This window comes from Leclercia sp. AS011 (genome assembly GCF_037152535.1).
Taxonomy (GTDB): Bacteria; Pseudomonadota; Gammaproteobacteria; order Enterobacterales; family Enterobacteriaceae; genus Enterobacter.
This window is the reverse complement of the sequence record NZ_JBBCMA010000006.1, coordinates 169,781-217,221: the sequence shown is the minus strand read 5'-3', so window position 1 is coordinate 217,221 and position 47,441 is coordinate 169,781. Positions and strand designations below refer to the sequence as shown.

At 57.5% G+C, this 47,441-nt stretch carries 39 protein-coding genes and 1 rRNA gene; 29 read left to right on the top strand and 11 right to left on the bottom strand.

Going from position 1 to position 47,441, the window contains the following annotated elements; all coding sequences use genetic code 11:
• From rrf to aceK, 5 genes are all read left to right on the top strand, one after another.
• A 5S ribosomal RNA gene (rrf, locus tag WFO70_RS19760) occupies positions 1–106 on the top strand; the annotation flags it as partial.
• A gap of 192 nt (positions 107–298) precedes the next feature.
• Positions 299–1,228, top strand: coding sequence for a homoserine O-acetyltransferase MetA (gene metA, locus WFO70_RS19755; RefSeq protein WP_337018624.1), 930 nt, complete (start codon positions 299–301; stop codon positions 1,226–1,228).
• A 269-nt stretch (positions 1,229–1,497) separates the two neighbouring features.
• Positions 1,498–3,099: a malate synthase A gene (aceB, locus tag WFO70_RS19750; protein WP_337018622.1), complete on the top strand. Its 1,602-nt coding sequence runs from the start codon at positions 1,498–1,500 to the stop codon at positions 3,097–3,099.
• A 33-nt stretch (positions 3,100–3,132) separates the two neighbouring features.
• Complete coding sequence (gene aceA / locus WFO70_RS19745; RefSeq protein ID WP_337018620.1) at positions 3,133–4,437, top strand: isocitrate lyase; 1,305 nt, start codon at positions 3,133–3,135, stop codon at positions 4,435–4,437.
• Positions 4,438–4,502: 65 nt separating this feature from the next.
• On the top strand, positions 4,503–6,230 hold the full coding sequence (gene aceK / locus WFO70_RS19740) for a bifunctional isocitrate dehydrogenase kinase/phosphatase (RefSeq protein WP_337018618.1): 1,728 nt from the start codon (positions 4,503–4,505) through the stop codon (positions 6,228–6,230).
• An 81-nt stretch (positions 6,231–6,311) separates the two neighbouring features.
• Here aceK and iclR read toward each other — a convergent pair whose 3' ends face one another.
• Positions 6,312–7,139: a glyoxylate bypass operon transcriptional repressor IclR gene (gene iclR / locus WFO70_RS19735; RefSeq protein ID WP_337018616.1), complete on the bottom strand. Its 828-nt coding sequence runs from the start codon at positions 7,137–7,139 to the stop codon at positions 6,312–6,314.
• 194 nt (positions 7,140–7,333) lie between these two features.
• On the opposite strand from iclR, the gene metH reads away from it, so the two are divergent.
• From metH to rluF, 4 genes are all read left to right on the top strand, one after another.
• Positions 7,334–11,017, top strand: coding sequence for a methionine synthase (metH, locus tag WFO70_RS19730; protein ID WP_337018615.1), 3,684 nt, complete (start codon positions 7,334–7,336; stop codon positions 11,015–11,017).
• Positions 11,018–11,201: 184 nt separating this feature from the next.
• Complete coding sequence (locus WFO70_RS19725; protein WP_337018613.1) at positions 11,202–12,833, top strand: Na/Pi cotransporter family protein; 1,632 nt, start codon at positions 11,202–11,204, stop codon at positions 12,831–12,833.
• A 195-nt stretch (positions 12,834–13,028) separates the two neighbouring features.
• A complete protein-coding gene (locus WFO70_RS19720; protein WP_337018612.1) occupies positions 13,029–13,367 on the top strand; it encodes a helix-turn-helix domain-containing protein in 339 nt (112 codons plus the stop codon).
• Between the two features lie 51 nt (positions 13,368–13,418).
• Positions 13,419–14,294 (top strand): 23S rRNA pseudouridine(2604) synthase RluF, encoded by an 876-nt coding sequence (gene rluF / locus WFO70_RS19715; RefSeq protein WP_337018610.1) that lies wholly within the window; start codon positions 13,419–13,421, stop codon positions 14,292–14,294.
• Here rluF and WFO70_RS19710 read toward each other — a convergent pair whose 3' ends face one another.
• The 3 genes from WFO70_RS19710 to rtcR form a co-directional block, all read right to left on the bottom strand.
• Positions 14,295–14,567: a DUF3811 domain-containing protein gene (locus WFO70_RS19710; protein WP_337018608.1), complete on the bottom strand. Its 273-nt coding sequence runs from the start codon at positions 14,565–14,567 to the stop codon at positions 14,295–14,297.
• Positions 14,568–14,628: 61 nt separating this feature from the next.
• Positions 14,629–15,573: a ketopantoate/pantoate/pantothenate transporter PanS gene (gene panS, locus WFO70_RS19705; protein WP_337018606.1), complete on the bottom strand. Its 945-nt coding sequence runs from the start codon at positions 15,571–15,573 to the stop codon at positions 14,629–14,631.
• A gap of 111 nt (positions 15,574–15,684) precedes the next feature.
• The gene (rtcR, locus tag WFO70_RS19700; protein WP_337018604.1) at positions 15,685–17,259 is read right to left on the bottom strand and encodes an RNA repair transcriptional activator RtcR; all 1,575 of its coding nucleotides are present in this window, start codon (positions 17,257–17,259) and stop codon (positions 15,685–15,687) included.
• Between the two features lie 193 nt (positions 17,260–17,452).
• Between rtcR and WFO70_RS19695 the strand changes: the two genes are divergently transcribed.
• Positions 17,453–18,679: an RtcB family protein gene (locus WFO70_RS19695; protein ID WP_337018602.1), complete on the top strand. Its 1,227-nt coding sequence runs from the start codon at positions 17,453–17,455 to the stop codon at positions 18,677–18,679.
• A gap of 5 nt (positions 18,680–18,684) precedes the next feature.
• Entirely contained in the window at positions 18,685–19,473 is a 789-nt protein-coding gene (locus tag WFO70_RS19690) for a nucleotidyltransferase domain-containing protein (protein WP_337018600.1), read from the top strand.
• 32 nt (positions 19,474–19,505) lie between these two features.
• Here WFO70_RS19690 and lysC read toward each other — a convergent pair whose 3' ends face one another.
• Positions 19,506–20,855 carry a lysine-sensitive aspartokinase 3 gene (gene lysC, locus WFO70_RS19685; RefSeq protein ID WP_337018598.1) on the bottom strand — a complete coding sequence of 450 codons (1,350 nt, stop codon included), beginning with the start codon at positions 20,853–20,855 and terminating at the stop codon, positions 19,506–19,508.
• Between the two features lie 304 nt (positions 20,856–21,159).
• Here lysC and pgi point away from each other — a divergent pair, with 304 nt between their 5' ends.
• Both pgi and psiE read left to right on the top strand, forming a co-directional pair.
• Positions 21,160–22,809 (top strand): glucose-6-phosphate isomerase, encoded by a 1,650-nt coding sequence (pgi, locus tag WFO70_RS19680; RefSeq protein WP_337018596.1) that lies wholly within the window; start codon positions 21,160–21,162, stop codon positions 22,807–22,809.
• Between the two features lie 175 nt (positions 22,810–22,984).
• Complete coding sequence (gene psiE, locus WFO70_RS19675) at positions 22,985–23,395, top strand: phosphate-starvation-inducible protein PsiE (protein ID WP_103825384.1); 411 nt, start codon at positions 22,985–22,987, stop codon at positions 23,393–23,395.
• 92 nt (positions 23,396–23,487) lie between these two features.
• On the opposite strand, the gene malG is transcribed toward psiE, so the two are convergent.
• The 3 genes from malG to malE all read right to left on the bottom strand — a co-directional run bounded on the left by malG (position 23,488) and on the right by malE (position 27,245).
• Positions 23,488–24,378 carry a maltose ABC transporter permease MalG gene (gene malG, locus WFO70_RS19670; protein WP_337018594.1) on the bottom strand — a complete coding sequence of 297 codons (891 nt, stop codon included), beginning with the start codon at positions 24,376–24,378 and terminating at the stop codon, positions 23,488–23,490.
• 14 nt (positions 24,379–24,392) lie between these two features.
• Positions 24,393–25,937, bottom strand: coding sequence for a maltose ABC transporter permease MalF (gene malF / locus WFO70_RS19665; protein WP_337018592.1), 1,545 nt, complete (start codon positions 25,935–25,937; stop codon positions 24,393–24,395).
• 117 nt (positions 25,938–26,054) lie between these two features.
• The gene (gene malE, locus WFO70_RS19660; protein ID WP_337018590.1) at positions 26,055–27,245 is read right to left on the bottom strand and encodes a maltose/maltodextrin ABC transporter substrate-binding protein MalE; all 1,191 of its coding nucleotides are present in this window, start codon (positions 27,243–27,245) and stop codon (positions 26,055–26,057) included.
• A 369-nt stretch (positions 27,246–27,614) separates the two neighbouring features.
• On the opposite strand from malE, the gene malK reads away from it, so the two are divergent.
• The 5 genes from malK to ubiA all read left to right on the top strand — a co-directional run bounded on the left by malK (position 27,615) and on the right by ubiA (position 32,740).
• Positions 27,615–28,724 (top strand): maltose/maltodextrin ABC transporter ATP-binding protein MalK, encoded by a 1,110-nt coding sequence (malK, locus tag WFO70_RS19655; RefSeq protein ID WP_337018588.1) that lies wholly within the window; start codon positions 27,615–27,617, stop codon positions 28,722–28,724.
• 71 nt (positions 28,725–28,795) lie between these two features.
• Positions 28,796–30,103, top strand: coding sequence for a maltoporin (locus WFO70_RS19650; protein ID WP_337018632.1), 1,308 nt, complete (start codon positions 28,796–28,798; stop codon positions 30,101–30,103).
• 113 nt (positions 30,104–30,216) lie between these two features.
• Positions 30,217–31,179 (top strand): maltose operon protein MalM, encoded by a 963-nt coding sequence (gene malM, locus WFO70_RS19645; RefSeq protein ID WP_337018585.1) that lies wholly within the window; start codon positions 30,217–30,219, stop codon positions 31,177–31,179.
• Positions 31,180–31,360: 181 nt separating this feature from the next.
• Entirely contained in the window at positions 31,361–31,858 is a 498-nt protein-coding gene (ubiC, locus tag WFO70_RS19640) for a chorismate lyase (RefSeq protein ID WP_337018583.1), read from the top strand.
• A 12-nt stretch (positions 31,859–31,870) separates the two neighbouring features.
• Positions 31,871–32,740 (top strand): 4-hydroxybenzoate octaprenyltransferase, encoded by an 870-nt coding sequence (gene ubiA, locus WFO70_RS19635; RefSeq protein ID WP_337018581.1) that lies wholly within the window; start codon positions 31,871–31,873, stop codon positions 32,738–32,740.
• Between the two features lie 92 nt (positions 32,741–32,832).
• Here ubiA and plsB read toward each other — a convergent pair whose 3' ends face one another.
• Positions 32,833–35,253, bottom strand: coding sequence for a glycerol-3-phosphate 1-O-acyltransferase PlsB (plsB, locus tag WFO70_RS19630; RefSeq protein ID WP_337018579.1), 2,421 nt, complete (start codon positions 35,251–35,253; stop codon positions 32,833–32,835).
• Positions 35,254–35,408: 155 nt separating this feature from the next.
• Between plsB and WFO70_RS19625 the strand changes: the two genes are divergently transcribed.
• From WFO70_RS19625 to WFO70_RS19610, 4 genes are all read left to right on the top strand, one after another.
• The gene (locus WFO70_RS19625) at positions 35,409–35,777 is read left to right on the top strand and encodes a diacylglycerol kinase (protein ID WP_337018577.1); all 369 of its coding nucleotides are present in this window, start codon (positions 35,409–35,411) and stop codon (positions 35,775–35,777) included.
• Positions 35,778–35,886: 109 nt separating this feature from the next.
• Positions 35,887–36,495, top strand: coding sequence for a transcriptional repressor LexA (gene lexA / locus WFO70_RS19620; protein ID WP_032615967.1), 609 nt, complete (start codon positions 35,887–35,889; stop codon positions 36,493–36,495).
• 63 nt (positions 36,496–36,558) lie between these two features.
• Positions 36,559–37,878: an MATE family efflux transporter DinF gene (dinF, locus tag WFO70_RS19615; RefSeq protein ID WP_337018575.1), complete on the top strand. Its 1,320-nt coding sequence runs from the start codon at positions 36,559–36,561 to the stop codon at positions 37,876–37,878.
• Between the two features lie 141 nt (positions 37,879–38,019).
• The gene (locus tag WFO70_RS19610) at positions 38,020–38,229 is read left to right on the top strand and encodes a CsbD family protein (RefSeq protein WP_032615972.1); all 210 of its coding nucleotides are present in this window, start codon (positions 38,020–38,022) and stop codon (positions 38,227–38,229) included.
• Between the two features lie 69 nt (positions 38,230–38,298).
• Here WFO70_RS19610 and zur read toward each other — a convergent pair whose 3' ends face one another.
• On the bottom strand, positions 38,299–38,814 hold the full coding sequence (gene zur / locus WFO70_RS19605; protein WP_333853656.1) for a zinc uptake transcriptional repressor Zur: 516 nt from the start codon (positions 38,812–38,814) through the stop codon (positions 38,299–38,301).
• Between the two features lie 112 nt (positions 38,815–38,926).
• On the opposite strand from zur, the gene WFO70_RS19600 reads away from it, so the two are divergent.
• The 4 genes from WFO70_RS19600 to pspG all read left to right on the top strand — a co-directional run bounded on the left by WFO70_RS19600 (position 38,927) and on the right by pspG (position 42,350).
• A complete protein-coding gene (locus WFO70_RS19600) occupies positions 38,927–39,415 on the top strand; it encodes a cupin domain-containing protein (protein ID WP_337018572.1) in 489 nt (162 codons plus the stop codon).
• 163 nt (positions 39,416–39,578) lie between these two features.
• A complete protein-coding gene (locus WFO70_RS19595; protein ID WP_337018570.1) occupies positions 39,579–40,889 on the top strand; it encodes a conjugal transfer protein TraF in 1,311 nt (436 codons plus the stop codon).
• Between the two features lie 80 nt (positions 40,890–40,969).
• Entirely contained in the window at positions 40,970–41,965 is a 996-nt protein-coding gene (dusA, locus tag WFO70_RS19590; RefSeq protein WP_337018568.1) for a tRNA dihydrouridine(20/20a) synthase DusA, read from the top strand.
• A 142-nt stretch (positions 41,966–42,107) separates the two neighbouring features.
• Positions 42,108–42,350, top strand: a complete 243-nt coding sequence (gene pspG / locus WFO70_RS19585) for an envelope stress response protein PspG (RefSeq protein WP_285127630.1) — start codon at positions 42,108–42,110, stop codon at positions 42,348–42,350.
• Between the two features lie 178 nt (positions 42,351–42,528).
• Here the strand turns inward: pspG and WFO70_RS19580 are convergent, their stop codons facing one another.
• A complete protein-coding gene (locus tag WFO70_RS19580; RefSeq protein ID WP_337018565.1) occupies positions 42,529–43,512 on the bottom strand; it encodes a quinone oxidoreductase in 984 nt (327 codons plus the stop codon).
• 71 nt (positions 43,513–43,583) lie between these two features.
• On the opposite strand from WFO70_RS19580, the gene dnaB reads away from it, so the two are divergent.
• The 3 genes from dnaB (at position 43,584) to tyrB (ending at position 47,432) form a co-directional block, all read left to right on the top strand.
• Positions 43,584–44,996: a replicative DNA helicase gene (dnaB, locus tag WFO70_RS19575; RefSeq protein ID WP_032615986.1), complete on the top strand. Its 1,413-nt coding sequence runs from the start codon at positions 43,584–43,586 to the stop codon at positions 44,994–44,996.
• 16 nt (positions 44,997–45,012) lie between these two features.
• The gene (alr, locus tag WFO70_RS19570; protein WP_337018563.1) at positions 45,013–46,092 is read left to right on the top strand and encodes an alanine racemase; all 1,080 of its coding nucleotides are present in this window, start codon (positions 45,013–45,015) and stop codon (positions 46,090–46,092) included.
• Between the two features lie 146 nt (positions 46,093–46,238).
• On the top strand, positions 46,239–47,432 hold the full coding sequence (gene tyrB / locus WFO70_RS19565) for an aromatic amino acid transaminase (protein WP_337018561.1): 1,194 nt from the start codon (positions 46,239–46,241) through the stop codon (positions 47,430–47,432).
• The last annotated feature ends 9 nt before the right edge of the window (positions 47,433–47,441 follow it).

Genomic DNA, 47,441 nt, shown 5'->3' with positions numbered 1-47,441 from the left:
GTAGCGCGGTGGTCCCACCTGACCCCATGCCGAACTCAGAAGTGAAACGCCGTAGCGCCGATGGTAGTGTGGGGTCTCCCCATGCGAGAGTAGGGAACTGCCAGGCATCAATTAAAGAAACCCCGTACCGCAAGGTACGGGGTTTTTTGCCGTCCGGGCAACGCTATTCACATTAAACCTACCCTCCTTGAAACTTTCTCACCTTTCACATGCAGACTCGACATTTGCCCTATTCCTGGTTATTGTCAGCTATCTGGATGTCTAAACGTTTATACGTATGCTGTGAGGATTTAAGGTTATGCCGATTCGGGTGCAGGACGAGCTACCAGCCGTCAATTTCTTGCGTGAGGAAAATGTCTTTGTCATGAAGGCATCGCGCGCTACAGGTCAGGAAATTCGTCCTCTGAAGGTGCTTATCCTCAACCTGATGCCAAAGAAAATTGAGACGGAAAATCAGTTCCTCCGCCTGCTCTCAAACTCCCCGCTCCAGGTCGATATTCAGCTGCTGCGTATTGATGCGCGTGAGTCCCGCAATACGCCATCGGAGCATCTCAATAACTTCTACTGTAATTTCGATGACATCCGTGACGAGAATTTCGATGGCCTGATTGTCACCGGTGCGCCGCTGGGCCTCGTTGAGTTCAACGACGTGGCCTACTGGCCGCAGATTAAGCAGGTGCTGGAGTGGGCCAAAGATCACGTCACCTCCACGCTGTTTGTCTGTTGGGCGGTACAGGCGGCCCTCAATATTCTGTACGGTATCCCTAAGCAAACCCGCAGCGAAAAACTCTCTGGTGTCTATGAGCACCACATTCTGCATCCCCATGCGCTGCTGACGCGGGGCTTCGATGATACCTTCCTGGCTCCCCATTCACGCTATGCCGATTTCCCGGCTGCGCTGATCCGTGACTACACCGATCTGGAGATCCTGGCAGAGAGCGAGGAGGGGGATGCCTATCTGTTCGCCAGTAAAGACAAGCGTATTGCCTTTGTTACCGGCCATCCCGAGTACGATCCCGATACCCTGGCGAGCGAATATTTCCGCGATGTTGAAGCGGGGTTAAACCCGGACGTTCCGTACAACTATTTCCCGCACAACGATCCGCAGAACAAACCGCGGGCTACCTGGCGCAGCCATGGCAATCTGCTGTTTACTAACTGGCTCAACTATTACGTCTACCAGATCACGCCATACGATCTGCGCCACATGAATCCGACGCTGGATTAATCTTCTGACGATCCTGATCCTGTAGCGTTTCAGCTCTCCAGTTAAGGCACCTTCGGGTGCCTTTTTTATTTCCGAAATTATCCCCGTCTTATGAATCAATTTTAATTACATAAATATCAATGGATTAAATGAATTTAAAATTAAAAATGGAAATTGTTTTTGATTTTATGATAAATCCAGATAGTCTTAATTTTGCTGAACGAAAACTACACAACGATCTTCGTTCGCGTGGGGGAAGTGCATTCGGATCAACGACGAGGAGCAGTGCAATGAATCAACAGGCAACCATTATCGATGAACTGGCCTTTAACCAACCGCATGGCGAGCAGGAGCAGCAGGTCCTGACCCCCGATGCCGTTGAGTTTCTTACCGAGCTGGTGACCCGCTTCACGCCAAAACGCAATAAGCTACTGGCGGCACGTATCCAGCAGCAGCAAGACATTGATAACGGAAAGCTGCCTGATTTTATTTCGGAAACCGCTTCCATTCGTGAAGGTGACTGGACAATCCGCGGTATTCCGCAGGATCTGCAGGACCGACGCGTCGAGATCACCGGCCCGGTAGAGCGCAAAATGGTAATCAATGCGCTGAATGCCAATGTGAAAGTCTTTATGGCCGACTTTGAAGATTCGCTGGCACCTGACTGGAATAAAGTCATCGAAGGCCAGATTAACCTGCGCGACGCAGTCAACGGCACCATCAGCCACACCAATGAAGCCGGCAAAATTTATCAGCTCAAGCCCAACCCGGCGGTGCTGGTCTGTCGCGTACGTGGCCTGCATTTACCGGAAAAGCATGTCACCTGGAACGGGGAAGCGATCCCCGGGAGCCTGTTCGACTTTGCCCTCTACTTCTTCCACAACCATAAAAATCTGCTGGCAAAAGGAAGCGGCCCCTATTTCTACCTGCCAAAAACCCAGTCCTGGCAGGAGGCTGCCTGGTGGAGTGAGGTCTTCAGCTATGCCGAAGATCGTTTCGAACTGCCGCGCGGTACCATCAAAGCTACGCTGCTGATAGAAACCCTGCCGGCGGTGTTCCAGATGGATGAAATTCTGCATGCCCTGCGTGACCACATCGTTGGCCTGAACTGCGGCCGCTGGGATTACATTTTCAGCTATATCAAGACCCTGAAAAACTATCCCGATCGCGTCCTGCCGGATCGCCAGGTGGTGACCATGGATAAATCATTCCTGAATGCCTACTCGCGTCTGCTGATCAAAACCTGCCATAAACGCGGAGCCTTCGCGATGGGGGGTATGGCGGCCTTCATTCCGAGCAAAGACAGCGAACGTAACAATCAGGTACTGAACAAAGTGAAGGCCGACAAAGAGCTGGAAGCCAGCAACGGTCATGACGGCACCTGGGTGGCGCACCCTGGCCTGGCCGATACCGCCATGGAGGTGTTCAACCGCATTCTGGGCGATAACAAAAACCAGCTGCACGTGACCCGTGAAGAGGATGCGCCTGTTACCGCCGCGCATCTGCTCGAGCCGTGCGAGGGCGAGCGCACCGAAGAGGGGATGCGCGCCAATATTCGCGTGGCAGTGCAATACATCGAAGCGTGGATCTCCGGCAACGGCTGTGTGCCGATTTACGGTCTGATGGAAGATGCTGCCACCGCCGAGATCTCACGAACTTCTATCTGGCAGTGGATCCACCATCAGAAGACCCTCAGCAACGGCAAACCGGTCACCAAAGCCCTGTTCCGCCAGATGCTGTCGGAAGAGATGCTGAACATTCAGGAAGAGCTGGGCGAGCACCGCTTCAGCAGCGGTCGCTTCGATGCCGCCGCCCGCCTGATGGAACAGATCACCACTTCAGATGAGCTCATCGACTTCCTGACGCTGCCTGGCTACCGCCTGCTGGCCTGATTTCACCACATAACAATAATGGAGCATCTGCACATGAAAACCCGTACCCAACAAATCGAAGCATTACAAAACGAGTGGACTCAACCGCGCTGGGAAGGCATTGAACGCCCTTATAGCGCAGAGGAAGTGGTGAAGTTACGCGGTTCGGTCAACCCGGAGTGCACCCTGGCGCAGCTGGGCGCAGCAAAAATGTGGCGCCTGCTGCACGGTGAGTCGAAAAAGGGCTACATCAACAGCCTCGGCGCGCTCACTGGTGGCCAGGCACTGCAGCAGGCAAAAGCGGGCATTGAGGCGATCTATCTGTCGGGCTGGCAGGTCGCGGCGGATGCCAACCTGGCCTCCAGTATGTATCCGGACCAGTCCCTCTACCCGGCGAACTCTGTTCCGGCGGTAGTGGAGCGGATCAACAACACCTTCCGTCGGGCGGATCAGATCCAGTGGGCGTCCGGTATAGAGCCAAACGATCCGCGATTTGTGGACTACTTCCTGCCGATCGTCGCCGATGCCGAAGCGGGCTTTGGCGGGGTGCTGAACGCCTTTGAGCTGATGAAATCGATGATTGAAGCCGGTGCAGCGGCCGTTCACTTCGAAGATCAGCTGGCGTCGGTGAAGAAGTGCGGACACATGGGCGGTAAAGTGCTGGTGCCAACGCAGGAGGCGATCCAGAAACTGGTGGCCGCCCGTCTGGCCGCTGACGTGCTGGGCGTCCCGACGCTGGTGATTGCCCGTACCGACGCCGATGCGGCGGACCTGATCACCTCCGATTGCGACCCTTACGACAGCCAGTTTATTACCGGGGAGCGCACCAGCGAAGGCTTCTATCGTACCCATGCCGGCATTGAGCAGGCGATCAGCCGCGGTCTGGCCTACGCCCCTTATGCGGACCTGGTGTGGTGCGAAACCTCCACCCCGGACCTGGCCCTGGCTAAACGCTTCGCTGACGCCATCCATGCGAAATATCCGGGCAAGCTGCTGGCTTATAACTGCTCGCCGTCCTTCAACTGGCAGAAAAACCTGGACGATAACACCATCGCCAGCTTCCAGCAGGCGCTGTCGGACATGGGCTACAAGTATCAGTTCATCACCCTCGCGGGCATTCACAGTATGTGGTTCAACATGTTCGACCTGGCGCACGCCTACGCCCAGGGCGAGGGCATGAAGCACTACGTCGAGAAGGTCCAGCAGCCGGAGTTCGCGGCAAGCCAAAAGGGCTATACCTTTGCCTCGCATCAGCAGGAAGTGGGAACGGGCTACTTCGATAAAGTGACCACCATCATTCAGGGTGGCGCCTCCTCCGTGACTGCGCTGACCGGGTCGACCGAAGAAGCGCAGTTCTGATAACGGAAACGCCCGGTGGCGCTACGCTTACCGGGCCTACGTACGGATTCGATGAGGGCAAAGCTATGTCGTGTGGTCTGGAATTGCTGATTGCCCAAACTATTTTGCAGGGCTTCGATGCCCAGTATGGCCGCTTTCTGGAGGTGACGGCCGGGGCGCAGCAGCGTTTTGAGCAGGCCGACTGGCACGCGGTGCAGCAGGCCATGAAACAGCGTATCCACCTCTACGATCATCACGTCGGCCTGGTGGTGGAACAGCTGCGCTGTATCACTGGCAGCATCAGTATTGACGCTGGCTTCCTGCTGCGGGTGAAAACGCACTATACGCAGCTGCTGCCGGATTACCCACGCTATGAGATTGCGGAAAGCTTTTTCAATTCCGTCTACTGTCGGTTATTCGATCACCGCTCCCTGTCACCGGAGCGGCTGTTTATTTTCAGCTCACAGCCCGGACAACGCTTTCGCACTCTGCCGCGGCCGCTGGCGAAGGAGTTCTTCCCGGATCAGGGCTGGGAGGCGCTGTTAACCAAGGTATTAGCCGATCTTCCCCTGCGTCTGCCGTGGCAAAATCGTCCGCGTGATGTGGGGTATATCATCGCCCATCTTTCAGAAACGCTGGGTGCAGACACCCTGCGCAACTGCCATCTGCAGGTCGCTAACGAGCTCTTCTATCGCAACAAAGCCGCATGGCTGGTGGGCAAGCTGATTACCCCGGACGCCACGCTGCCATTTCTGCTGCCTATTCATCGCAGCGATGAAGGGGCGCTGGCGGTGGATACCTGCCTGACCACCAGCGCCGAAGCGAGCATCGTTTTCGGCTTTGCCCGCTCCTATTTTATGGTGTACGCCCCTCAGCCGGGGGCGCTGGTGGAGTGGCTGCGGGAGATCCTGCCCGGTAAAACCACCGCCGAACTTTACATGGCGATAGGGTGTCAGAAGCACGCCAAAACCGAGAGCTATCGGGAGTACCTGCACTATATCGCCCATGCTGATGAGCAGTTTATCGAGGCTCCGGGCATTCGCGGCATGGTGATGCTGGTCTTTACCCTGCCGGGTTTTGACCGGGTGTTTAAGGTGATTAAGGACAAATTCGCCCCGCAGAAAGAGATGACCGCCGCCCACGTGCGCGCCTGCTATCAGCTGGTTAAGGAGCACGATCGCGTCGGGCGCATGGCCGATACCCAGGAGTTTGAGAACTTCGTGCTCGATAAGCGGCAGATAGCGCCGGAACTGATGGCGCTGCTGCTTCAGGAAGCGCCGGGAAAAATCAGCGATCTGGGCGATCGGATTGCCATCAGCCATCTCTATATCGAACGAAGGATGGTGCCGCTCAATATCTGGCTGGCGCAGTCGGAGGGACAGGCTCTCCACGACGCTATCGAAGAGTACGGTAATGCTATCCGCCAGCTGGCGGCAGCCAACATCTTCCCGGGCGATATGCTGTTTAAAAACTTCGGCGTTACCCGACACGGGCGGGTGGTGTTCTACGATTACGATGAAATCTGCTACATGACGGAAGTGAATTTCCGCGAGATCCCGCCCCCGCGTTATCCGGAGGATGAGCTCGCCAGCGAGCCCTGGTACAGCGTCTCACCGGGGGATGTCTTCCCGGAGGAGTTTCGTCACTGGCTCTGCGCCGACCCGCGCATCGGGAGGCTGTTTGAGGAGATGCATGCCGATCTGTTCCGCGCTGACTACTGGCGGAGCCTGCAGACGCGCATTCAGAACGGCCATGTGGAAGATGTCTACGCTTACCGGCGTAAACAGCGGTTTAGCATCAGATTTGCGGTTTAACGCCGGGTGGCGGCTGCGCCTTACCCGGCCTACAAAGACCGGTAGGCCCGTGCAAGCGTAGCGCCGCCGGGCATTGAAGACTTAACGAATCCCACCATACGCCAGCGTCACCTCTTTCGCGGCCTTAATCACCAGCGCGCCCAGCTCGGTCACCCGGTCATCGGTCATTCGCGAGATCGGCCCGGAAATAGAGATCGCAGCAAAGGGCTCACGGTGCTCGTCAAAAATACAGGCTGCCAGACAGCGCAGACCGAGCGCATGCTCTTCATCATCAAAGGAGTAGCCGCGCTTGCGGGTCAACGCCAAATCCTCTTTCAGATGCACCGGCGAAACCAGCGTGGCGTGGGTATAGGCGTGCAGACCTTTACGGTGCAGCAGCCCCGTCACCTGCTCCTCGCTCAGCTGCGAGAGAAATGCTTTCCCCGCCCCGGAGGCGTGCATCGGCAGCTTGCCGCCAATCGGTGCCGACATGCGCATCAGCTGAGTACACTGCACCTGGTCGATAATAATCGCCTGATGATCGCTCTGGTCAAGTACCGCCAGGTTGACCGTCTCCCCGGAGTCCTCCATCAGCTTGCGCAGGATCGGGTGCACGATAGCGAGCAGATTACGGCTCTGCAGAAAGCTGCTGCCGACGATAAACGCATGGGCACCTACGGACCAGTGGCCCAGCTCGCCCACCTGACGGACAAAGCCCAGCTGCTGCATGGTAGTCAGCAGGCGATGGGTGGTGGAGTTCGGCAGACCCGCCTGCTGGGCCAGCTCGGTCAGCGCCACGCTGCTGTGCGATTCGGCTATCCACTCCAGCAGTTTAAGGCCGCGCGTCAGGGATTGAACCTGTCCGCCTGATTGTGCAGCGGTGGTGGCAGCAGGTTTTCTGCCGCGTTTAGCGGGAACGGTGGCGACCATGACAGGCTCCTTTTTCTGTATCGTGGAAATCATTTTCGTTTTATTTGGCTGTTTTGCAACCGGTATCCTTACTGATCGGAGGAGTTATGGTGAACATGTCTCATGTTACCGCGGTGTGACTTTTCCCCTTAGCAAGATTATGCCAGTATGGTCTGCTGGCCTTTTGGCCTGGTTGAGCGTTGTCGGGAGCAAGTGTGAGCAGCAAAGTAGATCAACTTCGTGCGCAGTTAAATGAACGCATTCTGGTGCTGGATGGCGGTATGGGCACCATGATCCAGAGCTATCGTCTGAGTGAAGACGACTTTCGCGGCGACCGCTTCGCCGACTGGCCCTGCGATCTGAAAGGTAACAACGACCTGCTGGTGCTGAGCAAGCCAGAGATTATCGCCGCCATTCATTACGCCTATTTCGAGGCGGGTGCGGATATCGTTGAGACCAACACCTTTAACTCGACAACCATCGCCATGGCGGATTACCAGATGGAATCCCTGTCGGCGGAGATCAACTACGAGGCGGCGAAGCTGGCCCGTGCCTGCGCCGACGAGTGGACGGCCCGCACGCCGGAGAAACCGCGCTACGTGGCCGGGGTGCTTGGCCCTACCAACCGCACCGCCTCTATCTCGCCGGACGTCAACGATCCGGCATTTCGTAATATCACCTTTGACCAGCTGGTGGCCGCGTACCGTGAGTCGACCCGGGCGCTGGTGGAAGGCGGTTCCGATCTGATCATGATTGAAACGGTCTTCGATACCCTCAACGCCAAAGCCGCGATTTACGCGGTAAAAGAGGAGTTCGAGGCCCTGGGCGTGGACCTGCCGATCATGATCTCCGGCACCATCACCGACGCCTCTGGCCGTACCCTCTCCGGGCAGACCACCGAAGCCTTTTATAACTCCCTGCGCCACGCCGATGCCCTGAGCTTTGGCCTGAACTGCGCCCTGGGGCCGGACGAACTGCGCCAGTACGTGCAGGAGCTGTCGCGCATCGCCGAATGTTACGTGACCGCCCACCCGAACGCCGGCCTGCCGAACGCCTTCGGTGAGTACGATCTCGACGCTGCAACCATGGCGGCGCAGATCCGCGAGTGGGCCGAGTCCGGTTTCCTGAATATCGTTGGCGGCTGCTGTGGCACCACGCCGGAGCATATCGCCGCCATGAGCAATGCCGTGGCAGGCCTGCCACCACGCAAGCTGCCCGAGCTCCCGGTAGCCTGTCGTCTTGCCGGTCTTGAGCCGCTGAACATCGGCGATGAGAGCCTGTTTGTGAACGTCGGGGAGCGTACCAACGTCACCGGTTCCGCGAAGTTCAAGCGCCTGATCAAAGAAGAGAAATATGGCGAAGCGCTGGACGTTGCCCGCCAGCAGGTAGAGAGCGGCGCGCAAATTATCGATATCAACATGGATGAGGGGATGCTCGACGCCGAAGCGGCGATGGTGCGTTTCCTCAACCTGATCGCCGGTGAGCCGGACATCGCCCGCGTGCCGATCATGATTGACTCCTCCAAATGGGAAGTCATCGAAAAAGGGCTGAAGTGTATTCAGGGCAAGGGCATCGTCAACTCCATCTCGATGAAAGAGGGCATTGAGGCCTTTATCCATCACGCGAAGATGGTGCGCCGCTACGGTGCCGCCGTGGTGGTGATGGCCTTTGATGAAGTGGGCCAGGCGGACACCCGCGAGCGCAAAATTGAAATCTGCCGCCGCGCGTACCAGATCCTGACCGAAGAGGTCGGCTTCCCACCGGAAGACATCATCTTTGACCCGAATATCTTCGCCGTCGCCACCGGGATCGAAGAGCACAACAACTATGCGCAGGACTTTATCGGTGCCTGTGAAGACATCAAACGCGAGCTGCCGCACGCGCTGATCTCCGGCGGCGTGTCGAACGTGTCGTTCTCCTTCCGCGGCAACGACCCGGTGCGTGAAGCGATCCACGCGGTGTTCCTCTACTATGCCATCCGCAACGGGATGGACATGGGCATCGTTAACGCCGGCCAGCTGGCGATTTACGACGATCTGCCTGCGGAGCTGCGTGACGCGGTGGAAGACGTGATCCTTAACCGCCGCGACGACGCCACCGAACGGTTGCTGGATCTGGCGGAGAAATACCGCGGCAGCAAATCGGACGAGGCGGCAAACGTACAGCAGGCCGAGTGGCGTTCCTGGGACGTGAAAAAACGTCTGGAATACTCGCTGGTCAAAGGCATTACCGAATTTATTGAACTCGACACTGAAGAGGCCCGCCAGCAGGCCGCGCGTCCCATCGAGGTGATTGAAGGGCCGCTGATGGACGGCATGAACGTGGTCGGCGATCTGTTCGGCGAGGGCAAAATGTTCCTGCCGCAGGTGGTGAAGTCTGCCCGCGTGATGAAGCAGGCCGTGGCCTATCTGGAACCCTACATCGAAGCCAGTAAAGAGAAAGGCTCGAGTAACGGCAAGATGGTCATCGCCACCGTGAAGGGCGACGTGCACGACATCGGCAAAAACATCGTCGGCGTGGTGCTGCAGTGTAATAACTACGAAATTATCGACCTGGGCGTGATGGTTCCGGCGGATAAAATCCTCAAGACCGCGCGTGAAGTGAATGCCGACCTGATTGGCCTTTCCGGGCTGATTACGCCGTCTCTGGACGAGATGGTTAACGTGGCAAAAGAGATGGAGCGTCAGGGCTTTACCATTCCGCTGCTGATTGGCGGCGCGACCACCTCGAAAGCGCACACCGCGGTGAAGATCGAGCAGAACTACAGCGGCCCGACGGTCTACGTGCAGAACGCCTCGCGCACCGTGGGCGTGGTCTCCGCGCTGCTCTCCGACACCCAGCGCGACGACTTTGTCGCCCGAACCCGCAAAGAGTACGAAACGGTGCGTATCCAGCACGCGCGCAAAAAGCCGCGCACCCCGCCGGTGACACTGGCGGCGGCACGGGATAACGACCTGGCCTTCGACTGGTCAAGCTACACGCCGCCGGTGGCCCATCGGCTTGGCGTGCAGGAGGTGACCGCCAGCATCGAAACCTTGCGCAACTACATCGACTGGACGCCGTTCTTTATGACCTGGTCACTGGCCGGGAAATATCCGCGCATCCTCGAAGATGAAGTGGTAGGCGTTGAGGCCCAGCGCCTGTTTAAAGATGCCAACGACCTGCTCGACAAGCTCAGCGAGGAGAAAACCCTCAACCCGCGCGGCGTGGTGGGGCTGTTCCCGGCCAACCGTGTGGGGGATGACATCGAGATTTATCGCGATGAGACCCGCACCCACGTGCTGACGGTCAGCCATCATCTGCGCCAGCAGACCGAGAAGGTCGGCTTTGCCAACTACTGCCTGGCCGATTTCGTCGCGCCGAAGCTGAGCGGTAAAGCCGACTACATCGGCGCCTTTGCCGTGACCGGTGGGCTGGAGGAGGATGCGCTGGCGGAGGCCTACGAAGCACAGCATGATGATTACAACAAAATCATGATCAAAGCGATTGCCGACCGTCTGGCCGAGGCCTTTGCGGAATACCTGCATGAGCGGGTGCGTAAAGTCTACTGGGGCTATGCGCCGAACGAGAACCTCAGCAACGAGGAGCTGATCCGCGAGAACTACCAGGGCATTCGCCCGGCACCTGGCTATCCGGCCTGCCCGGAGCATACTGAGAAAGGTACCATCTGGCAGCTGCTGGATGTTGAAACTCATACCGGCATGAAACTCACCGAATCCTTCGCCATGTGGCCGGGGGCGTCGGTGTCCGGCTGGTATTTCAGCCATCCTGACAGCAAGTACTACGCCGTGGCGCAGATCCAGCGCGATCAGGTGGAAGACTACGCCCTGCGTAAAGGGATGAGCGTTTCTGAAGTGGAGCGCTGGCTGGCGCCGAACCTGGGCTACGATGCCGACTGACATCACTATTCTTGACTACAAACAGGGCGCTCAATGAGCGCCTTGTCTCTTTCTACCGTTTGAAGCCTTATACTTGTGAAAAGCGCAGGCCGAGCGTAGGCCGGATAAGGCGCAGCCGCCATCCGGCAATACAGCGCGCAATGAGCCTCAGGAAAACGTATAACGACAAGGAGAACCTACATCCGTGCTGACTCTGCTACATCTGCTTTCTGCCGTGGCGTTGCTGGTCTGGGGCACGCACATTGTCCGTACCGGCGTGATGCGTGTTTTTGGTGCCCGTTTACGTACCGTCCTCAGCCGCAGCGTTGAGAAAAAACCGCTCGCGTTCTGTGCGGGCATTGGCGTGACCGCGCTGGTGCAAAGTAGTAACGCCACCACCATGCTGGTCACCTCCTTTGTGGCCCAGGACCTGGTGGCGCTGACCCCTGCGCTGGTGATTGTCCTCGGGGCTGACGTGGGGACCGCGCTGATGGCGCGGGTGTTAACCTTCGATCTCTCCTGGCTGTCGCCGCTACTGATTTTCATCGGCGTGATATTTTTCCTTGGCCGTAAACAGACCCGCGCCGGGCAGCTGGGACGCGTGGGAATTGGCCTGGGACTGATCCTGCTGGCGCTGGAGCTGATCGTCCAGGCTGTGACCCCCATCACCCAGGCCAGCGGCGTGCAGGTCATCTTTGCCTCGCTGACCGGCGATATCCTGCTGGATGCGCTGATAGGCGCGGTGTTTGCCCTGATCAGCTACTCCAGCCTGGCGGCGGTGCTGTTAACCGCCACGCTCACCGCGGCGGGGATCATCTCCTTCCCGGTGGCCCTCTGCCTGGTAATAGGCGCTAACCTCGGATCCGGCCTGCTGGCGATGCTCAACAACAGCGCCGCCAATGCCGCGGCGCGTCGTGTGGCCCTCGGCAGCCTGCTATTTAAGCTGGTGGGTAGTCTGGTCATCCTGCCGTTCGTCTATCCGCTGGCGAACCTGATGGACAATTTGCCGCTGCCGAAATCGGAGCTGGTGATCTACTTCCACGTCTTCTACAACCTGGTGCGCTGCCTGGTGATGGTGCCCTTTGCCGAGCCGATGGCGCGGTTCTGTAAGCGGGTGATCCGCGATGAACCGGAGCTGGATGCGCGCCTTAAACCGAAGCATCTGGATACTTCGGCCCTGGACACCCCGGCGCTGGCGCTGGCCAATGCCGCCCGGGAAACGCTGCGCATGGGCGATGCTATGGAGCTGATGCTGGAGGGGTTGAAAAAGGTGATGCACGGCGAGCCACGGGAAGAGAAAGATCTGCGTAAGGTCGCCGACGACATCAACGTGCTCTATACCGCCATCAAGCTCTATCTGGCGCGGATGCCGAAAGACGAGCTGGCGGAGGAGGAGTCCCGGCGCTGGGCAGAGATCATCGAGATGTCGCTTAACCTTGAGCAGGCCTCCGATATCGTCGAGCGCATGGGGAGTGAAATCGCCGACAAATCGCTGGCGGCCCGCCGGGCATTTTCCCTCGAAGGGGTCAAAGAGCTGGATGCGCTGCACGATCAGCTGCTCGCCAACCTCAGGCTGGCGATGTCGGTCTTTTTCTCCAGCGATCTAGCCAGCGCCCGTCGTCTGCGCCGTAACAAGCACCGCTTCCGCATCCTCAACCGCCGCTACTCCCACGCACACGTTGACCGACTGCATCAGCAGAACGTGCAAAGTATCGAGACCAGCTCCCTGCATATGGGGCTGTTGGGCGACATGAAGCGCCTCAACTCCCTGTTCTGCGCGGTGGCGTACAGCGTGATGGAGCAACCGGATGAAGATGATGGCCGGGATGAGTATTAGTCTGGATAGCGCCTCGCAGAACTAAACGGCGAGGCGTGAGCAAACACATTACCTGTATTAACGTTGTGGCATAGAGGGTTTGTATAAAATTTTATACAGGGATGTGTTATGCTGTCAGAAAGACCGACACTGAAGCCTGTCGCATGGTCAGGAAGCGCGTTTGCAGGCGGTGCTTGAAGAGCAAAGGAGCCAAAAATGAGCAATAACGTTGATTGTAAAATCCGCCATGTCACAGCGGCAGATGCGAATATTTTTGCTGAGCTGGGTTTTGAGCAAAATGAGGCCACGCGATTGCAGAAGGACGCTGAGAGGGAAGTTGAGCAACTTTTGCTTATCAAGCGCCAGCTTATGCGGGAAATTTCCGCGTGGATCACCGAGCATCATCTCCGCCAGGCTGAAGCTGCTGTAAAACTCAATGTCTCCCGGCCACGGGTATCTGATGTCGTCAATCTTAAAACCAGTAAGTTCACGCTTGATACGTTGGTGTTGATGTTAAGCAAACTGGGAAAACCCGTCTCAGTGACCGTGGGCTGATCTTTTTACCAGCCCAAACCTAAGGTATATTTCGCCTCTACAGGAGAAATTATGCTGCCAACTCAATCCACCCGATTAAACAAATACATTAGCGAGAGCGGGATCTGCTCGCGTCGCGAGGCTGACCGTTACATCGAACAGGGCAACGTGTTTATCAACGGTAAACGCGCCACCATTGGCGATCAGGTCGCCCCTGGCGACGTGGTCAAAGTGAATGGACAACTGATCGAGCCCCGGAACGAAGAAGACCTGGTGTTTATCGCGCTGAATAAACCGGTTGGCATTGTCAGTACCACAGAAGATGGCGAGCGCGACAACATCGTCGATTTCGTCAACCACAGCAGCCGTATCTTCCCGATTGGCCGTCTGGATAAAGACTCCCAGGGATTAATTTTCCTCACCAACCACGGCGATCTGGTGAACAAGATCCTGCGAGCCGGTAACGACCACGAGAAAGAGTACATCGTCACGGTCAACAAGCCGGTAACGGACGAATTCATTCGCGGAATGGGGGCGGGTGTGCCGATCCTCGGCACGGTCACCAGGAAGTGTAAGGTGAAGAAAGAGGCGCCGTTTGCGTTCCGTATTACCCTGGTTCAGGGCTTAAACCGCCAGATCCGCCGCATGTGCGAACATTTTGGCTTTGAAGTGACGAAGCTGGAACGTACCCGCATCATGAACGTCAGCCTCTCCGGCATCCCGCTGGGCGAGTGGCGCGATCTGACCGGCGACGAGTTGATTGAGCTGTTCAAGCTGATCGAGAACTCCTCCTCCGAAGCGAAGCCAAAAGCGAAGGCAAAACCGAAAACCCAGGGCATTAAACGCCCGGTGGTCAAAGCCCCGCAGTCGGAAGAGAAAAGCAAAGCCAAACCGGCCGGGAACGGGAAGCGCTTCACCCAGCCAGGGCGCAAAAAGAAAGGGCGCTGATTAGCGCCTTCCACGGGTGGGAGTATTTGCCGACCAGGAGAATGTCGCCTCTTTATCCACTTTATAAGCCTGCTCTTTTTTAAGCTTGCGGGCTTTTTTAGCGTCCAGTTCACGCTGCGCCATCAGTTTGTCGATGTACTCTTTTTTCACGTGATTGGTTTCGGCGTTGGTCAGCAGTCGGCCATGGGCGATACGGGCGCGATCGAGCAGGGTTTTCAGTTCGCGCTGCTCGCTCTCCGTCATCTCTTTCTGGGTCAATCTCGGTATAGACATAGCTGAAGCCTCCTGTGAGAGGCTTCAGTGTAAAGCATGCCTTCGCTGTCGCGAAGCTGAATTAACCTTCCTTCACCACATCGCGTTTCTTTTGCTCATCGATCGGCTTACCCGACCAGTAACCCGCCAGCAGCGAGCCGGACAGGTTATGCCATACCGAGAACAGCGCGCCCGGCAGAGCCGCCAGCGGCGAGAAGTAGATTTTACCCAGCGCAGCGGCCAGGCCGGAGTTCTGCATCCCTACCTCAATCGCCAGCGTACGGCAGGTGGATTCGTCAAAGCCGAACAGCTTCCCGCCCCAGTATCCGCCCAGCAGGCCGATGGTGTTATGTAGCACCACGGCGATAATCACCACAAAACCGACCGAGGCAATATGCGCCGCCGAACCGGCCACCACGGCGCTGATAATCGCCAGAATGCAGACCATCGAAAACGCCGGCAGGTAAGGCTCGACGGCTTTCACCAGCCGCGGGAACAGGTGGTGGATAACCAGCCCCAGCGCAATCGGGATCACCACGATCTGCAGAATGCTCAGCAGCATTCCCATCACATCTACCTGAATGTGGGCATCCACATACAGACGCGTCAGCAGTGGGGTCGCCACCACGCCCACCAGGGTGGAGACGGAGGAGATGGTTACCGAGAGGGCCACATCCCCTTTTGCCAGATAGATCATCACGTTGGAGGCCGTACCGCTGGCCACGCTGCCCACCAGCACCATCCCGGCGGAGAGGTCCGGCGGCATCTTAAAGGCGATAGCCAGCGCCCATGCCGCCAGCGGCATCACCAGGTAGTGCAGGAAAATCCCCGCCGCGACCGGGGCCGGGCGTGACAGCACGCGTTTAAAATCATCGACTTTCAGGTGCACACCCATGCCGAACATGATCAGCATCAGTAGCGTGGTGACCCACGGGCCAATGGCGGTAAAGGTGGTTGGCGTATAATAGGCTAATACAGAGAGCAGCAGCGCCCATAACGGGAACAGCCGGGTGATGGCGGATAACATATGAATTCCTTGCGATTATGTTGTGTCATGTAGTTATAAAAAAGCCGGGATCGAGCCCGGCTTAGAGATAGTGTTTATCCTGCTAATGAATTTTGTTCAACCAAATTTTCTTCATGATCCCGGGTGAAGGCTTTCCCAGCTCAGCCCAAAGCGGGTGAGATATTTGCGTAGCCGGTCGGCATCATTAGGGTTGGCCTTTTTCATCCGCGAGACCGCAAAGAGTTCGCGCCCGGCCTCGGATAATGAAGCGCTCCGTCGGCAGACCTCCAGCACGGTCTCCAGCTGGCGCTGGTCGAAGAGATCAAGCGCCATCGCCGCGTCTGGCGTGGCGGTTTGCCAGCTCGCCTGTAGCCTGACAATTTCTTCCTCAACCAGCGCTAAAGTGATGCGCCCTTGCTCGGCAAGCGTGGCCATCCGCGCGACAGAGGAGCCCAGTTCACGAAAGTTGCCGCGCCATAACGCCTGAGGTGAATCTGCGAAACGCAGATAGCGCTCGCGCGCCTCTTTGTCGAAGCGAACTTGAGCCTGGGCTTCGGTTGCGAAACGTTGCAGTTCGTACTCCACGTTCGGAGCGATATCCTCCCGGCGCTGCGCCAGGCCGGGTAGGGCAAAACTCCACATATTGATCCGGGCGTAGAGATCTTCACGAAAACGGCCTTCCGCCACCCACTGAGGCATATCCCGGTGCGTACCGGCAATAAGCTGAAAATCGCTCCTAACCTCTTTATCGGAGCCAAACGGGAAGAAGGTTTTTTCTTCGATAGCTTTCAACAGCATGGCTTGCTCGTCGAGGCCGAGCTCAGCGATTTCATCTAAAAACAACACGCCGCCGTCGGCCTCGCGCAGCAGCCCGGCGCGCGGCGTAACTGCCCCAGTAAACGCCCCTTTGACATGGCCGAAAAGGGTCGACATGGCGTTGTCACCCCGCAGCGTGGCGCAGTTTACCGCGACCAGCCTGCCTGACAGCTGATGGCGGGATTGTTTAAGCTGGTAGATGCGGTTGGCGAGGAAAGATTTTCCGGCCCCCGTTGGGCCCGTCAGCAGGACAGGGGCGGTCGAGCGCAGCGCCACCCGCTCAATCTGATCGATCAGGGCATTGAACGTGGCGTTGCGGGTATCAATTCCGGCTTTCAGGAACGAGACAGACTCCTGCTGCTCACGCTGAAAGCGGCTGGTTAATGTGGCATAGCGGCTTAAATCCAGGTCGATGATGGAGTAACGTCCGACAGGGATGGCCTCTTCTGGCGAATTCCTGCTGGCGGGGCCGGTCTGGATCAGGCTGGCAGGGAGATACCGCGCTTCGGTCAGCAAAAACCAGCAGATTTGTGCCACGTGCGTGCCGGTGGTGATATGCACCAGGTACTCTTCATGCTCGGTGTCAAACTGATAGTGGGTGGCGAAGTCGAGAAACGCGGCGTACACCTCTTCAAAATCCCAGGGATCGGCAATGGTGACGGGACAAGCGCACACGGTGGTATGGGGTGAAAGCTGCCTGATATCTTCCGCGATCTGCTCCGCCATCCCCCGGTCCTGTGGCTGGTGGAGCAACTCAAGCCTGTCGACGGGGAGATCGGGCTGCTGGCAAAGCGCGACCGTCGGGCGCCATTTACGTAAACGGTTGGCCCGCTTGCCGCGTTTGTCCATCACCGTGCCCAGCACTCCAATAACCACTCGCCGCTTTTTCATGTTTATCCTGCAAGATAAAAAACGATACTAAAAGATAAAAATAAAATGATGTTTAAGCAATGCCGATGAGCGTCATGTGATTTAAATCTCATTTAATCAATGAGATAGGATTTGCATGTAGACAGGGAGCGCTTTGGCACGCTTCTGGCAATACCTTGTTGTACAGATTCAGACGACCCTGAGGGCGAGCACCATGAAACAAAATGATTTTGACGTATTAACAGCGCAACTCAGTGCACCGGTAAAAATGTGGACCCACGGGGTGCCGGTTGAGCCAGAGGCGCGCGAGCAGCTGCTGAATACCGCGAAGATGCCGTTTATTTTCAAACATCTGGCGGTGATGCCGGACGTGCACCTTGGGAAAGGGTCCACCATTGGCAGCGTGATCCCCACTAAAGGCGCCATCATTCCGGCGGCGGTGGGGGTGGATATCGGCTGCGGGATGATCGCCGTGCGCACATCGCTGCTGGCAGGCGATCTGCCGGATAACCTCCACGGGCTGCGCAGCGCCATTGAACAGGCGGTGCCGCACGGGCGCACCAACACCCGCTCCCGTCGCGACAAGGGCGCCTGGGAAAAGACGCCGGATGAAGTGGATACCCACTGGCGGCAGCTGGCACCGCGCTTCAGGCGGCTGACGGATAAATATCCGCAACTGCTGAAAACCAATAACCATCAGCATCTGGGGACGCTCGGCACCGGGAACCACTTTATCGAGATCTGCCTGGACGAGCAGCAACGGGTGTGGGTCATGCTGCACAGCGGCTCGCGCGGCGTGGGTAATGCCATCGGCAACGTATTTATCGCGCTGGCACAGAAAGATATGCAGCAGCACATTGCCAACCTGCCGGACAGAAATCTGGCCTATTTCCAGGAAGGAAGTCGGCACTATAACGACTACATCGAAGCCGTGGAGTGGGCGCAGGATTTTGCCCGTCATAACCGCGAGGTGATGATGTCGCGCGTGCTGGCCGCGCTGTCGCGCACTGTGCCAAAACCCTTTTTGACCCAGCAGGAAGCGGTAAATTGCCATCACAACTATGTGCAGAAAGAGCGTCATTTTGGCGAGGAGGTGCTGGTGACGCGCAAAGGAGCGGTGTCGGCGCAGAAGGGCGAGATGGGGATCATACCCGGCTCGATGGGGGCGAAAAGTTTTATCGTGCGTGGCCTGGGCAATGAAGAGAGCTTCTGCTCCTGTAGCCATGGGGCAGGGCGGGTGATGAGCCGCACGGCGGCCAAAAAACGCTTCACCGTTGCCGATCAGATCCGCGCCACGGCCCACGTCGAGTGCAGAAAAGATAGCGAGGTTATCGACGAGATCCCGATGGCCTACAAAGACATCGATGCCGTCATGGCGGCGCAAGCCTCACTGGTCGAAATCGTCCATACCTTGCGCCAGGTGGTATGTGTAAAAGGATAAAGCAGATGACAAAGAACGGTGTAGATGTCGCCATGCGCGAGCGCGTGCGGCAGCAACTCAACGACATAGAGCAGCGATTCAATGTGACCGTGCTGTACGCCTGTGAATCGGGTAGCCGGGGTTGGGGCTTTGCATCGCCGGATAGCGATTATGATGTGCGTTTCCTGTATGTGCATAAACCTGACTGGTATATGCGCGTAGAGCCGCAGCGGGACGTGATCGAGCTGCCGATAGATGACGAGCTGGACGTGAGTGGCTGGGAGTGGCGCAAGGCGCTTGGCTTGCTGAAAGCGGCCAACCCTACGCTTATCGAGTGGCTGGATTCGCCAGTGGTCTATCAGCAAAATGACAAGGTGATAACGGAATTACGCGCGCAGGTGCCCGCCTGGTTTTCCCCCGTGCGTGCCCGCTGGCACTACTACTCCATGGCGCGTAAAAACTTCCGCGGTTATTTACAGGACGCAGAGGTGCGGCTGAAGAAATACTTTTACGTCCTGCGTCCGCTGTTAGCGGTGCGCTGGGTGGAGGCCGGAAAAGGGGTACCGCCGATGCGTTTTGCTGAGCTGCTGGCGGGAAGCGAGCTTGATGCGCCGTTACGCCAGGAGATCGATGCGCTGCTGGCGATAAAGCAGCGGGCTGGAGAAGCGCAGTACGGCCCCAGACGCCCTTTGCTGCATGCTTTCATCACCCAGGAGCTGGCGCGAGGCGAAAACCCGCCCACGCTGCCCGACAGCCACGACGGCGAGATAGCTGCGCTGGATTCATTGCTAATGAGAACGGTACTGGCAGGATAAAAAAATGGCCCGGTTCTCCGGGCCATTTTCTGTTACTCAAACAAGTTATGGTGCAGCTTCTGCACGACCTGCTCGGCTTCGGCGCCAGGCACCAGGAAGCACAGGTTGTAGCTGGATGCGCCATAGCAAATCATGCGGATGTTAAACGGCTCCATCACGCCAAACACCTCTTTGCCCACGCCGCTGGCGCGGGACAGATCGTTACCGATGATCGCCACCAGGGCGAGATCTTCTTCCACCTCGACGCGGCACAGCTCCGACAGCTCCATTAGCAGGGACTGGGTCAGCAGGGTATCGCCGGTAGAGGTTGAGCCGGTGGTGTCCAGGGTCAGAGCGATGTTCACTTCTGAGGTGGTCACCAGGTCTACCGAGATGCTGTGGCGCGCCAGAATGCTAAACACTTCCGCCAGGAAGCCACGGGAGTGCAGCATGCTCAGGCTGTGCAGGGTCAGCAGGGTCTGTTTGCGACGCAGGGCGATGGCGCGGAACAGCGGCGGGTTTTCGGTGGTATTGCACACGATGGTGCCGCCCGCTTTTGGATCTTTGCTGGAACCCACAAACACCGGGATATTGCTGCGCACTGCAGGCATCAGCGTCGCCGGGTGCAGCACTTTCGCGCCAAAGGTCGCCATCTCAGCGGCTTCTTCAAAAGCGATCACATCAATACGTTTTGCCGCTGGCACTACGCGCGGGTCGGTGGTGTAGATACCCGGCACGTCCGTCCAGATATCGACGCGGGAGGCCTGCAGGGCTTCACCCAGCAGGGCTGCGGTGTAGTCGCTGCCGCCACGGCCCAGCGTGGTGGTGCGGCCTTTGGCTTCGCTGCCGATAAAGCCCTGGGTGATGACAATCCCTTCCGCCAGGCGCGGGGCCAGCTGTTGGGTGGTCAGCTCAGAGATGGCGGTCACGTCCGGCTCGGCGCGGCCAAAGCGGTCGCTGGTGCGCAGCACTTTACGCACGTCAAACCACTGGGACTGAACGTTACGCTCGCGCAGCACTTCGACAAACAGCAGGGTCGACATCAGCTCCCCGTGGCTGACCAGTTCGTCGGTCAGGGCGGTGGAGGTAGCCAGTGAGGCGGCTTCCGCCAGGGTGATGATATTTTCCAGCAGGCGTTCAATCTCTTCGCTGATGACGCTCGGATCGCGCAGTCGGCTAAGAATATCGAACTGAATTTTGTGCAGCGCTTCGAGCTTAACCTGGCGCTCGCTCGCTTCCAGCCCTTCAGCAAGGGCGACCAGCAGATTGGTGACGCCAGCCGAAGCGGACAACACCACCAGGCGGGTATCAGGATCGGCCAGCACCACATCGGCGCTGCGGTTCATGGCATCAAAATCGGCCACGCTGGTACCGCCAAATTTGGCGACAACAAAACTCGTCATAACAACCTCGTGTCAGGGAAGGAAAAAAGCGACCATGGCACAAGGACAAAATAGTTTTATCGGTGCAGGCGCAAATACCGTGTGTATAAATAAAATGTGCAGGGGATCCTGTCAACGCCGGGATTATGCGGATTTTTCATGCTGCCTTCCATATGAGAAACAGGACTTATAACAGCTATACTTTTGGAGCTTTTGCGCCGCACTTGATACAGGCCAGGCCAATGGCATAAAAACCATCACAATTTTTAGCGACAGAGGCTACAATCGACCGAGGTCACAATTCTCAATTCAGAAGAGTATTGCTATGAAAAATATCAATCCAACGCAGACTTCAGCCTGGCAGGCATTACAGAAACATTTTGATGAAATAAAAGACGTCACCATCGCGGAGCTGTTCGCGAAAGATGGCGATCGTTTCAGCAAGTTCTCCGCGACCTTCGACGATCAGATGCTGGTGGATTTTTCCAAAAACCGCATTACTGAAGAGACGCTGGCAAAACTGCAGGATCTGGCGAAAGAGACCGATCTGAGCGGTGCCATCAAGTCCATGTTCTCCGGTGAGAAGATCAACCGCACCGAAGACCGCGCGGTGCTGCACGTGGCCCTGCGTAACCGTAGCAATACCCCGATTATCGTTGACGGCAAAGATGTGATGCCGGAAGTGAACGCCGTGCTGGAAAAGATGAAATCCTTCTCTGAAGCGATCATCTCAGGTCAATGGAAAGGCTATACCGGTAAAGCGATCACCGACGTGGTGAACATCGGTATCGGCGGCTCCGACCTCGGCCCGTTCATGGTGACCGAAGCGCTGCGCCCGTACAAAAACCACCTCAACATGCACTTTGTCTCTAACGTCGATGGTACCCACATCGCGGAAGTGCTGAAAAACGTGAATCCGGAAACCACCCTGTTCCTGGTGGCGTCTAAAACCTTCACCACCCAGGAAACCATGACCAACGCCCACAGCGCGCGCGACTGGTTCCTGAAAACGGCCGGTGACCAGCAGCACGTGGCGAAACACTTCGCGGCGCTCTCCACCAACGCCAAAGCGGTTGGCGAGTTCGGCATCGACACCGCCAACATGTTTGAATTCTGGGACTGGGTGGGCGGTCGTTACTCCCTGTGGTCAGCAATTGGTCTGTCGATCATCCTCTCCGTGGGCTACGACAACTTTGTTGAGCTGCTCTCCGGCGCGCACGCGATGGATAAACACTTCTCCACCACCGCACCAGAGAAAAACCTGCCGGTACTGCTGGCGCTGATCGGCATCTGGTACAACAACTTCTTCGGCGCTGAAACCGAAGCGATCCTGCCGTATGACCAGTACATGCACCGCTTTGCGGCCTACTTCCAGCAGGGCAACATGGAATCCAACGGCAAGTACGTTGACCGTAACGGCAACGCTGTGGATTACCAGACTGGCCCAATCATCTGGGGCGAGCCAGGCACCAACGGCCAGCACGCGTTCTACCAGCTGATCCACCAGGGCACCAAAATGGTTCCTTGTGATTTCATCGCGCCGGCCATCACCCACAACCCGCTGTCTGACCACCATCCGAAGCTGCTGTCGAACTTCTTCGCGCAGACTGAAGCGCTGGCGTTCGGTAAAGGGCGTGATGTGGTTGAGCAGGAGTATCGCGATCAGGGTAAAGATCCGGCCACGCTGGACCACGTGGTGCCGTTCAAAGTGTTCGAAGGCAACCGCCCGACCAACTCCATCCTGCTGCGTGAGATCACCCCGTTCAGCCTGGGCGCGCTGATTGCCCTGTATGAGCACAAAATCTTCACCCAGGGCGCAATCCTGAACATCTTCACCTTCGACCAGTGGGGCGTTGAGCTGGGCAAACAGCTGGCAAACCGCATTCTGCCAGAGCTGGGTGATAACCAGGATATCAACAGCCACGACAGCTCCACCAACGGTCTGATTAACCGTTACAAAGCATGGCGTGCATAATTTTGCCGTTGTGAAAAATGCCGGGCGGCACTGTGTTTGCCCGGCCTACGTGACCTGTAGGCCCGGTAAGCGCAGCGCCACCGAGCGTTTTTGCACAAAATATAAACAAAAAATATAGATCCCCGTCACATTTTTGCGTTATACAGGAACCTCGCCCCGGAGAATGAGGTGCTGTATGACATCCCTGACTCGCCCGCGCGTTGAGTTTATCTCAACCATTCTGCAGACCGTGCTGAACCTGGGTCTGCTGAGCCTTGGCCTGATCCTGGTCGTCTTCCTCGGTAAAGAGACGGTGCATCTGGCTGATGTGCTTTTTGCCCCTGAGCAAACCAGCAAATACGAGCTGGTTGAAGGGCTGGTGGTTTACTTTCTCTACTTCGAATTTATCGCCCTGATCGTCAAGTACTTTCAGTCTGGCTTCCACTTCCCGCTGCGTTACTTTGTCTACATTGGTATCACCGCGATTGTGCGACTGATTATCGTCGATCATAAATCGCCCCTCGACGTGCTGCTTTACTCAGCGGCGATCCTGCTGCTGGTGGTCACACTCTGGCTGTGCAACTCGAAACGACTGAAACGGGAATAAAAAAAGGCGGCCCGAGGGCCGCCGAATACAGTCACAAGTTGGATTAAGACATCAAGGCAAAGTTGAGGGTTGCAGTGGCATAACAATGAAACTTAACCTTTCACGCCCCCCGCGGTCAGGCCGTTCACCAGCCAGCGCTGGGCCAGCAGGAACACGACGGTGATCGGGATAGCGGAGAGGACAGCGGCTGCGGCAAAGTCGCCCCACAGGTAGTTTTGTGGGTTGAGGTATTGCTGCATCCCTACCGCCAGGGTGTAGCTGTTCACATCACGCAGCAGCAGTGATGCGACCGGCACTTCGGTGATGGCGGCGATAAACGACAGAATAAAGACCACCGCCAGAATCGGCACCGAGAGCGGCAGCAGCACCAGGCGGAACGCCTGCCACGGGGTTGCGCCATCCAGCGAGGCCGCTTCTTCCAGCGAGTTGTCGATGGTTTCGAAATAGCCTTTGATGGTCCAGACGTGCAGCGCGATCCCGCCGAGGTAGGCGAAAATCACCCCACCGTGGGTGTTCAGGCCGATGAACGGCACATACTGACCGAGGCGATCGAACAACGCATACAGGGCTACCAGCGACAGTACCGCCGGGAACATCTGGAAAATCAGCATTCCTTTCAGCAGCGTGGCTTTCCCTTTAAAGCGCATACGGGCAAAGGCGTAGGCGCAGGTGGTGGAGAGGGTCACGATACCGATCGCGGTGATGGTCGCTACTTTAATCGAGTTCCACAGCCACAGCAGGACCGGGAACGGCGGCGGCGTGACGCGGCCATCGGCGTGCTCCACGCTGAAGCCCAGCGCCAGCTTCCAGTGCTCCCAGGAGATGTGATCCGGGATCAGGCTGCCGGTGGCGAAGTTACCCGAACGCAGGGAGATGGCGATAACCATCAGCAGCGGGAACATGATCGCCGCGATAAAAATCAGCAGGCCTAAGTGCGTGGCGAAGAGGCGCAGCTTCTGAGATTTGGGTTGGACCATAGACATGTTCTGTGCCCTCCTTAGTCGAATTTCATGCGTGTGGCTTTCAGGTTCACAATCGCCAGCGCGCCTACCAGCAGGAAGATCAGGGTGGCAATCGCTGCCGCCAGACCGAAGTCCTGACCGCCGCCGCCTTCGAAGGCGATACGGTAGGTGTAGCTCACGAGCAGGTCGGTATAACCGGCTGGCGTGGTGGTGCCGAGACGGTCCGGGCCACCGTTGGTCAACAGCTGAATCAGCACGAAGTTGTTAAAGTTAAAGGCGAAGCTGGCGATCATCAGCGGCGTCAGCGGCTTGATCAGCAGCGGCAGCGTAATCTTAAAGAAGTTCTGGAACGGGGTCGCACCGTCCATCGCCGAGGCTTCGTACAGGTCGTCCGGGATCGCCTTCAGCAGCCCCATGCACAGGATCATCATGTACGGATAGCCGAGCCAGGTGTTGACGATCACGATCATGGTCCGGGCAGTGGTCGGGTCGCTGAACCAGGCCGGTTTGATGCCAAACAGCCCGCTCAGCATCATGTTGATTTCACCAAAGCTCTGGTTGAACAGACCCTTGAAAATCAGAATCGAAATGAACGACGGCACGGCGTACGGCAGGATCAACAGGACGCGGTAAATCGCCTTCCCTTTTAACGCTTCCCACTGGACCAGGCAGGCCAGCACCATGCCGACGGCCACGGTCAGGATCACGGTCAGTACCGAGAAGACCACGGTCCAGACGAAGATGGCGAAGAACGGTTTCTGAATGCCTTCGTCAGTGAATACGCGAGTAAAGTTGTCCCAGCCGATGGTGACGGTATAGCCCGGGCTGAGCTTATCGTCGCCCCAGTTGCCGTCAGCATTCACGGACTGGTAGAAGCCAATCTCATTGTTCGGACGGTACTTCACGCCGGTCTGGTTGTTGGTGAGCGTGCTGTCATCGCCCAGCGTGTAGAGCGGGCGAGTGCCGGAGAACTGGCGCAGGGAGCTCATCACCACTTTGCTTTCGTCCGGCAGCTCGGCGGTGATCTGGGTAAGCGCCTGGCGGTTCTGGGTGATGACACGCAGGTTAGCGCGTTCCCCTTCCGGCAGAGCGTCGGCCTCTTTCAGGGCCAGCTTCTGCTCGCCGCCAAATTTAAAGGCATCGGAGACGTAGTATTTGCCTGCGGCATCGTCGGTCAGCGCCAGCTTCCATTCGTCCCCGGCCGGGTAAAGGCCAAAGTTGAAGGTCTTACCGGCCTGATAAGAACGGTCCATCAGCACCTGCTGGGCGCGCTCTTGCGCGAGCTGGTTGGTGCTGCTGTAGTTGGTGAAGGCAATGGCGATGGTACAAATCAGGGGGAACAGGACAAACAGCCCCATCCCGGCCACGCCCGGATAAACATAGCGCCAGGCGTAGGCTTTACGATTGGCGAAAATATAGAGGCCGACCGCGCTTAAGATCAGCGTCATGGCGGCAAACAGGTACTCCCCCTGGGCGTACATCAAAACAATAAGGTAACCCACCAGCAAGCCCAGCAGACCAATCACTGACCATTTCAGCGCGTCGCTTTGCCACCAATGTTTCTTTTTAACGACATCCATGGGGATCTTCCTCTACAACTGTGAAAACTTATTGTCAGGTGGCGCTCCGCTTACCTGACCTACGGTCCGAGCCGTAGTAGTAGGGCGGGTAAGCGAAGCGCCACCCGCCGCTGTTACTTACTTGGTAATACGACCCTGAGCATCTTTCAGCGCGGCATCCACAGTCTGACGACCGCTGGCGGCGTTGATCACCGCAGTACGGGTGGCATACCAGAAGGCAGCCATCTGCGGGATGTTCGGCATGATTTCGCCTTTCTCGGCGTTGCTCATGGTGGCGGCGATGCGTGGATCTTTCGCCAGTGTCTCCTGGAAGGATTTCAGCGCTACTGCACCCAGCGGTTTATCCTTGTTCACTTCTTCCAGACCCTGATCGGTCAGCAGGTAGTTTTCCAGGAACTCTTTCGCCAGCTCTTTGTTCGGGCTGGCGGCGTTGATACCGGCACTCAGCACGCCAACGAACGGTTTAGACGGTTTGCCGTTGAAGGTTGGCAGCACCGCAACGCCGTAGTTGATCTTGCTCTTGTCGATGTTGGACCACGCCCACGGACCGTTGATGGTCATCGCGGTTTCGCCCTTGTTGAAGGCGGCTTCGGCGATGGAGTAATCGGTGTCTGCGTTCATGTGTTTGTTCTTGATCAGGTCAACCAGGAAGGTCAGACCCGCTTTCGCGCCTGCGTTGTCCACGCCGGCGTCTTTCACGTCATATTTGCCGTCAGCATACTTGAACGCGTAACCGCCATCGGCAGCAATCAGCGGCCAGGTGAAGTACGGCTCTTGCAGGTTGAACATCAGCGCGCTCTTACCTTTCGCCTTCAGCTCTTTATCCAGCGCCGGGATCTCTTCCCAGGTTTTCGGCGGGTTAGGTACGAGGTCTTTGTTGTAGATCAGGGAGAGCGATTCAACCGCGACCGGGTAAGCGATCAGCTTGCCGTTGTAACGCACGGCATCCCAGGTGAACGGGAACAGCTTGTCCTGGAAGGCTTTATCCGGAGAGACTTCCGCCAGCAGGCCAGACTGCGCGTAGCCGCCGAAACGGTCATGCGCCCAGAAGATGATGTCCGGGCCGTCGCCGGTCGCCGCAACCTGCGGGAACTTCTCTTCCAGTTTGTCCGGGTGTTCAACGGTGACTTTGATGCCGGTATCTTTCTCGAATTTTTTACCCACTTCGGCCAGGCCGTTGTAGCCTTTGTCGCCGTTAATCCAGATTACCAGCTTACCTTCTTCAATTTTGGCGAGCGCCGGAGCGGAGATCATCATTGCTGCAAGGGCGGACAATGCGAAAACGCGTGCGCCAGTCTTGATATTCATATCTGCCATCCTTTTTGGTGATGTGCTGTGGATACATGAGGTGGTTCAACGTCGCTCAGTCTCCTTATTTGACATCCTCTTTCCATCCTCCCGCCCCCTACGCCCCACCCCCGTTTTATGTGATCTGCGTTGCATAAAATTGAGTTATGTGTCCCAGCGCACATAAAAGTACGGTGAATTTTGCCAGTGACATCACGAATTTAGCCTCAGCCCCCCAGCCGCGCTGGCTGACTCCTCTCTCTCATCCTCCCGCCTCCTCCCCCATAAAAAAGGCAGGGGGTGGAGGATTCGCGACGCCGCGCGATACCGCATAGTCAGCCCATATTGAATGTTTCTGTCGATGACAGGTTGTAACGAAGGGAGTAGGGCATGGCGAGCGTAGAACTGCGTAACGTAACGAAAGCCTGGGGTGACGTGGTGGTATCGAAAGATATCAACCTTGATATCCAGGAAGGCGAATTCGTGGTTTTTGTGGGCCCGTCAGGCTGCGGTAAATCCACGCTGCTGCGCATGATTGCCGGTCTGGAAACTATCACCAGCGGCGATTTAATGATTGGCGAGACCCGGATGAACGATATCCCCCCTGCGGAGCGCGGCGTCGGGATGGTATTCCAGTCCTATGCCCTCTATCCGCATCTCTCCGTTGCCGAGAATATGTCGTTCGGCCTGAAGCTGGCCGGTGCCAAAAAAGAGACCATAAACCAGCGCGTGACCCAGGTCGCCGAAGTGCTCCAGCTGGCGCACCTGCTGGATCGTAAGCCGAAGGCGCTCTCCGGTGGACAGCGTCAGCGTGTGGCGATTGGCCGTACCCTGGTGGCAGAACCGCGCGTGTTCCTGCTCGATGAGCCGCTGTCGAACCTCGACGCCGCGCTGCGCGTGCAGATGCGTATTGAAATCTCCCGCCTGCACAAGCGTCTGGGCCGCACCATGATTTACGTCACCCACGATCAGGTCGAAGCGATGACCCTGGCCGACAAGATTGTGGTGCTGGATGCCGGACGCGTAGCCCAGGTGGGCAAACCGCTGGAACTCTATCACTACCCGGCAGACCGCTTTGTTGCGGGCTTTATTGGCTCGCCAAAGATGAACTTCCTGCCGGTCAAAGTCACCGCCACCGCCATTGAACAGGTTCAGGTTGAGCTGCCGAACCGCCAGCAGGTGTGGTTACCGGTAGACAGTGCAAACGTCAACGTGGGGGCAAACATGTCCCTCGGGATCCGCCCTGAGCATCTGCTGCCGAGCCACATCGCTGATGTGACGCTGGAAGGCGAGGTTCAGGTGGTTGAGCAACTTGGTCACGAAACACAGATTCATATCCAGATCCCCGCCATTCGTCAGAACCTGGTGTACCGCCAGAATGACGTGGTGTTGGTAAAAGAGGGTGCCACATTCGCTATCGGCTTGCCGCCAGAGCGCTGCCATCTCTTCCGGGAAGATGGCACTGCATGTCGTCGGCTGCACCAGGAGCCCGGCGTTTAAGCAATCCCAATAATAAGCACGAAACCATCAGGTGAAGTGTTCAAAGAAAAGCAATGATCTCAGGAGATAGAATAATGATTACTCTGCGCAAAGTCCCTCTGGCGGTCGCCATTGCGGCAGGCATCCTGTCTGCCCAGGCCGGCGCTGTCGACTTTAAAGGTTATGCTCGTTCCGGCATTGGCTGGACCGGGAGTGGTGGCGAACAGCAGTGTTTCCAGGCAACAGGTGCACAAAGTAAATACCGTCTTGGTAACGAATGTGAAACCTATGCCGAGCTGAAACTGGGCCAGGAAGTGTGGAAAGAAGGCGACAAGAGCTTCTACTTCGACACCAACGTAGCCTACTCCGTTTCACAGCAGAACGACTGGGAATCAACCAGCCCGGCCTTCCGTGAAGCAAACGTGCAGGGTAAAAACCTGATTGAATGGTTGCCAGGCTCCACTATCTGGGCCGGTAAGCGCTTCTATCAGCGTCATGACGTCCACATGATCGACTTCTACTACTGGGATATTTCAGGTCCTGGTGCAGGTATCGAAAACATCGATCTGGGCTTCGGTAAACTCTCTCTGGCAGCGACCCGCTCTTCTGAGTCCGGCGGTTCTGCGACCTTCGCCGATCGTGATGCTAACGGCGACCGTATTTATGACAACGTGGTGCCAAACGACGTCTTCGACGTTCGTTTAGCCGGTATGGAAATCAACCCAGGCGGTACCCTGGAGCTGGGCGTTGACTACGGTCACACCAACATTCCTGACGACTTCTACCTGCAGCCTGGCGCCTCTAAAGATGGCTGGTTGTTCACCGCTGAACACACCCAGAGCATGCTGAAAGGCTTTAACAAGTTCGTTCTGCAGTACGGCACGGACTCCATGACCTCTAACGGCAAAGGTATTCCACAGGGCGGCAGCGTTGATAACGACGGTTCCCTGATCCGCGTTCTCGACCACGGTGCTATCACCCTGGCTGACCAGTGGGACCTGATGTACGTCGGTATGTACCAGAACATCGACCGCGACAACAACAACGGTACCGAGTGGTGGACCGTGGGTATTCGTCCGATGTACAAATGGACACCAATCATGTCCACCCTGCTTGAAGTGGGCTACGACAACGTTAAGTCTCAGAAAACTGACGACAAAAACAGCCAGTACAAAATCACCCTGGCACAACAGTGGCAGGCAGGCGACAGCATCTGGTCCCGTCCGGCTATCCGTGTCTTCGCAACCTACGCCAAGTGGGATGAAAAATGGGGTTACGCAAACAACGGTGATACCGGCTACACCTCTGGCGTAGCGTACAGCGACACCTCCGCGAAAACCTTCAGCCGTGGGGACAACGATGAGTGGACCTTCGGTGCCCAGATGGAAATCTGGTGGTAATACGTAACACCTGATGTACTGACCTAAAAGAGGGGCGCAAGCCCCTCTCTTCATAGAGTCCTGCGCGCTATTGCCTGGCCACCGCAGTACTTGTGCTATCTGAGGTAATAACAATGAAAATGAAGAAAAGTCTCGTCGCGCTGTGCCTCTCAGCAGGGTTGCTGGCAAGTATGCCTGCCATCACTCTCGCTGACGTTAACTTTGTTCCGCAAAACACCAGCGCCGCACCTGCTGTCCCGGCAGCCGCGCTGCAACAGCTGGTCTGGACGCCTGTCGACCAGTCTAAAGCCCAGACCACCCAGCTTTCTACCGGCGGTCAGTCCTTGAATGTGCCGGGGATCGCCGGCCCGGTAGCCGCCTACAGCGTGCCGGCCAATATCGGTGAAATCACCCTGACGCTGACCAGTATTGTGAACAAACAAACCAGCGTATTTGCGCCGAACGTGTTGATTCTGGATCAGAACCTGACGCCATCAGCCTACTTCCCGAGCGAATACTTCACCTACCAAGAGCCGGGCGTGATGAGCGCTGACCGTCTGGAAGGGGTGATGCGCCTGACTCCTGCGCTGGGCCAGCAAAAACTCTATGTGCTGGTGTTTACTACCGATAAAGATCTGCAGCAAACCACCAAACTGATCAATCCGGCAAAAGCCTATGCCAAAGGTACCGGCAATGCCGTGCCGGATATCCCGGACCCGCTTGCCCGCCACGTCACCGAGGGTGAGCTGAAGCTGAAAGTCTCCACCAACAACGCCTCCAGCGTGCTGGTTGGCCCGCTGTTTGGCTCCTCCGGCACCGGCCCGGTCACCGTGGGTAATACCGCCGCACCTGCTCCGGTCTATGCCGCGCCAGTCGCCGCACCGGCTACCGCTGCTGCCCCTGTAGCTGCCCCGGTTGCCGCGAAGAAGAGCGCGCCGGTGCTTAACGACACCGAAACCTACTTCAATCAGGCCATCAAACAGGCCGTTGATAAAGGCGACGTCGACAAGGCGCTGAAACTCCTTGATGAAGCCGAGCGCTTAGGCTCGACCACTGCCCGTTCCACCTTTATCAGCAGTGTAAAAGGCAAGGGGTGACCGTCTCCCCACAGTGCTGATTTTGTCAGTAGTTTGGTGCGCCCTTACGGGCGCACTTTTTTTGCACGGTCTGCCGCTGTTGCATCTCTGTTGCGATAATGTTCGCTAGTTCACGTTTGCCCGCCCCCATTCTGCGTTTCTGCGATACAATAGCTTCACGTTATGTATCGGAGAGTCTGGCATGTCACACCCCGCGCTTTTGCTTCTGCGCGCGCTGCGTTATTTTGACGAAATCCCTGCGCTGGAACCGGAGCAGCTCGACTGGCTGCTGCTGGAAGATTCCATGACCAAACGTTTTGAGCAGCAGGGCAAAAAGGTCACCGTCACCCTCATTCAGGAGGGATTTGTCACGCCTGACGCGGTCGCGGATGAACTGCCGTTGCTGCCGAAAGAGGCGCGCTACTGGCTGCGTGAGATCCTGCTCTGTGCCGACGGCGAGCCGTGGCTGGCCGGACGCACCGTGGTACCCGAGTCCACCCTCACCGGGCCGGAGCTGGCGCTACAGCAGATGGGCACAACTCCGCTGGGGCGTTATCTGTTCACCTCCTCCGAGCTGACCCGTGATTTTATTGAAATTGGTCGCGATGCCGGGCTGTGGGGACGCCGTTCCCGCCTGCGCTTGAGTGGTAAACCCCTGATGCTGACCGAGCTGTTTTTACCGGCGTCGCCGCTGTACTAAGAGGAAGAGAAAATGGAGTGGAGTCTGACGCAGAACAAGCTGCTGGCGTACCACCGCCTGATGCGCACCGACAAGCCGATCGGGGCGTTGCTGCTGCTGTGGCCGACCCTGTGGGCGCTGTGGGTAGCCACCCCCGGGCTGCCGCCGCTGTGGATCCTGGCGGTGTTTGTGGCGGGCGTCTGGTTGATGCGCGCGGCAGGCTGCGTCGTCAACGACTATGCCGACCGTAAGTTTGATGGCCATGTGAAACGCACCGCGAATCGCCCGCTGCCGAGCGGCGATGTCACCGAGAAAGAGGCACGCACGCTGTTTATAGTGCTGGTCCTGCTGTCGTTCCTGCTGGTGCTGACCCTGAACACCATGACCATCCTGCTCTCGGTAGCCGCGCTGGCGCTGGCCTGGGTGTATCCGTTTATGAAGCGCTACACCCATCTGCCGCAGGTGGTGCTGGGGGCGGCCTTTGGCTGGTCGATCCCGATGGCGTTTGCCGCCGTCAGCGAAAGCGTACCCTTGAGCTGCTGGCTGATGTTCCTTGCCAACATCCTCTGGGCGGTGGCTTACGATACCCAGTACGCAATGGTCGACCGGGACGATGACCTGAAGATTGGTATCAAATCTACCGCCATTCTGTTTGGCCGTCAGGACAAGCTGATCATCGGGATTTTGCAGGTGGCGGTGCTGGGGCTGATGGTGGCGATTGGTTACCTGAACCAGCTGAACGGAGCCTTTTACGCGGCGGTTGCGGCGGCAGGGGTACTGTTTATCTACCAGCAGAAGCTTATCGCCAACCGCGAGCGCGACGCCTGTTTTAAAGCCTTTTTGAACAATAACTATGTCGGGCTGGTATTGTTCCTCGGCCTTGCGGTGAGTTACTGGGCATAAAAAAATGCCCGGTGGCGCTGGCGCTTACCGGGCCTACAGGTTCTGTATCGTAGGCCGGGTACGGCGGAGCCGCCACCCGGCATTTTTACGCACTATTCCCCCTGCGTCGCGCTCTCAATCGTTAAGCGCACGTCGGAGGTAATCAGGTCTGCCAGCATCTGGTACACCTTCATCGTCTCTTCCGGCTCGGCATCACCACTGTCACTGATATACCCTTCGTCGCGCAGCGTTAACACCAGCGAACTGAACACCGCTTTGTCGAAGAATTCCGGCGCGTTGATGCCGTGCAGCATCGACAGACGCTGTGCCAGGGTGCGGCTCTCTTTCTCCAGCGTACCGCGGTTGATCGACGGGTTGGCGCTCAGCAGCCAGAAAGTAATGGCGTAGCGCTGTATGGTTTCGCGTGCACCCGCCGCCAGCAACTGCAGCGTGCGGGCCCGGGATGGATTGATCAGCAGAGCGTCATCTTTGTGCGAAATCAGTCCCTGGCGGGTCAGCTCTGCAATCTGCTGATCCAGCACCTCTGCCAGCTCCTCGTTGCTCCAGCGCAGGAACAGCTCGGCTTTCAGCATCGGATAGAGGGCAGTAACATGCTCCAGCAGTGCCTGACGGGTGATCTGGCGATGCTGGGTAATGATGGCGGCCATCAGCGAAGGCAGCATCAGCATGTGCGCAATGTTGTTGCGGTAGTAGGTCATCAGTACCGCCTGCTCGCGCGGCAGAATGATGATATCGCCAATGGTGTCCTTCTCGACCTCGAACTTGTTCATCTGCAGCGCGTGCTCGATCAGCTCGCTGGCGCTGGCGGTCGGTACCGTAGAATCTGCCGCGTAGGGCACGTTGCGCATCAGATTCAGATAGCAGTTGAGCTGCTCGGTCAGCTGCTCGCGGGTGAGCGAGCGCTGGCGAGAGGCCAGCAGGGCGGTACAACACAGGTTCATGGCGTTGGCCGCCCCGGCGTTGTTAATACGCACCATCAGATCGGCAGCAATGGCGTTGACCGTCGGCGTCAGCCAGGCCGGACGCACCGCTTCGATTGGATCGATGGACTCGCGCCACTCCGGCACACGGTGATTCAGGTAAGTCATCAGCGGCATAGGTTCGCCGAAGTTGACATAGCCCTGGCCGAGATTACGCAGCTTGCTCAGACCGCGCAGCATCTGCAGCAGGCTCTCTTTCTCTTTGGTGGCACCGCGCAGCTCTTTGGCGTAGGTACCCACTTCCATCACGTGCTCGTAACCGATGTAGATCGGCACCAGGGTGATCGGACGCGTACCGCCACGCAGCATCGCCTGAATGGTCATCGACAGGGTGCCGGTCTTCGGATCGAGCAGACGCCCGGTACGGGAACGACCCCCCTCGACGAAATATTCCACCGAGTAGCCGCGGCTGAACAGCTCGCCCAGATACTCACGGAACACGGTGGAGTAGAGTTTGTTGCCCTTAAAGGTACGGCGAATAAAGAACGCACCCAGACGGCGGAAGATCGGGCCTGCCGGCCAGAAGTTGAGGTTGATACCCGCAGCGATATGCGGCGGCACCAGCCCCTGATGATAGAGCACGTACGAGAGCAGCAGGTAGTCCATGTGGCTGCGGTGGCAGGGCACGTAGACAATCTCATGGCCGTCGTGGGCAAGCTGGCGCACACGCTCGGCGTTGTGCACGTTGATCCCCTGGTAGAGACGGTTCCAGGTAAAGCTCAGGATACGGTCGCTGAGGCGGATCATCTCGTAGGAGAAGTTGGCCGCAATCTCTTCCATCAGGGCAATGGCGTTTTGCTGCGCCTTCTCGTGGGAGATTTTTTTGCTGCGCGCTTCGTCTTCGACGGCACGGGCGATGGCTTTCGAGGCCAGCAGCTTATTAAACAGATCCTGACGAGCCGGCAGGCGCGGGCCTACTGCAGCCAGACGCTGACGTGCAAAGTGCATGCGCGCCACGCGGGCCAGCTTCTGAGCGATGGTCTTATCCGTACCGTGCTCATCGGCCATGCGGCGCAGGGAGACTGACGGTGAAAAACGGACAAAGCTGTCGCGGCCCAGCCAGTTGACGGCGAAAAATTTCTGCACCCCGTTGAGCATGCGCAACGGCGGATTCTCCTCGCCTTTATCGCGCCCGGGACGACGGCCAAACATCACCGACACCGGCACCATCTGCACGTCCAGCAGCGGGTTGCTGCGGTGCAGGTCGAGGTAGTCATGGAACAGCTTGATCGACTCTTCTTTCGGGGTGTACCAGGTGAACACGCGAGGGCCACCGTGGATAAAAATGTAGCGCGGCAGCTGGGTGCCGTCGATCTCCAGCGGTTCCAGTGGATCGGGAAGATCGTGCGCCAGGCATTGGGCGCGCAGCGTCAGCAAGTCGGCCTTCGAGTTATAAGGCAAAACGTACATAATAGGACGCGAGGTATCGAGTCCCAATTCCAGCGTCGGAACCGCCGGAATAGACTTGCTTTTTACCAGGACGCTTAATGGTAAATTAAGTAATTTGTAGTAAATTCGTGGCCAGCCAGACATAAACGATGTAAAGCCTCTGGTTAAAAATGCAATTGCGGCGCAAGGATAACAGAAAGCGCGCAAAATTTCTGTTGTTACCCGTCATACTTCCGGTGGCTGCGCCAGGCGCTTAAACCACCGTTTCTGACGCTATTTTCGAAGAAAGGTTTCTTTTAATGGCCAATAATACCACTGGGTTAACCCGAATCATTAAAGCTGCCGGCTATTCATGGAAGGGCATCCGTGCTGCCTGGATCAATGAAGCCGCATTTCGCCAGGAGGGTGTTGCGGTCGTCGCGGCGATTATCATTGCCTGCTGGCTGGACGTTGATCCCATTACCCGCGTACTCCTGATTGGCTCGGTGATGTTGGTGATGATAGTCGAAATTCTGAACAGTGCGATTGAGGCGGTAGTCGACCGCATCGGCTCTGACTTTCATGAGCTGTCGGGCCGGGCAAAAGATATGGGCTCTGCCGCCGTGCTGATGGCGATTATGGTTGCGTTGTTTACCTGGGTCACGCTGCTTTGGGGACATTTACGATAAGCCTTCAGAAACCGAACAAGTCTCTGGTTTTTTATGCGGTTTGTGGTTCCAAAATCACCTTTAGCTGTATATACTCACAGCATAACTGTATATACACCCAGGGGGCGGAATGAAAGCGTTAACGACCAGGCAGCAAGAGGTGTTTGATCTCATTCGGGATCATATCGGCCAGACGGGTATGCCGCCGACGCGTGCAGAAATCGCGCAGCGTCTTGGCTTCCGTTCTCCAAATGCCGCCGAAGAGCACCTTAAGGCACTGGCGCGCAAGGGTGTGCTTGAGATTGTCTCCGGTGCGTCTCGCGGTATTCGCCTGCTGGTTGAAGCCGAAGAGGGCCTGCCGCTCGTCGGTCGCGTCGCCGCTGGTGAACCGCTGCTGGCGCAACAGCACATTGAAGGCCACTATCAGGTCGATCCGGGCATGTTCAAACCGAGCGCAGATTTTCTGCTGCGCGTAAGCGGCATGTCGATGAAAGATATCGGTATCCTGGACGGCGATCTGCTGGCGGTACATAAAACCCAGGACGTGCGTAATGGTCAGGTCGTGGTGGCGCGCATCGATGACGAAGTCACCGTTAAGCGCCTGAAAAAGCAGGGCAACACCGTGCAGCTGCTGCCGGAAAACAGCGAGTTTTCCCCGATTGTTGTCGACCTGCGTGAAAATAACTTCTCCATCGAAGGTCTGGCGGTTGGCGTCATCCGCAACGGTGAGTGGTTATAACTGCTTTCTGACAGACTGCGGCACTGCCGCAGTCTGCTTTTCCTGTCTCCGGCGAACATTTTCATGTCTCTCCTGACTGCTTCAGACAAGGCGTTGTGGCGTCTTGCACTTCCCATGATCGTCTCCAATATCAGCGTCCCTCTGCTTGGGCTGGTGGATACGGCTGTAATTGGTCACCTCGATTCGCCCGTCTATCTCGGCGGTGTCGCCATCGGCGCAACGGCAACCAGCTTCCTGTTTATGCTGCTGCTCTTTTTGCGCATGAGCACCACCGGGCTCACCGCCCAGGCCTATGGCGCAAAGGATCCGCTGCGTCTGGCCCGCGCGCTGGTGCAGCCGTTGATCCTCGCCCTGGGTGCTGGACTGCTGATTGTGCTGTTGCGCACGCCGCTCATCGACCTGGCGCTGCATATCGTCGGCGGCAGCGAAGCCGTTCTCCATCAGGCGCGGCGCTTCCTTGAGATCCGCTGGCTCAGCGCCCCGGCATCGCTGGCGAACCTGGTGCTGCTCGGCTGGCTGCTGGGCGTACAGTATGCCCGGGCACCGGTGATCCTGCTGGTAGTGGGCAACCTGCTTAACATCGTGCTGGATCTTTGGCTGGTGATGGGCCTGCAGATGAACGTGCAGGGGGCCGCGCTGGCGACCGCGATCGCCGAGTACGCCACTCTGTTGATCGGACTGTGGATGGTCTGGCGGGTGCTGGCCCTGCGCGGTATTTCGCTGGCGCTGCTGAAAGCGAGCTGGCGGGGCAATATCCGTAAGCTGCTGGCGCTCAATCGCGACATCATGCTGCGCTCGCTGCTGCTGCAGCTCTGCTTCGGGACGCTGACGGTGATGGGCGCGCGGCTGGGCCCGGAGATCATCGCCGTTAACGCCGTGCTGATGACCCTGCTGACCTTTACCGCCTATGCGCTGGATGGCTTTGCCTATGCGGTCGAGGCGCACTCCGGCCAGGCCTACGGCGCGCGGGAAAGCGGCCAGCTACGTGAGGTGTGGCGGGCGGCCTGTCGTCAGTCCGGGCTGGTGGCGCTGGTCTTTGCCCTCGTCTATGCTCTGGCAGGCGATCGGATCGTTGCCCTGCTGACCTCGCTGCCCGAGCTGCGCGCTTTGGCAAGCCACTATCTTATCTGGCAGGTGATCCTGCCGGTGGTAGGGGTCTGGTGTTATTTGCTGGATGGCATGTTTATCGGCGCAACCCGCGGGGCAGAGATGCGCAACAGCATGGCCGTGGCGGCCGCCGGTTTCGGCCTGACGCTGTTCACCCTCCCGTGGCTGGGTAACCACGGCCTGTGGCTGGCCCTGAGCGTGTTCCTGGCCCTGCGGGGGCTCTCGCTGGGCTGGATTTGGCACCGGCACTGGCGCAACGGAACCTGGTTCTCGTAGCGGCTTCGCCTGGCAAAATGGTAAAAGATTCCGAATAACAAACCCAACGCCGCAGGGTTATCTATAATAATTATCACGTCCAGCACGAAACGAATTTCAGGACGAACTTAACCTTAACGACCGAACGAAGAGGAATCGATGATGAATAAAGACCAAGTCGGCGGTAACTGGAAGCAATTTAAAGGTAAAGTAAAAGAACAGTGGGGCGACCTGACTGATGATGACATGACCGTCATCGAAGGTAAACGTGACCAGCTGGTGGGTAAAATCCAGGAACGCTATGGTTATGAGAAAGACCAGGCAGAGAAAGAAGTTGGTGACTGGGAAACCCGTAACAACTATCGCTGGTAATTAACCTATACCCGCAGGTACACGGATGTACGCCCAGGGCGACCTTTCAGGTCGCCTGTTTTTTTGCTCTTAGCGCGGCTTTTTCTTCAGCTGGATAGAGTGATCGTGCTGGCAATTTTCCTGATGCCGGCAGGCTTCCACCTCAACGCAGTTACGGCACAGACCGTGCGCTTCAATCACGTTGTGGCGCAGGGCAAAGCCCATCTTCGCCGCCAGGCTGTGCATGATATCCTCCACCCCTTCAGCACCTTCTTCCTTCACGCTGCCACAGCGATCACAGATGAACATCGCTGAGGTGTGAGTCGGCTGATCGAACAGATGGCACAGCACGTAACTGTTGGTCGATTCCACTTTATGCACAAAACCCTGCTCGAGTAAGAAGTCGAGTGCCCGATAGACGGTCGGCGGCTTGGCCTGTGGCTCGCTCTCACGCAGCAGGTCGAGCAGGTCGTAGGCGCTGATGGCCCCGTTTTGCAGGCTCAGCAGGCGCAACACTTCAAGGCGCTGCGGAGTCAGGCGCACATTGCGTTGCGCGCACAGCTTTTCGGCTTGCGCTAACAGTGCCTGCATTGTGGTCGTTTCCATTTTGCACCTCGAATGACGTGGAATAACAAACCGCCAGTTTACCATGTTCTGGCCTAAACGCCGAGATCCCCCGGCTGTGCTACCCTGACGAAAAACCCCAGGAGATGGAAAGATGAAAAGACCGGACTGCATTCGACACTGGCGTGAAGTAGAAGGCGCTGACGACTCTACCTATCCCGACAGCCCGGAGCGTTTCGCCATTGGCGCGCCGCTGGCCCGCGCGCTGGGGCTGGGCCGCCTCGGGATCCACCATGAACGCCTGCCGCCAGGGCGTCGCACCTCCTATCCTCATGCCGAAAGCGATGAAGAGGAGTTTATCTTTGTGCTTGAGGGTTATCCCGAAGCCTGGATCAACGGTTATTTATGGAAGCTGGAGCCGGGAGACAGCGTTGGATTTCCTGCCGGGACGGGCGTCTGCCACACCTTTATTAATAATACCAGTGAAGAGGTGCGGTTATTAGTGGTGGGTGAAGCGAATAAAAAACATAACCGTATTTATTATCCGCTAAATGCGGTATATGCCGCCACGCGTGAAGATCGCTGGATCGATCATCCGCCGCAATTTTTTGGTCCGCATGACGGAAAACCAGGGCAAAAGTAATTTCTTGTTCTATACATATTAAACAAATAAGGAAATCAATAACTTAATCTAATACTAAAGTTTAGATAAATTCGGCTTCTCATACTTTTTTCACAAAGGACGTATGCCCCTGCGCGGCATTTAGCCGCCGGGGTTTATTCACCCAAAATAAGTCAGGTGTCCTGTGAAAATAATATTCAAATTTTCTGTGGCTGGAATTGCCACCGGTATCCTTTTGGCTAATCAGGCTGGAGCAGCAAATACCTGGACGGAAGCACGCGGCGATGCCATGGGTGGGACGGGCGTTGCCTCGGCGCATTATAGCAGCGGGGTGCTGATCAACCCGGCCCTGCTGGCAAAATCGAAAGCTGAAGATGACGTCGCCATTATTTTTCCTTCGGTGGGGGCGCAAATCAGCGATAAGGACAATCTGCAGGACAAGATCGATGAAATCAGCGATGAGATCGCTAACGATCGGGAGATGATCGACGATCTGACCGTGGCGAGGATCCTGGCCGATCCGCAGGGGACGCTGAGTGAGCTTCAGAGTGCCGCTGGCAGTCTGGCGGATCAGCTGGAATTCCTTGAAGGCAAAACCGCACACGGCAATGCGGGGGCAGGGATAGCCGTCAGCATTCCGGGGTCGGGGCTGTCACTGGCGTTTGTCGCTAAAGCCAATGCCCACGGGCGGATCAGCTCGGAGATCGACCCGCAGGATATCGATTTTCTGCGCAGGTTACAGGGCAATACAGGGATGACCAACCAGATGGCGCTCGGCGCGGCGCGGAACGGCAGCGACGTGATTACCCGCAACCTTAACTCCGTCGCCCTGGGCAGGGCGGCGATCGTCTCCGATTACGGCGTGGCGGTTGCCCGTCAGTTTGATTTCAACGGCCTGCCGGTCTCGGTTGGCGTGACGCCAAAACTGCAGCAAACCTGGCTCTACAACTACACCACCTCCATCTATACCTACGACAGCGGCGACTTTAACAGCAGCCGCAACCGCAATGACGATACCAGCTTTAACGTTGATGTCGGCGTCGCGGTCGACTTCGGCGAAAACTGGACGGTCGGCCTGAGCGGGCAGAATCTGTTCTCACGTGACATTGACACCAAAGACATCCGCATTCTTAACGGCCGTACCGGGCAGGAGGTGAGCTATCGGGACACCTGGCAGATCCGCCCCCTGGTCACGGCGGGGGTAGCATGGCATACCGGCCTGCTCACTCTTAGCGCCGATGGCGATCTGACCGAAACCCGGGGCTTCAAAAGTGAAGAGGACTCGCAGTATATCGGGGTAGGGGCAGAGGTTTCCCTGCTGGGCTGGCTGGCGGTACGCGGCGGCTTTCGCGGGGACGTGAAGGGCAACGACAGTAACGTCTTCACCGGCGGTTTCGGCTTCTCTCCCTTTAACACCGTGCATATCGATCTGACCGGCATCTACGGCGAGGATGAAACCTGGGGTGCCGGGGCGCAATTCAGCGTCACCTTCTGATGGGAGGCGGAGGCGCTCTGCCTCCGGTGAATATGTGCTATAGTAGCGCCCCATTGTCAGCAGATGCTTAAAAATTCGCCATGTCGTCAGAAAACTCGTCCATCTATCCTGCTCACCGTTTTTCCATCGCGCCGATGCTCGACTGGACTGACAGACACTGCCGCTACTTCCTGCGTCAGCTGTCGCGCCATACTCTGCTCTATACCGAGATGGTGACCACCGGGGCGATTATTCATGGTAAGGGCGACTACCTCGCATTCAGCGAAGAAGAGCATCCGGTGGCGTTGCAGCTTGGCGGCAGCGATCCGGCCGCGCTGGCGCACTGCGCGAAGCTGGCAGAAGAACGCGGCTACGACGAGATTAACCTCAACGTCGGCTGCCCTTCCGATCGCGTGCAGAACGGCATGTTTGGTGCCTGCCTGATGGGTAACGCGCAGCTGGTGGCCGACTGCGTGAAAGCGATGCGCGATGTGGTCTCCATTCCGGTGACGGTCAAAACCCGTATCGGCATCGACGATCAGGACAGCTACGAATTTCTCTGTGACTTCATCGGCACGGTGGCCGGCAAGGGCGAGTGCGAGATGTTTATCATCCATGCCCGCAAAGCCTGGCTCTCTGGCCTGAGCCCGAAAGAGAACCGTGAGATCCCGCCTCTGGATTACCCGCGCGTGTATCAGCTGAAGCGCGATTTCCCGCAGCTGACCATGTCGATCAACGGCGGTATCAAGTCTCTGGATGAGGCCAAAGCCCATTTACAGCATATGGACGGCGTGATGGTGGGCCGTGAGGCGTACCAGAATCCGGGCGTGCTGGCAGCGGTGGATCGCGAAATCTTTGGTGTGGATAGCGCCGACCGCGACCCGGTGTCGGTGGTGCGGGCCATGTATCCCTACATTGAGCGCGAGCTGAGCAACGGCACGTATCTGGGCCACGTGACCCGCCACATGCTCGGTCTGTTCCAGGGGATCCCGGGGGCGCGCCAGTGGCGTCGTTATCTGAGTGAAAACGCCCATAAGGCGGGAGCCGATATCGAGGTGCTGGAGCAGGCGCTGCGTCTGGTGGCTGACAAGCGATAATTTTCACTAAAAGTTCGTCAAATTCACCACGCCCGGCAAAGTACTGCCGGGCGTTTTGTTTTTATATCAACAGGTTATGTTTTGGCACGGATCTTGTAAAGGTACTGGCAGCGTATCGTTGTGATGCATTCGGGAGAGAGCCATGCTGGAACTACTTTTTGTGATTGGATTTTTTGTCATGCTGTTGGTAACCGGCGTCTCGCTGCTGGGGATTATTGCCGCGCTGGTGGTCGCCACCGTGGTGATGTTTATCGGCGGCTTGTTTGCCCTGATGCTGAAACTGCTGCCGTGGTTGCTGTTGGCCGTAGCGGTGGTGTGGGCGATACGGGCGATTAAATCGCCAAAAATCCCACGCTATCAGCGCAATAACCGCTTTCGTTACTAAGGTATTGAGCGGTTCGTCACATCCTTGCAACTTTTACGGCAGCATTGCTTAGAACAGAATAGGATTTACTTATCGAATCTGTCACTATTGCCGCCGTTAAAGAATTCATCGAGCTGTACCCTACATACAGCCGAACTAAAAAAAGAAAAGGGCTTCCTCAGGGAAGCCCAATTTCTTTTTAGGGGATCAGTAAACTGGAACCCTGCGTCGCCCGACTCTCCAGCACCTCATGCGCCCGTTGCGCATCACTCAGCGGATACTTCTGCGCCTCTGCCACATCCACCTTAATCACGCCGCTGGCAATCAACGAGAACAGCTCGTTGCTGGCCTCAACCAGCTCGTCATGGTTAGTAATGTAGCCCTGCAGGGAAGGACGAGTGGCGAACAGCGAGCCTTTCTGGTTAAGAATGCCCAGATTGACGCCGGTCACCGGGCCGGAGGCGTTGCCGAAGCTCACCATCAGACCACGGCGTTGCAGACAGTCCAGCGAGGCTTCCCAGGTATCCTTGCCCACCGAGTCATAAACCACGCGCACCTTTTTACCGCCGGTGATCTCTTTCACCCGCTCGACGATGCTCTCTTCGCGGTAGTTGATCACCTGCCAGGCACCCGCCTGTAGCGCGCGCTGTGCCTTTTGCGCATTACCGACGGTGCCAATCAGTTTGGCCCCCAGCGCTTTTGCCCACTGGCAGGCAATCAGCCCGACACCGCCTGCGGCCGCGTGGAACAGGAACTGCTCGTCAGGTTTGATCTCATAGGTTTTGCGCAACAGATAAAAGACCGTCAGCCCTTTCAGGAAGGAGGCGGCGGCCTGCTCAAAGGAGATGGCGGCGGGCAGAATGGCGACTTTATCCGCCGGGACGTTGTGGATCGAGCTGTAGGCACCGAGGGCGGATTGCGCATACACCACGCGGTCGCCCTCCTTAATATGCTTCACGGCGCTGCCGACTTTGACCACCACCCCGGCCGCCTCGGTGCCTAGTCCGCTTGGCAGGGCCGGGGGCGGATAGAGGCCACCGCGGATATAAGTGTCGATATAGTTAATGCCAATGGCTTTATTTTCCACCTGGACTTCGTTATCGCCAGGCGCGGTGGGCGTGAACTCTACCGCCCTGAGAACGTCCGGGCCGCCGTGCTTATGAAATTCAATACGCGTTGCCATGCTCCCTCCATTAGACTTAGAAAATATGGTAATCTTTCGACCCACTCTCTATCTCGGTAACTCCATTCACTATGGCAGGAAACAAACCCTTCAACAAACAGACTGAACCCCGTGAGCGCGATCCGCAGTTAGCCGGGTTAAAGGTCCCGCCGCACTCGATTGAAGCGGAACAGTCGGTGTTGGGCGGTTTAATGCTGGATAACGAGCGCTGGGACGACGTCGCCGAGCGCGTGGTCACCGACGATTTCTATACCCGCCCGCACCGTCATATCTTTACCGAGATGGCGCGTCTGCAGGAATCCGGCAGCCCTATCGACCTGATCACCCTCGCGGAATCGCTGGAGCGTCAGGGGCAGCTGGAGTCCGTTGGCGGCTTCGCCTATCTGGCCGAGCTATCGAAAAATACGCCAAGTGCGGCGAACATTAGCGCTTACGCCGATATCGTGCGTGAACGTGCAGTCGTCCGCGACATGATCTCTGTCGCCAACGAGATCGCCGAAGCCGGTTTCGATCCGCAGGGGCGTAACAGCGACGAACTGCTCGACCTCGCCGAGTCCCGGGTCTTTAAAATTGCTGAAAGCCGCGCCAATAAAGACGAAGGGCCGAAAAACATCGCCGAAGTGCTGGATGCCACCGTCTCGCGTATTGAGCAGCTGTTCCAGCAGCCGCACGACGGGGTCACCGGGGTTAATACTGGCTATGACGATCTGAACAAAAAAACCGCCGGTCTGCAGCCGTCGGATCTGATTATCGTCGCCGCGCGTCCGTCGATGGGTAAAACCACTTTTGCGATGAACCTCGTCGAAAATGCGGCGATGTTGCAGGATAAGCCGGTGCTTATCTTTAGTCTGGAGATGCCCTCCGAACAGATTATGATGCGTTCTCTGGCCTCGCTGTCGCGTGTGGATCAGACCCGCATTCGTACCGGCCAGCTGGACGATGAGGACTGGGCGCGGATCTCCGGCACCATGGGCATTCTGCTGGAAAAACGAAACATCTATATCGATGACTCCTCCGGCCTGACGCCGACGGAAGTGCGCTCCCGCGCGCGCCGCATCGCCCGCGAGCATGGCGGCATTGGCCTGATCATGATCGACTACCTCCAGCTGATGCGCGTCCCGTCGCTGTCGGATAACCGTACCCTGGAAATCGCCGAAATCTCCCGCTCGCTGAAAGCGCTGGCGAAAGAGCTGCAGGTCCCGGTGGTGGCGCTGTCGCAGCTTAACCGCTCCCTGGAGCAGCGTGCTGACAAGCGCCCGGTCAACTCCGATCTGCGTGAATCCGGCTCCATCGAGCAGGATGCCGACCTGATCATGTTCATCTACCGTGATGAGGTTTATCACGAGAACAGCGACCTGAAAGGGATCGCCGAAATTATTATCGGTAAACAACGTAACGGCCCTATCGGTACGGTGCGTCTGACCTTTAACGGACAGTGGTCGCGTTTCGACAACTATGCCGGTCCTCAATATGATGATGAGTAATTTCTAAGGAATTCAAATGCAAGCGGCAACTGTAGTCATTAACCGCCGCGCTCTGCGACACAACCTGCAACGTCTGCGTGAACTGGCACCCGCCAGCAAGCTCGTTGCAGTCGTGAAAGCGAACGCTTACGGACACGGTCTGATCGAGACCGCGCGAACGCTCCCCGATGCCGACGCCTTTGGCGTTGCCCGTCTCGAAGAAGCCCTGCGCCTGCGCGAAGGGGGGATCACCCAGCCGATTCTGCTGCTCGAAGGCTTCTTTAATGCTGCCGACCTGCCAACCATCGCTGCAAAACGGCTGCATACCGCAGTGCATAACCTGGAGCAGCTCGAGGCGCTGGAAAACGCGGTGCTCAGCGAGCCCGTTACCGTGTGGATGAAACTCGACACCGGCATGCACCGCCTGGGCGTGCGTCCGGAGCAGGCGGAGGCCTTTTATCAGCGCTTAAGCCAGTGCCAGAACGTCCGCCAGCCGGTTAATATCGTCAGCCATTTCGCCCGGGCCGACGAGCCTGAGTGTGGTGCCACCGAACAGCAGCTCGACATCTTCAACACTTTCTGCGAAGGCAAGCCGGGGATGCGCTCGATCGCGGCCTCCGGCGGTATTCTGCTGTGGCCACAGTCCCACTTCGACTGGGCGCGTCCGGGCATTATTCTGTACGGCGTTTCGCCGCTGGAAGGCAAACCCTGGGGGCCGGATTTCGGTTTTCAGCCGGTGATGTCGCTCACTTCCAGCCTGATTGCGGTGCGCGAGCACAAAGCCGGTGAGCCGGTGGGCTACGGCGGCACCTGGGTGAGCGAGCGCGATACCCGTCTGGGCGTCGTGGCGATGGGCTATGGCGACGGCTACCCGCGCGCTGCGCCGTCCGGCACCCCGGTGCTGGTGAACGGCCGCGAAGTGGCTATCGTCGGATGCGTGGCGATGGACATGATCTGTGTTGACCTGGGCCCAGAGGCGCAAGAGAAAGCGGGGGATCCCGTGACCCTGTGGGGTGAAGGTTTACCCGTAGAACGGATCGCAGAAATCACAAAAGTGAGTGCTTACGAACTTATCACGCGCCTGACGTCACGGGTGGCGATGCACTACCTCGATTGATATCGACTTTCCCTCTCCCTCCAGGGAGAGGGAGTAAAGCAGGTTCCGTCGCCCACCCCCCATCTTCCTTAACATCCTCTCGATCTTCTGCCGCTTCCGGTTTATTGTTGAATTCCCTGCCTCATTATTATCCGGAGAACCATCGCGTGTTCCAGAAAGTCGACGCCTATGCTGGCGACCCCATCCTCTCCTTAATGGAGCGTTTCAAAGACGATCCCCGGGGCGATAAAGTTAACCTCAGTATCGGTCTGTATTACAACGAAGCGGGCATCATTCCCCAACTGCAGGCCGTAGCGAAAGCCGAAGCGCGTCTCAATGCTACGCCGCACGGCGCGTCGCTCTATCTGCCGATGGAAGGGCTGAACAGCTATCGCCACACCATTGCTCCGCTGCTGTTTGGCGCAGACCATCCGGTGCTGGCGGAAAAGCGTGTTGCCACCATCCAGACCCTTGGCGGCTCAGGGGCGCTGAAAGTCGGTGCCGACTTCCTGCACAAGTATTTTCCGGAATCCGGGGTCTGGGTCAGCGACCCGACCTGGGAAAACCACGTCGCCATCTTTGAAGGCGCGGGCTTTACGGTGAAAACCTACCCGTGGTTCGACGACCAGACCAACGGCGTGCGCGTTGGCGCGTTGCTGGAAAAACTGAGCACCCTGCCGGAACGCAGCATCGTGCTGCTGCATCCATGCTGCCATAACCCGACCGGGGCCGATCTGACCAACGATCAGTGGGATGCGGTAATTGAAGTGCTGAAGGCCCGCAACCTGATTCCGTTCCTCGATATTGCCTATCAGGGCTTTGGTGCCGGGATGGAAGAGGATGCCTACGCCATTCGCGCCATCGCCAGCGCAGGCCTGCCGGCGCTGGTCAGCAACTCCTTCTCCAAAATCTTCTCGCTGTATGGCGAGCGTGTCGGCGGCCTGTCGGTGGTCTGTGAAGATCAGGATGCTGCCGGACGCGTGCTGGGCCAGCTGAAAGCCACCGTGCGCCGTATCTACTCCAGCCCACCGAACTTTGGTGCGCAGGTGGTGGCGACCGTTCTGGGCGATGACGAACTCAAAGCCGAGTGGCTGGCGGAAGTGGAAGCGATGCGCACCCGTATCCTGTCCATGCGTCAGACGCTGGTCGACGTGCTGAAAGAGGCGGTGCCTGGGCACAACTTCGACTATCTGTTGCAGCAGCGCGGCATGTTCAGCTACACCGGCTTCAGCGCGCAGCAGGTGGATCGCCTGCGTGATGAGTTCGGCGTCTACCTGATTGCCAGCGGACGTATGTGCGTCGCAGGCCTGAACAGCAGCAACGTTCAGCGCGTGGCGCAGGCCTTTTCCGCTGTGATGTAAGCACTTACT

Coding starts and splice junctions, on each gene's coding strand:
- metA (WP_337018624.1), top strand. CDS start 299: ATGCCGATTCGGGTGCAGGACGAGCTACCAGCCGTCAATTTCTTGCGT.
- aceB (WP_337018622.1), top strand. CDS start 1,498: ATGAATCAACAGGCAACCATTATCGATGAACTGGCCTTTAACCAACCG.
- aceA (WP_337018620.1), top strand. CDS start 3,133: ATGAAAACCCGTACCCAACAAATCGAAGCATTACAAAACGAGTGGACT.
- aceK (WP_337018618.1), top strand. CDS start 4,503: ATGTCGTGTGGTCTGGAATTGCTGATTGCCCAAACTATTTTGCAGGGC.
- iclR (WP_337018616.1), bottom strand. CDS start 7,139: ATGGTCGCCACCGTTCCCGCTAAACGCGGCAGAAAACCTGCTGCCACC.
- WFO70_RS19720 (WP_337018612.1), top strand. CDS start 13,029: ATGAGCAATAACGTTGATTGTAAAATCCGCCATGTCACAGCGGCAGAT.
- rluF (WP_337018610.1), top strand. CDS start 13,419: ATGCTGCCAACTCAATCCACCCGATTAAACAAATACATTAGCGAGAGC.
- WFO70_RS19710 (WP_337018608.1), bottom strand. CDS start 14,567: ATGTCTATACCGAGATTGACCCAGAAAGAGATGACGGAGAGCGAGCAG.
- panS (WP_337018606.1), bottom strand. CDS start 15,573: ATGTTATCCGCCATCACCCGGCTGTTCCCGTTATGGGCGCTGCTGCTC.
- rtcR (WP_337018604.1), bottom strand. CDS start 17,259: ATGAAAAAGCGGCGAGTGGTTATTGGAGTGCTGGGCACGGTGATGGAC.
- WFO70_RS19695 (WP_337018602.1), top strand. CDS start 17,453: ATGAAACAAAATGATTTTGACGTATTAACAGCGCAACTCAGTGCACCG.
- WFO70_RS19690 (WP_337018600.1), top strand. CDS start 18,685: ATGACAAAGAACGGTGTAGATGTCGCCATGCGCGAGCGCGTGCGGCAG.
- lysC (WP_337018598.1), bottom strand. CDS start 20,855: ATGACGAGTTTTGTTGTCGCCAAATTTGGCGGTACCAGCGTGGCCGAT.
- pgi (WP_337018596.1), top strand. CDS start 21,160: ATGAAAAATATCAATCCAACGCAGACTTCAGCCTGGCAGGCATTACAG.
- psiE (WP_103825384.1), top strand. CDS start 22,985: ATGACATCCCTGACTCGCCCGCGCGTTGAGTTTATCTCAACCATTCTG.
- malG (WP_337018594.1), bottom strand. CDS start 24,378: ATGTCTATGGTCCAACCCAAATCTCAGAAGCTGCGCCTCTTCGCCACG.
- malF (WP_337018592.1), bottom strand. CDS start 25,937: ATGGATGTCGTTAAAAAGAAACATTGGTGGCAAAGCGACGCGCTGAAA.
- malE (WP_337018590.1), bottom strand. CDS start 27,245: ATGAATATCAAGACTGGCGCACGCGTTTTCGCATTGTCCGCCCTTGCA.
- malK (WP_337018588.1), top strand. CDS start 27,615: ATGGCGAGCGTAGAACTGCGTAACGTAACGAAAGCCTGGGGTGACGTG.
- malM (WP_337018585.1), top strand. CDS start 30,217: ATGAAAATGAAGAAAAGTCTCGTCGCGCTGTGCCTCTCAGCAGGGTTG.
- ubiC (WP_337018583.1), top strand. CDS start 31,361: ATGTCACACCCCGCGCTTTTGCTTCTGCGCGCGCTGCGTTATTTTGAC.
- ubiA (WP_337018581.1), top strand. CDS start 31,871: ATGGAGTGGAGTCTGACGCAGAACAAGCTGCTGGCGTACCACCGCCTG.
- plsB (WP_337018579.1), bottom strand. CDS start 35,253: ATGTCTGGCTGGCCACGAATTTACTACAAATTACTTAATTTACCATTA.
- WFO70_RS19625 (WP_337018577.1), top strand. CDS start 35,409: ATGGCCAATAATACCACTGGGTTAACCCGAATCATTAAAGCTGCCGGC.
- lexA (WP_032615967.1), top strand. CDS start 35,887: ATGAAAGCGTTAACGACCAGGCAGCAAGAGGTGTTTGATCTCATTCGG.
- dinF (WP_337018575.1), top strand. CDS start 36,559: ATGTCTCTCCTGACTGCTTCAGACAAGGCGTTGTGGCGTCTTGCACTT.
- WFO70_RS19610 (WP_032615972.1), top strand. CDS start 38,020: ATGAATAAAGACCAAGTCGGCGGTAACTGGAAGCAATTTAAAGGTAAA.
- zur (WP_333853656.1), bottom strand. CDS start 38,814: ATGGAAACGACCACAATGCAGGCACTGTTAGCGCAAGCCGAAAAGCTG.
- WFO70_RS19600 (WP_337018572.1), top strand. CDS start 38,927: ATGAAAAGACCGGACTGCATTCGACACTGGCGTGAAGTAGAAGGCGCT.
- dusA (WP_337018568.1), top strand. CDS start 40,970: ATGTCGTCAGAAAACTCGTCCATCTATCCTGCTCACCGTTTTTCCATC.
- pspG (WP_285127630.1), top strand. CDS start 42,108: ATGCTGGAACTACTTTTTGTGATTGGATTTTTTGTCATGCTGTTGGTA.
- WFO70_RS19580 (WP_337018565.1), bottom strand. CDS start 43,512: ATGGCAACGCGTATTGAATTTCATAAGCACGGCGGCCCGGACGTTCTC.
- dnaB (WP_032615986.1), top strand. CDS start 43,584: ATGGCAGGAAACAAACCCTTCAACAAACAGACTGAACCCCGTGAGCGC.
- alr (WP_337018563.1), top strand. CDS start 45,013: ATGCAAGCGGCAACTGTAGTCATTAACCGCCGCGCTCTGCGACACAAC.